The organism is Escherichia sp. WS2035, from assembly GCF_046487065.1.
In the GTDB taxonomy this organism is placed as follows: Bacteria; Pseudomonadota; Gammaproteobacteria; order Enterobacterales; family Enterobacteriaceae; genus Escherichia; species Escherichia coli.
The window spans coordinates 344,176-401,846 of record NZ_JBJQKD010000003.1; the positions used below are offsets into that span (position 1 = coordinate 344,176).

Genomic DNA, 57,671 nt, shown 5'->3' on the forward strand with positions numbered 1-57,671 from the left:
GCATTCGTTGTGCGCTCACCTCTGATATTGAAGTCGCTATCATTACCGGGCGAAAGGCTAAACTGGTAGAAGATCGTTGTGCCACATTGGGGATCACTCACTTGTATCAGGGGCAGTCAAACAAACTGATCGCCTTTAGCGATCTGCTGGAAAAACTGGCGATTGCCCCGGAAAATGTGGCTTATGTCGGCGATGATCTCATCGACTGGCCGGTAATGGAAAAAGTGGGTTTAAGCGTCGCCGTGGCCGATGCGCATCCACTGTTGATCCCGCGCGCCGATTACGTAACGCGCATTGCTGGCGGTCGTGGCGCAGTGCGAGAAGTTTGCGACTTATTACTCCTGGCGCAGGGCAAACTGGATGAAGCCAAAGGGCAATCGATATGAGTAAAGCCAGACGTTGGGTTATCATTGTGCTATCACTGGCGGTTCTGGTGATGATCGGCATTAATATGGCCGAAAAAGACGATACCGCCCAGGTGGTCGTCAACAACAATGATCCCACCTATAAAAGCGAGCATACGGACACGCTCGTCTATAACCCAGAAGGGGCACTAAGCTATCGATTGATTGCTCAACACGTTGAATATTATTCCGATCAGGCCGTTTCGTGGTTTACGCAGCCGGTACTTACCACGTTTGATAAGGATAAAATCCCGACATGGTCCGTAAAAGCAGATAAAGCCAAGCTGACCAATGACCGGATGCTCTATTTATATGGACACGTTGAAGTCAATGCACTCGTGCCGGACTCTCAACTTCGCAGAATCACGACGGATAACGCGCAGATCAATCTGGTGACGCAGGATGTTACCTCTGAAGACCTCGTCACGTTATACGGAACAACATTTAACTCCAGCGGTCTGAAAATGCGCGGCAACTTACGCAGCAAGAACGCCGAGCTGATTGAAAAGGTTAGAACATCCTATGAAATTCAAAACAAACAAACTCAGCCTTAATCTTGTGCTTGCCAGCTCACTTCTGGCCGCCAGCATTCCGGCATTTGCCGTAACCGGAGACACTGATCAGCCGATCCACATTGAATCGGACCAGCAATCTCTTGATATGCAAGGCAACGTGGTTACCTTTACCGGTAATGTTATCGTCACCCAGGGCACCATCAAAATTAATGCCGACAAAGTGGTCGTTACCCGTCCGGGCGGCGAACAAGGTAAAGAAGTGATTGACGGCTACGGTAAACCGGCAACGTTCTACCAGATGCAGGACAACGGTAAACCCGTTGAAGGTCACGCTTCCCAGATGCACTACGAACTGGCAAAAGATTTTGTCGTTCTGACGGGTAATGCTTATCTGCAGCAGGTCGATAGCAACATTAAGGGCGATAAGATCACTTACCTGGTGAAAGAGCAGAAAATGCAGGCTTTCAGCGACAAAGGCAAGCGCGTAACCACCGTTCTGGTGCCGTCGCAGTTGCAGGACAAAAACAATAAAGGCCAGACCCCGGCACAGAAGAAGGGTAATTAATTCGTTATGGCAACATTAACTGCAAAGAACCTTGCAAAAGCCTATAAAGGCCGTCGCGTGGTAGAAGACGTCAGCCTGACCGTCAACTCCGGGGAAATTGTCGGTCTGCTGGGGCCAAACGGTGCCGGTAAGACCACCACTTTCTACATGGTTGTTGGCATTGTGCCGCGCGATGCGGGCAACATCATTATTGATGATGACGATATCAGTCTGCTGCCTCTGCATGCACGCGCGCGCCGCGGTATCGGCTATCTGCCGCAGGAAGCCTCCATTTTCCGTCGCCTCAGCGTTTACGATAACCTGATGGCGGTACTGCAAATTCGTGACGACTTGTCTGCTGAACAACGTGAAGACCGTGCGAACGAGCTGATGGAAGAGTTTCACATTGAGCACCTGCGTGACAGCATGGGGCAGTCACTCTCCGGGGGTGAACGTCGCCGTGTAGAAATTGCCCGCGCACTGGCTGCGAATCCGAAATTTATTCTGCTCGACGAACCGTTTGCCGGGGTTGACCCGATCTCGGTTATCGACATTAAACGCATCATTGAGCACCTGCGCGACAGCGGCCTGGGCGTACTGATCACTGACCACAACGTGCGTGAAACACTGGCGGTTTGTGAACGCGCTTATATCGTCAGTCAGGGGCATTTGATCGCCCACGGCACGCCTACAGAAATCTTACAAGACGAACACGTTAAGCGTGTATACCTTGGGGAAGACTTCAGACTCTGATAGGGTAGAAGTTTGCGACGTTTTAGCAGGAGAGTACGATTCTGAACATGAAGCAAGGTTTGCAACTCAGGCTTAGCCAACAACTGGCGATGACGCCACAGCTCCAACAGGCAATTCGTCTGTTGCAGTTGTCGACGCTGGAACTTCAGCAAGAGCTACAGCAGGCGCTGGAGAGCAATCCGCTGCTTGAGCAAATCGACACTCATGAAGAAATCGACACCCGCGAAACGCAAGACAGTGAAACACTGGACACCGCCGACGCGCTCGAACAAAAAGAGATGCCGGAAGAGCTGCCGCTCGATGCCAGTTGGGACACCATTTACACCGCTGGTACACCATCCGGCACCAGCGGTGACTACATTGATGACGAGCTGCCGGTCTATCAGGGCGAAACGACGCAGACCTTACAGGATTACCTGATGTGGCAGGTCGAGTTGACACCGTTTTCCGACACTGACCGCGCGATTGCTACCTCTATCGTCGATGCCGTTGATGACACCGGTTATCTGACTGTCCCGCTGGAAGATATTCTCGAAAGTATGGGCGATGAAGAGATTGACATCGACGAAGTTGAAGCCGTCCTTAAGCGGATCCAACGGTTTGATCCAGTCGGTGTGGCGGCAAAAGATCTGCGTGACTGCCTGCTGATCCAACTCTCCCAATTCGATAAGACCACGCCATGGCTGGAAGAGGCCAGACTGATCATTAGCGATCATCTCGATCTATTAGCCAATCACGACTTCCGCACTTTAATGCGCGTCACGCGTCTGAAAGAAGATGTGCTGAAAGAAGCCGTCAATCTGATCCAGTCGCTCGATCCGCGCCCCGGGCAGTCGATCCAGACTGGCGAACCTGAGTATGTCATTCCAGATGTGCTGGTGCGTAAGCATAACGGCCACTGGACGGTAGAACTCAACAGTGACAGCATTCCGCGTCTGCAAATCAACCAGCACTACGCCTCGATGTGCAATAACGCGCGCAATGATGGTGATAGCCAGTTTATCCGCAGCAATCTGCAGGATGCCAAATGGTTGATCAAGAGTCTGGAAAGCCGTAACGATACGCTACTGCGCGTGAGTCGCTGTATCGTTGAACAGCAGCAAGCCTTCTTTGAGCAAGGTGAAGAATATATGAAACCGATGGTACTGGCCGATATCGCCCAGGCTGTCGAAATGCATGAATCGACGATATCTCGCGTGACCACGCAAAAATACCTGCATAGTCCACGAGGCATTTTTGAACTGAAATATTTCTTTTCCAGTCACGTCAATACTGAAGGCGGGGGTGAAGCCTCTTCCACAGCGATTCGTGCGCTGGTGAAGAAATTAATCGCGGCGGAAAACCCAGCGAAACCGTTGAGCGACAGCAAGTTAACCTCTTTGCTGTCGGAACAAGGTATCATGGTGGCACGCCGCACTGTTGCGAAGTACCGAGAGTCTTTATCCATTCCGCCGTCAAACCAGCGTAAACAGCTCGTTTGACCCAACCGATAAGGAAGACACTATGCAGCTCAACATTACCGGAAATAACGTCGAGATCACCGAGGCACTGCGCGAATTTGTTACAGCCAAATTTGCCAAACTTGAGCAATATTTTGACCGAATCAACCAGGTCTATGTTGTTCTGAAAGTGGAGAAAGTCACCCACACCTCAGATGCAACACTGCATGTAAACGGTGGTGAAATTCATGCCAGCGCGGAAGGTCAGGACATGTACGCTGCCATTGATGGCTTAATTGATAAGCTGGCACGCCAGTTGACCAAACATAAAGATAAACTGAAACAACACTAATTGTCCGGGCAATTAGCATGTGCATGGCGGCCTGTTGTGCGGCACAACGGGCCATTTGTACGGTTAATGCTCCGAACCTGTTCCACTGTTTGAGTGGGCAGGTTCTTAGGTGAAATTATGACAAATAATGATACAACTCTACAGCTTAGCAGTGTTCTTAACAGGGAATGTACGCGAAGCCGCGTCCACTGCCAGAGCAAAAAACGCGCCCTGGAAATCATCAGCGAGCTGGCGGCGAAACAACTTAGCCTGGCGCCTCAGGTGGTTTTTGAAGCTATCCTGACGCGGGAAAAAATGGGCAGTACCGGTATCGGCAATGGTATTGCCATTCCGCATGGCAAACTGGAAGAAGATACTCTGCGTGCCGTTGGCGTTTTCGTTCAGCTCGAAACACCTATAGCTTTCGATGCCATCGACAACCAACCGGTGGACTTACTTTTTGCCCTGCTGGTGCCGGCAGACCAAACTAAAACGCACCTGCATACTCTGTCGCTGGTGGCGAAACGTCTGGCGGACAAAACCATCTGCCGCCGTTTACGCGCAGCCCAGAGCGATGAAGAGCTGTATCAAATCATTACGGATACCGAAGGTACTCCGGATGAAGCGTAGTTATTCGGTAATGTCTCTTTTAGACGTTGTGAGGAGAAACAGTACATGGTACTGATGATCGTCAGCGGACGTTCAGGTTCAGGTAAATCTGTCGCCCTGCGTGCGCTGGAAGATATGGGTTTTTACTGCGTGGATAACCTTCCCGTAGTGTTGTTACCCGATCTGGCTCGAACTCTGGCCGATCGAGAGATTTCTGCCGCCGTCAGCATTGATGTTCGTAATATGCCGGAGTCACCAGAAATATTCGAACAGGCGATGAGTAACCTGCCTGACGCTTTCTCACCGCAACTACTGTTCCTGGATGCCGACCGTAATACCTTAATTCGTCGTTACAGTGACACGCGCCGACTGCATCCGCTTTCCAGCAAAAACCTGTCGCTGGAAAGTGCTATCGACAAAGAAAGCGATTTGCTGGAGCCTCTGCGTTCGCGAGCGGATCTGATTGTCGATACCTCAGAAATGTCCGTTCACGAGCTGGCAGAAATGCTGCGTACCCGTCTGTTGGGTAAACGTGAACGTGAACTGACCATGGTCTTTGAGTCTTTCGGCTTCAAACACGGTATCCCTATCGATGCAGATTACGTCTTTGACGTGCGCTTCTTGCCGAACCCACACTGGGATCCGAAACTGCGTCCAATGACAGGTCTTGATAAACCTGTCGCCGCGTTCCTCGACCGCCACACAGAAGTACACAATTTTATCTACCAGACGCGAAGCTATCTTGAGCTATGGTTACCTATGCTGGAAACCAACAACCGTAGCTACCTGACGGTCGCCATTGGTTGTACCGGCGGGAAGCACCGTTCGGTGTATATTGCAGAGCAACTGGCAGACTACTTCCGCTCGCGCGGTAAAAACGTCCAGTCACGCCATCGGACGCTGGAAAAACGTAAACCATGACCGTCAAGCAAACTGTTGAAATTACAAACAAGCTGGGCATGCATGCCCGGCCTGCAATGAAGCTGTTTGAATTAATGCAGGGTTTTGACGCTGAAGTGCTGTTACGTAATGACGAAGGCACCGAGGCTGAAGCCAACAGCGTTATTGCGCTGCTGATGTTGGATTCTGCCAAAGGACGGCAGATTGAAGTTGAAGCGACCGGTCCACAGGAAGAGGAAGCACTGGCCGCCGTTATCGCCCTCTTTAACTCTGGTTTTGATGAAGATTAATCTTCATCACTTTGACATTCAAATCCCTTCAAGCTCCCCCGGCAATAAGAAAAGCGCGTACTGAAATCGTTATCAATCAACGTCGATTGTACATTTCGTGCGCTTTTTACTTTCAGAAGAACCTTAAGAAAACCTTAAGAAGCATTGTTTAGATTTCGTTTAAGTTAATCGACCATACTGGAGATCGTCAGAAAATATTTCCAGGAGATGGCATGATTCGCTTATCTGAACAAAGTCCCCTGGGCACCGGAAGACATCGGAAATGTTATGCGCATCCGGAAGATGCCCAACGCTGTATCAAGATTGTCTACCATCGTGGCGATGGTGGCGATAAAGAGATCCGCCGTGAGTTAAAGTACTACGCGCATCTTGGTCGCCGGTTAAAAGACTGGAGTGGAATACCGCGCTATCACGGTACCGTTGAGACGGATTGCGGAACCGGTTATGTCTACGATGTGATTGCCGATTTCGACGGCAAGCCTTCCATTACGCTGACCGAATTTGCAGAACAATGCCGTTACGAAGAAGACATTGCACAACTGCGCCAGTTACTGAAACAGCTGAAGCGTTATTTGCAGGATAACCGTATCGTGACGATGTCGCTGAAGCCGCAGAATATCCTCTGTCACCGCATCAGTGAGTCAGAGGTTATCCCCGTCGTCTGCGACAACATTGGTGAAAGCACATTGATTCCACTGGCGACCTGGTCGAAGTGGTGTTGTCTGCGTAAGCAAGAGCGGTTATGGAAACGATTTATCGCCCAACCGGCGCTGGCTATTGCCCTGCAGAAAGATCTGCAACCTCGTGAGAGCAAAACGCTGGCCCTCACTTCGCGCGAAGCTTAATCAAGCTGGTGTTGTTGCATAAACGGCTCACCGCCTAACTGATACATCTGCCGTAAAATCCACGCCTGACGGCTACGCACATAGCCCGATGGCGCGGAGACTTTGAAACGAAGTGGATTAGGTAATACAGCTGCCAGTAATGCAGCTTCCGACCGGGTAAGTTTGCTCGCGGGTTTGTGGAAATAACGTTGTGCCGCAGCTTCGACGCCAAACACACCGTCGCCAAATTCGGCGATATTCAGGTAAACCGTCAGGATACGCTTTTTGCTCCAGACTGTTTCTATCCCCAGCGTTAATCCGGCTTCCAGCCCTTTTCGAACCCAGCTACGCCCATCCCATAAAAAGAGATTTTTGGCTGTCTGCTGAGAAATCGTTGAAGCACCGCGAATACGGTTTTCATTGCGCTCGTTGTGCGCCAGGGCTTGCTCAATGGAAGCGACATCAAAGCCCCAGTGCTCAGGAAATTTCTGATCTTCTGCGGCAATCACCGCCAGTCCCATCCACGGCGAGATTTGATCCATACTGACCCAGTCAGAATGTGCCACGTAACGAAAATTGCCATGCAGCCAGGCGCTGACTTGCCGCTCGACCATTACCGCTGAGAAAGGAACAGGCGCAACGCTAAACAACGCGATGCCCCCGCCCCAGAAAATGGCGAGGACAACCATTAACCGCAGAAGAAAACGGCGAACGAAACTAAACACCGTTAAGCGGCTTTTACTCATTCAGCCAGAACCAGCACGCGGGAAACCAGCTTATCAATGCCGCTCGCCGCTTCTGCAATGTTCTGCGCCAGCATATATGCCGGGGTGGTGACAATCTTATTGTCTTCATCAACCACGATATCATCGACAGGACACGGCACATGCTCCGCGCCCATCTCTTCCAGCACTTCTGCGGTATCGATATCAGTACCGATGGTCAAACGTAGCGGGAAATCGAAAATTTTCGGCAGTATCGCCGGTGCAATACACATAAAACCAAGCGGTTTTCCGGCCTGATGCATCGCTTGTGCCAGCGCCTTTAATTCACGGTCAACGGTGCATTCGCTACCAAGACTGGCAAAATTGCTTAAATTCTTCGCCGCGCCAAAACCCCCCGGCACAATCAACGCATCCAGTTCAGCGGCATCGGCCTGGGCCAGAGGACGGATTTCACCGCGCGTTATTCGTGCCGCTTCAATCAGCACATTGCGCGTTTCCGTCATCGCTTCACCAGTTAAATGGTTGATAACATCAACCTGCTGCTTATCCGGTGCAAAGCAAACCGCCTGCGCACCGCTGCGTGAAATAGCTAACAACGTCAATACCGCTTCATGAATTTCAGAACCGTCATAGACGCCGCATCCGCTCAGAATTACGCCAATTTTCTTCATTGTGATCTTCCTTTCGCAATTGACTGAAACACATTAATTTTTTTAATAAAAATGCTACGCATCACACATTTAACTGATTCATGTAACAAATCATTTAAGTTTTGCTATCTTAACTGCGTGCGGCCTGAAAAACAGTGCTGTGCCCTTGTAACTCATCATAATAATTTACGGCGCAGCCAAGATTTCCCTGGTGTTGGCGCAGTATTCGCGCACCCCGGTCTAGCCGGGGTCATTTTTTAGTGGCTTTTGCCACCCACGCTTTCAGTACTTCTACGTCGTGACGCCACTCTTCTTTCATCTCTTCAATCCATTCACCGACGTTATCTTCCCAGGCGGGAAGGTCAGGAGACTGAATTTGCTGACCCAGCTGTTGCAGATGGCGTAACCCCACTGACCCCGCCGCACCTTTAATTTTATGCCCTTCCTCAACAATGCCTTTTTTATCCTGCGCCGTCAGATTCGACTCCAGCACGCTGACATAGCCCGGCATCATTCTCTCAAACACCGCTAACCCGTCGGTGATCAGCTTCGGTCCTACAAGTTCGAGATACTGTTCCAGCATGGGAATATCGAGCAATGCTTCTGATTTACTGTTCTCTTCTGTCGTCACCGTACTCTCCTCATCATCCTGGGTATCCCAGAATTTCTTGATCATCGCGGTTAGCGCCGGAACAGAAAGCGGCTTACTCAGCACATCATCCATTCCAGCATTGAGGTACTCTTGCTTGTCTTTCAGCACGTTAGCGGTTAAGGCCACCAGCGGCGGTAAATCCTCGCGCGGATAACGCTTCGTCAGTTCACGAGAGATATCCAGCCCGGTCATATCTGGCAACTGAATATCCAGCAATACCAGGTCGTATTCGCCCGGTTTAAACATCTCCAGCGCCGCCTTGCCGGTCATGGCGACATCAACGCTGTTACCTAATTTTTCCAGCACAGAACGCGCGACAATCACGTTCAGTTCAATGTCTTCCACCAGCAGCACATTCAGCGCCGGTAAAGGCATATCGTCTTCATCAAACGCATCATCAACCTCTTCTGCTACCGACGGTGCGTGGATCGTCAACGTAAAGGTTGAACCTTTGCCCTGTTCGCTGGTAACCGTAATATCGCCGCCCATATTTTTCGCCAGACGACGAGAAACGGCCAGACCAATACCGGTGCCGGTGGCAGGTTTACCGCCATGACTGTCTTTCACCTGGTAATACATGGCGAAGATTTTATCCAGCTCATCCTGCGGAATGCCGATACCAGAGTCTTCCACTTCAAAATGCAGCATATCGCCTTCATCGTAGCGCACGCGCACGGTAACCTGGCCTTGCTGAGTGAATTTGACGGCGTTACTGATGAGGTTCCACAAGATCTGCCGTAAACGCGTCCCGTCGGTAATGACCTGATGCGGTAATGGCAGCGTCGGCTCCAGATTAAAGCGCAATCCTTTTTGTTGCGCCTGCAATGCGGAGAGATTTTCCAGATCGGCAAGGAAGCTGGTGAAATCAACCGGCTGATTATCAAGCTGGACCTTGCGCCGTTCCATCTTATCCATGTCGATAATATCGTTGAAGATATTCCCCAGCGTGACAGCCGAAACATGGATGGTTTTGAGATATTTTTCCTGCTCGGCGGTGAGTTCAGTATCCAGCAGAATGCGGCTCAGGCCGACGATACCGTTCAGCGGTGTACGCAATTCGTGACTGATGGTGGAGATAAACGTCGTTTTGTCGCGGCTGGCGCGTTCAAGCGCATCCTGATACCGCTTACGCTCGGTAATGTCGCGACCAAAGCCCATCAAACCGTGACGTTTACCCACGCGGTCGTAGTACGGCACTTTACGGATTTCAAAGCAGGCTTTGCGTCCGTCGGGATAATCCAGCCACTGCTCATAGGTCAGTGACACATTATGACGGAACACTTTTTCATCGGTTTCAATGACTTTCGCAGCGGCTTCTGGTGAGTAAACATCAGCAGGTTTCAGGTGAACCAGTTGTTTTTCGCTTTTTCCGGTCAGCAGCTCCATCGCGCGGTTACAGCCGGAAAACTCTTTATCTTCGTTACGATAAAAAACCAGGTCGGGTGAAGCGTCAAGGAAGGAACGTAAGAATGAGGATTGCTGCTCGAGCTGAATTTGTGTCTCTTCGCGCTCTTTGATTTCAATTTTCAGTTGGCCGAAGGTTTCCTGCAGTTCTGCTTCCGCTTTTTCACGAACGGCGATTTCCTGATTTAGCTGGGCAATATTATCTTTTAACTGAACGTTGAGGCTCAAATCGCGCTCGCGCATCTCCTCCAGTTTTTGCACCAGTCGTGACAGACGTTGTCGTGACTCCTCCAGTTGCTCGACGACCACCGATAGAAAGTAGACCGCCCACGGCGTAATCAGCAAACCAAAGAAGATAGAACGAATAACATCAATGCTTTCGACCTGACCATGCAGCACCATGGTTACCGCCATTTGTACCACAATGGCAAGAACGACGAGGGCCAGCGCCAGCAACATTGAGAAGCGCACCAGACCTAACTTCATCATCAGGTCAACATAATACTGCGCCAGCAGACGAATTTGCTTCATTAGGGAATTCCTTCACGACAACCTGCCCCAATAATACCCAATTCTGACAGTTACGTTATAAATTGTGTGAGAAATGCGGAATTCCCCTCAATGGCCTACGCCGTTGGAGGTAGCCACGGACGTCCCAGCGCCGATCCCTGTACGCCATGTTCATTCAGATAACGATCCAGCTCGACCATTCCCGTCCATCGATTTTCGCACCACAGCGGAGCAAGCAGCGTCGGGCGACGGGCGCTGGCGGAAATACGGTGGTAGATAACTTCCGGTGGCGTATGGCGAATCATTTCTCCGGCAGTGAGCGTGTAATCCTCCAGTTCAATTCCGTTCAAACGCCCCGCTTCCCAGGCTTTCGCCATAATGCTGCCTTTCACTATATGCAGCGGATGCAGCTTTATGCCGTCCACGCCGGTTTCAACCACTCGCTCCAGCGTTTGCAAACATTCAGCCTGCCCTTCGCCAGGCAGGCCAACAATTAAGTGAGAGCACACCTTCAGCCCACGCTCACGCGCCAGCTGCGTCGTGCGCTGATAGCAGGCAAAATCATGACCGCGATTTATGCGATGCAGTGTTTTGTCGTGGGCGGTTTGTAGCCCCAGCTCCAGCCACACTTCGTAGCCCTGGTCCTTATATTCGCAAAGCAGATCCAGCACCGCATCCGGCACGCAGTCCGGGCGGGTACCAACACACAAACCGACAATATTGGCCTGGCTCACCGCCTGCTGATACATCGAACGCAGCACCTGAACTTCCGCAAAGGTGCTGGTATACGCCTGAAAGTAGGCCAGATAGCGTTTAGCGCGGTTAACTAAATTCGCCTGGTGCGCCAGTTGCTCGGCAATGGAACGATGCTGCTGCGCTTCATCGGCAAACGAGGCAACATTACAGAATGTGCAGCCGCCACGCCCGATGGTACCGTCACGGTTAGGGCAGCTAAAACCGCCGTGCAGCGTCAGCTTATGCACCTTTTGCCCATAACGACGGGTGAGATCACCACCAAACATATTGACTAATTTCTGTAACTGCATAATCTGATAGACCGCGCCTTGAAAAGAGGCCAAAGCCTGCCATTTTTAGCCCAATTCGGCGATGACCTGGATCAATCGTCCCAGCCTGCTTTTATCAACTGCATAACCAATCAAAATTACCGAAATTTCATGCACAATCACATAAATCACTGTTGCTTATCTTGTGTCAGATTTTTTTATCTTCTTATGGATTTTAGGCAAAAACAGTAGCATGAAACGTTATTACCAATTAAGGCAGTATAAAATGCTGGCTTTCTCATCAATTCAAGGCAGGATAAGGGTTAACACGCCTTTATGACAGTCAGGAATTGGCTGTTTCTCTAACGACACCCCTTTTAGCCTTAAATAGAAAATCCACTTTAATTTCATACAATTAATAAAGAATTTTGCGCTAAAGCACATTTCTGTACCAATAAGCTTGCCATTTGACCTGTATCAGCTTTCCCGATAAGTTGGAAATCCGCTGGAAGCTTTCTGGATGAGCAGCCTGCTCATCATATTTATGCAGTAATTGAGATCCCCTCTTCACCGTATTAACCGATGCGAAAAGGACAACAAGGGGGCGAATGCGAGGTGCGCGTATGACACGCAAACCCCGTCGCCACGCTCTTACTGTGCCCGTGCGCAGCGGTTCGGAAGTGGGGTTCCCGCAGAGCCTGGGGGAGGTTCACGATATGTTGTACGATAAATCCCTTGAGAGGGATAACTGTGGTTTCGGCCTGATCGCCCACATAGAAGGCGAACCTAGCCACAAGGTAGTGCGTACTGCAATACACGCACTGGCCCGCATGCAGCACCGTGGCGCGATTCTCGCCGATGGTAAAACCGGTGACGGTTGCGGCTTGCTGTTACAAAAACCGGATCGTTTTTTTCGCATCGTTGCGCAGGAGCGCGGCTGGCGTTTAGCAAAAAACTACGCCGTCGGGATGCTCTTCCTGAATAAAGATCCTGAACTCGCCGCTGCCGCACGCCGCATCGTTGAAGAAGAGCTGCAACGCGAAACGTTGTCGATTGTGGGCTGGCGTGATGTCCCCACTAACGAAGGCGTGCTGGGTGAAATCGCCCTCTCCTCTCTGCCACGCATTGAGCAAATTTTTGTGAACGCCCCGGCAGGCTGGCGTCCGCGCGATATGGAGCGCCGTCTGTTTATCGCCCGCCGCCGCATTGAAAAGCGTCTCGAAGCCGACAAAGACTTCTACGTCTGTAGCCTGTCGAATCTGGTCAATATTTATAAAGGTCTGTGTATGCCGGCGGATCTGCCGCGCTTCTACCTGGACCTCGCGGACCTGCGTCTGGAATCGGCCATCTGCCTGTTTCACCAGCGCTTTTCCACTAACACCGTACCGCGCTGGCCGCTGGCGCAGCCGTTCCGCTACCTCGCGCATAACGGTGAAATCAACACCATCACTGGTAACCGCCAATGGGCGCGTGCGCGTACCTATAAATTCCAGACGCCGCTGATCCCTGACCTGCACGACGCCGCGCCGTTCGTCAACGAAACCGGCTCTGACTCCAGTTCGATGGATAACATGCTGGAACTCCTGCTGGCAGGTGGGATGGATATCATCCGTGCCATGCGTCTGTTAGTGCCACCTGCCTGGCAGAACAACCCGGATATGGACCCGGAACTGCGTGCCTTCTTTGACTTTAACTCCATGCATATGGAGCCGTGGGATGGCCCGGCAGGCATCGTGATGTCTGACGGTCGTTTTGCCGCCTGTAACCTCGACCGTAACGGTCTGCGTCCGGCGCGCTACGTCATCACCAAAGATAAGCTCATTACCTGCGCCTCTGAAGTCGGTATCTGGGATTATCAGCCTGACGAAGTGGTCGAAAAAGGCCGCGTGGGGCCAGGCGAACTGATGGTTATCGACACCCGCAGTGGGCGTATTCTGCACTCGGCAGAAACCGATGACGATCTGAAAAGCCGCCACCCTTATAAAGAGTGGATGGAGAAAAACGTCCGCCGTCTGGTACCGTTTGAAGATCTGCCCGATGAAGAAGTGGGTAGCCGCGAACTGGACGACGACACGCTTGCCAGCTACCAGAAACAATTTAACTACAGCGCGGAAGAGCTGGATTCGGTGATCCGCGTACTGGGTGAAAACGGTCAGGAAGCGGTCGGTTCGATGGGCGACGATACCCCATTCGCCGTGCTCTCCAGCCAGCCGCGCATTATTTACGACTACTTCCGCCAGCAGTTTGCTCAGGTAACCAACCCGCCAATCGACCCGCTGCGCGAAGCGCATGTTATGTCGCTCGCCACCAGTATCGGTCGTGAAATGAACGTCTTCTGTGAAGCAGAAGGCCAGGCGCACCGTTTAAGCTTTAAATCGCCGATTCTGCTCTATTCCGATTTCAAACAGCTCACGACGATGAAAGAGGATCACTACCGCGCAGATACGCTGGATATCACCTTTGACGTCACTAAAACCACGCTCGAAGCGACGGTGAAAGAACTGTGTGACAAAGCCGAAAAAATGGTACGTAGCGGCACCGTGCTGCTGGTGCTCTCCGACCGGAATATCGCTAAAGATCGCCTGCCGGTTCCGGCTCCGATGGCGGTTGGCGCGATCCAGACCCGTCTGGTCGAGCAAAGCCTGCGTTGCGATGCCAACATCATCGTAGAAACCGCCAGCGCCCGTGATCCGCACCACTTCGCCGTGTTGCTGGGTTTCGGCGCGACGGCTATTTATCCATACCTTGCCTATGAAACGCTGGGCCGCCTGGTAGACACCCACGCGATTGCCAAAGATTATCGTACCGTGATGCTCAACTATCGTAACGGCATCAACAAAGGCTTGTACAAAATCATGTCCAAAATGGGCATCTCCACCATCGCCTCTTACCGCTGCTCGAAACTGTTTGAAGCGGTCGGTCTGCACGATGATGTCGTGGGCCTGTGCTTCCAGGGGGCAGTTAGCCGCATTGGGGGGGCGAGCTTTGAAGACTTCCAGCAGGATCTGCTGAATCTGTCGAAACGAGCCTGGCTGGCGCGTAAGCCTATCAGCCAGGGCGGCCTGCTGAAATATGTACACGGTGGCGAATACCACGCCTACAACCCGGACGTGGTGCGCACGCTGCAACAGGCGGTACAGAGCGGCGAGTATAGCGACTATCAGGAATACGCGAAGCTGGTTAATGAGCGTCCGGCAACCACGCTACGCGATCTGCTGGCAATTACGCCGGGTGAAAACGCGGTCAACATTGCTGATGTTGAACCGGCAAGCGAACTGTTTAAACGCTTCGATACCGCCGCGATGTCTATCGGTGCGTTAAGCCCGGAAGCCCACGAGGCGCTGGCGGAAGCGATGAACAGCATCGGCGGTAACTCAAACTCCGGCGAAGGCGGTGAAGACCCGGCGCGCTATGGCACTAACAAAGTGTCGCGCATCAAGCAGGTAGCGTCCGGTCGCTTTGGGGTTACTCCGGCGTATCTGGTCAATGCCGACGTCATTCAGATAAAAGTCGCCCAGGGCGCGAAGCCGGGTGAAGGTGGTCAGTTACCGGGTGATAAAGTCACTCCTTACATTGCCAAACTGCGCTATTCGGTGCCGGGCGTGACGCTGATCTCCCCGCCGCCGCACCACGATATCTACTCTATTGAGGATTTAGCGCAGCTGATTTTCGACCTCAAGCAGGTCAATCCAAAAGCGATGATCTCCGTGAAGCTGGTTTCCGAACCGGGCGTAGGCACCATCGCGACTGGCGTGGCAAAAGCTTATGCCGATTTAATCACCATCGCAGGCTATGACGGCGGCACCGGCGCAAGTCCGCTTTCATCGGTGAAATACGCAGGCTGTCCGTGGGAGCTGGGGCTTGTTGAAACCCAACAGGCGCTGGTTGCCAACGGCTTGCGTCACAAGATCCGTTTGCAGGTCGATGGCGGCCTGAAAACGGGTGTCGATATCATCAAAGCGGCGATTCTTGGCGCGGAAAGTTTTGGCTTCGGCACTGGCCCGATGGTAGCGCTTGGCTGTAAATATCTGCGAATTTGCCACCTGAACAACTGCGCCACGGGTGTAGCAACTCAGGATGACAAACTGCGTAAGAATCACTATCACGGCCTGCCGTTCAAAGTGACTAATTACTTTGAGTTTATCGCCCGTGAAACCCGCGAGCTGATGGCACAGCTGGGGGTAACGCGTCTGGTGGATCTGATTGGTCGCACCGACCTGCTGAAAGAGCTGGACGGTTTCACCGCCAAACAGCAGAAACTGGCACTGTCGAAGCTGCTGGAGACTGCCGAGCCGCATCCTGGTAAAGCGCTCTACTGCACCGAAAACAACCCGCCGTTTGATAACGGCCTGCTGAACGCGCAGTTGCTGCAACAGGCAAAACCGTTTGTCGATGAACGCCAGAGCAAAACCTTCTGGTTCGATATCCGCAACACCGACCGTTCTGTCGGCGCGTCGCTTTCAGGCTATATCGCCCAGACGCACGGCGATCAGGGGCTGGCAGCCGATCCTATCAAAGCGTACTTCAACGGCACTGCAGGCCAGAGCTTCGGCGTGTGGAACGCGGGCGGCGTGGAACTGTACCTGACCGGTGATGCCAACGACTATGTTGGTAAAGGCATGGCGGGCGGCTTAATCGCCATTCGTCCTCCGGTTGGTTCCGCCTTCCGCAGCCATGAAGCGAGCATTATCGGCAACACCTGCCTGTATGGCGCGACCGGTGGTCGTCTGTATGCCGCAGGCCGCGCGGGTGAACGTTTCGGCGTGCGTAACTCCGGTGCTATCACCGTGGTAGAAGGCATTGGCGACAACGGCTGTGAATATATGACGGGTGGTATCGTCTGTATTCTGGGTAAAACCGGCGTTAACTTCGGCGCGGGCATGACTGGCGGCTTCGCTTACGTTCTCGATGAAAGCGGCGATTTCCGCAAACGCGTTAACCCGGAGCTGGTCGAGGTCTTAAGCGTTGACGATCTGGCGATCCATGAAGAGCATCTGCGTGGTCTTATCACCGAGCATGTTCAGCATACCGGTTCCCAGCGTGGTGAAGAGATTCTGGCGAACTGGTCAACCTTCGCCACTAAATTTGCGCTGGTTAAACCGAAGTCCAGTGATGTAAAAGCACTGCTGGGTCACCGTAGTCGTAGCGCAGCAGAGTTGCGCGTGCAGGCGCAGTAAGGGGTAGCAACAATGAGTCAGAATGTTTATCAATTTATCGACCTGCAGCGCGTTGATCCGCCAAAGAAACCGCTGAAGATCCGCAAAATTGAGTTTGTTGAAATTTACGAGCCGTTTTCCGAAGGCCAGGCCAAAGCGCAGGCTGACCGCTGCCTGTCGTGCGGCAACCCATACTGCGAGTGGAAATGCCCGGTACACAACTACATCCCAAACTGGCTGAAGCTCGCCAATGAGGGGCGTATTTTTGAAGCGGCGGAACTGTCGCACCAGACAAACACCCTGCCGGAAGTTTGCGGACGTGTCTGCCCGCAAGACCGTCTGTGCGAAGGTTCCTGCACCCTGAACGATGAGTTCGGTGCGGTGACCATCGGCAACATTGAGCGTTATATCAATGATAAAGCGTTCGAGATGGGCTGGCGTCCGGATATGTCCGGCGTGAAACAGACCGGTAAAAAAGTGGCGATTATCGGCGCAGGTCCGGCGGGTCTGGCGTGCGCGGATGTCCTGACGCGCAACGGCGTAAAAGCGATCGTCTTCGACCGTCACCCAGAAATTGGCGGCTTGCTGACCTTCGGTATTCCGGCTTTCAAGCTGGAAAAAGAGGTAATGACGCGCCGCCGTGAAATCTTCACCGGCATGGGTATTGAATTCAAACTCAATACCGAAGTGGGCCGCGACGTGCAGCTGGACGATCTGCTGAGTGATTACGATGCCGTGTTCCTTGGCGTCGGGACTTATCAGTCAATGCGCGGCGGGCTGGAAAACGAAGACGCCGATGGCGTGTACGCAGCGCTGCCGTTCCTTATCGCCAACACCAAACAGTTAATGGGCTTTGGTGAAACCCGCGACGAACCGTTCGTCAGCATGGAAGGCAAACGCGTGGTGGTCCTTGGCGGTGGCGACACTGCGATGGACTGCGTGCGCACGTCTGTACGCCAGGGGGCAAAGCACGTTACCTGTGCCTATCGTCGTGATGAAGAGAACATGCCGGGTTCCCGCCGCGAAGTGAAAAACGCGCGGGAAGAAGGTGTTGAGTTCAAATTCAACGTCCAGCCGCTGGGTATAGAAGTGAATGGCAACGGCAAAGTCAGCGGCGTAAAAATGGTGCGCACAGAAATGGGCGAACCGGATGCCAAAGGCCGTCGCCGCGCGGAGATTGTGGCAGGTTCCGAACATATCGTTCCGGCAGATGCGGTGATCATGGCGTTTGGTTTCCGTCCACACAACATGGAATGGCTGGCAAAACACAGCGTCGAGCTGGATTCGCAGGGGCGCATCATCGCCCCGGAAGGCAGCGACAACGCTTTCCAGACCAGCAACCCGAAAATCTTTGCTGGCGGCGATATCGTCCGTGGTTCCGATCTGGTCGTTACCGCCATCGCCGAAGGTCGCAAAGCGGCAGACGGCATTATGAACTGGCTGGAAGTTTAAGCGAGGTAACAATGAATTCGCCAGACAGTGTCTGGCGAATTTATAAAACGAGCTATCCAACTAAATTTTAAGCCATTAAATCAGCCTTAACCTTCACTACCACCTTTTTAATCTCACCAGGTTCGCCAACAACGCATCCCGGTTTATGCGGTTCTCCTGGCATAAACACGGCGAACATTCCCGGTTTCAGGATGATGGCTTGCTCGTTTTCAATGGCGCTGCAAAGCTGATAATCATCTTCATGGTGGAACTCTTCACACTGACGCGCAGTGCCTGCCATGCCAAACAGAATCCGTTCCTCACCGTTTAATAACAGCTGGATATCAATGTATTGTTCGTGCAATTCGGCTTTTTTCTCAACGGGCGATTGAGTATTAAATGTCATGACATTCATAAAGATATTGTCGCCCTGTAATTCGTAACGGCCAGGCGCTTTTTCTTGCGGTCTGGCAGCTAATGCCAACGTTAACGCGTCCTGTAACGCAGGATGTAATCCGGCAGACGGTAATGACTGTACTTCACCCATCATCATAATATTTCTCCCTGGGCCAACAGCGCAGCCCCAAGTAAACCTGCATCGTGGCGGTAGTGCGCCGCCAGTAAATCAACATGAAATGCCGCTGGCTCCTGCGCCAGATACGTTTCCACCAGCGCCAGATACCCTTCTGCCAGACCAACGCTGCCACCGACCACCACGCACTGGCAATCAGTTGTGGCTTTAATATCAGCGATCAGCCTTGCAAGCGTACGTGCGGAGCGGTGAATCAGTTGCTGCGCCTGCTCATCGCCCTGCCCGGCGCGCGTGAAAATAGTTTTCGCATTCGCACCAGCCAACTCCCCCTGCGCTGCAGCTGCAATGCCGCGACCAGAAGCAATCGCTTCCACGCAACCTGTGCGTCCACAGCCGCAGACTGGACCATGCGGATCGGCAAGCGTATGCCCGATATGCCCCGCCAGACCGCCAGGGCCGGTACGCAGTTTACCGCCGCTCACTACACCGCCGCCAACGCCGGTGGAAACAGTGATAAACACCATATCGGTTATATCGCCATCCAGCGCCTGATACTCCGCCCATGCTGCGGCCTGCGCATCATTAATGGCAATGGTCGGCAAATTGGTAAGTTGCTCCAGCGTTTTGACTAACGGAAAGTGTAACAATCCACCGAGATTATGCGGATTCAGCGCCAGCAAGCTGCCGTCGCGAATAATTCCGGTTGAAGCGATAGCAACCCGCTGCGCATGTGCTTGCAACGGAGAGACTAATGCGGATAAGGCATCACGCAGCGCCTGCGGAGTCTGGCTGGCAGGCGTAGGAAGTTCTCGGCGATCGCGGATCTGCCCGTCAGCGCCAATCAGCGCGGCGGCAAGTTTAGTACCGCCGATATCAATCGCCAGTGTGGTCATAGCACCGCCTTTTTCATCGCTGTGTTGTACCACTGACAAATGTGTTCAAGACGCGTAATGGCAGAACCGACCGTCACCGCCCACGCGCCGTGGCGCATCGCATCCGCCGCCTGAGCAGGCGTGTTGTAACGCCCTTCGGCAATCACCCGGCATCCGGCGTCACTCAACGTTTTCACCAGCGCCAGATCCGGCTCTTCTGGCGTTTCAGGCGTGGTATAGCCAGAAAGCGTAGTGCCAATAATTTCGGCTCCCAGCTTTTGGCATGCCAGGCCGTCTTCCGGCGTTGAGCAGTCGGTCATCGCCAGTAAACCGTGATGGTGAATACGTGCCAGCAGCGTTTCAACAGGCACCGGACGCGGTCGGTCAGTGCCGTCAATGGCGATAATGTCCGCGCCCGCCTGCGCCAGCGCATCAACATCTTCAATATAGGCCGTGATGCGTACCGGAGAATCCTCCAGATCGCGCTTCACAATCCCAATAATCGGCACGCTCACCACCGCACGCGTGGCTTGCAGATTTGCCACACCTTCAATACGAATGGCAACCGCGCCCGCCTGCTCTGCCGCTAATGCCATGGCAGCGACGATTTCGGGTTTATCGAGCGGGCTGTCCGGAACCGGCTGGCAGGAGACAATCAGGCCACCGTTAGCAGCGATTTTTTGATCCAGTTGTGCAAGTAACGACATACATCTTCCCTTAGCGAAAGGCCCGGTACAGAGACCGGGCAACAGGATTAACTTTTGGTTTTGACTAAATCGTTTTTGGCGCTGCCAAATGGCACGGCACCGCTAAATGGTTTGCCGTCGATAGCGTCATGAGTACGCAATGCTTCCGGGCGCAACCAACGCTGAACACGAGAAGGCATATCCAGACCAATCAGCAGGATCACCACAAACGTTAAACTAAACGAGAGCGAGCCAAGTGCCGTTCCCAGATCCAGACGTTGAGCGATCAACGCGCCGAGGATTGGAGCTAGTGCACCGCCCAGTGCGCCAACGTTGTAGGTAAAGCCCAGCCCCGCCGCACGCTGGTCGGTATCGAAATAACCGCCGATCAGTTTCGGTAAAATCCCTGAGATGCCCTGACCAAGCATTTGCTGGAAGAACAGTAACAAACCGAGCACCCAGACGTTTGCGCCGCCAATCGCAAATACCGGAATAATCAGCAGCTGCGAGGCCAGCAGACTACAAACGTACGCTTTGCGGGTTCCCAGCCAGTCACCGAGGAAGCCACCGACGCAGCACCCCACCGCCGCGCCAAAGCCACTAAAGAACAGCACATTGGCGACAGTATGCGGGTCATAAGCCAGATCGGTTTTCAGATACGTTGGCAGCAGCGCCTGAATCGGCCATGAGTAGAGGAAAGCGAACAACACGACCACCATCAGCATTACGCCCGTTGGCCAGCGTTTGCCCGTACTCTGCACCATAAAGCTGATAAAGATTGCGGCGCATAACAGCCCGAGTACAGCGACGATTGCGGCATTTTGCAGGTTACCGGCGAAGCAGAACCACAGCGCAGTAGCCGCCGCCAGCGTCATTACGATATTGGCAATGCGATGTTCACCACGGTAAAGAATGTCTACCATCGTGCGTACTGGTGCTTTACCCCCGTGTTTCTCTTTCCAGTCTTCCGCTTCCGGGATGTTTTTACGCAGCCAGAGAGCAAAGATGATTGGCAAAATGCCGATAAAGAACAGCGCACGCCAGCCCCAGACCGGAACCACCAGACTATAGACCTGAGCGGCAACGACGGCCCCCACTGAGAAGCCTGAAATCAGAAAACCACTGGCTTTGTTACGCAGATGCTTTGGCCAGCTTTCAATGACATAGGTGGCGCTGGAACCGTATTCACCCGCCATCCCCATGCCGATGACCAGACGAGCGATAAACATGGTGATGTAGCCTGGCGCAAAGCCGCAGGCCAGCGTCCCGGCCGAGAAGAGAACGATGCTGGTGACCATTGCCAGACGACGCCCGTAGCGGTCACCCATAGCGCCGAGCATCAGGCCGCCGAACCAGCGAGAGATAAAGGCTGCGGAGATCAGACTTGCCGCCTGCACCGTCGTCAGCCCGAATTCACCCTGTACTTCGGTGAGTACCAGGGCGATTAAAACGAAATCAAAACCGTCAAGCAGATATCCCAACCAGGCAGCGGAAAATGCCCGCCATTGTGCGCGGTTAAGATGGCGATACCACGGGATATTCTGGGTTGTAGTACTCATTGTGAGTCTCCCGCGGTGGGCGATGCCCACACGCTTTGGTATGAAAATTGTAGGGTACAGATGCGTTTATTTCCCCTCACCCGGTAGGGGCGAGCGAGGGGAAACAACTCACCCGCGCTCTTGCATCAACTGCTGAGCCAGCGCCTTCAGTTCTGGCAGATATTTTTCATCTACCGGACCAAACGGTTTGCGGCACAGCGGCACAGAAACGACATCCATATAATGCAGGACAGTTTTCAGCCCACGGAATACGCCAGTTTTGATCAGTAAATCAATGACTTTGTTGCACTCAGTTTGCAGTTTCTGCGCGGTCTGGATATCGCCTTCTTTCAGCGCCTTCACGATCCCCTGATAACGCCAGCCCATGATGTTGTAAGTGCTGCCGATACCGCCGTCTGCGCCCGCCAGAAGACCAGAGGCGAAGATTTCGTCGTAACCGTTATAGAGCACCAGATCAGGATGTTCACGACGGATCTGCTCCATCTGATAGAGATCGCCAGAGGTCTGTTTCAGCGCACCTACGCCAGGCAGCGTAACCAAGGTGTTGATCTGATCCAGGGTCAGTTTTACCCCGCTCAGGGCTGGAATGTTGTACACCACCATCGGCAACCCATCCGCTGAATCAATAATTGCCCGATAGTGATCGCAGTGTTCTTCAAAGCTGAAAGGATAGTAGAACGGCGTGACGGCGGAGACGGCATCGAAGCCATAACGTTTAGCCGATGCCGCAAGTTGTTGGCTTTCGGCGGTGCTGACGCAACCGACATGGGCGATGAGTTTAATCTTACCTTTCGCCTCTTCAGCGACGATTTCCAGTACCTGTTCGCGCTCGGAAAGGCTTTGTACAAAGGCTTCGCCGGTCGAACCACCCACGTACAAACCGTCGATGCCCTGCTGAATATTGAACTGAACCAGGCGGCGCAGACTCGCTTTATCCAGTGCTTGTTGTTGGTCAAAAGGAGTCAGGAGTGCAGCCATTACGCCACGTAAATTCGTTGCCATAAATACCTCTGAAGTGATGCTTGTCTGATAAACGATATACCTTTATACCTGTTATACCAGATCAATTAAGCAACACCCCATACAGAAAGCTTATAATGCGATCTGCTTCACTAAAGTGGCATTATTTCTTTTTGTTGGTGGTCTGACCGAAGGCGTGCCAGGTAGCAGAGACGCTGTTGAGATGCGATTGCAACGCGCGATCGGCTTCGTCAGGATCATGACGGCGGATCGCGTCAACGATCGCAATATGCTGTTGATAGCTAACGTTGTTATGCTCATGCAGAGCCTGATCGGTCACGGTTGGACGTGCGGCGATTAGCCAGTCGAGCAGGGCAACGTGGATCGCCATGAAGATTGGGTTACCCGGGATCTCCGCCAGAACGCGGTGGAAATCAACGTCTGAGCGAATGAATGCCGCGTTGTTATCCAGCGACTGACTGTTGATTTCCAGTGCTTTTGCCAGCAAATCGATTTGCTCATCGGTGGCGTGTTCAGCCGCATAGCGCACCAGGCTGGATTCAAAGAACAGACGTAATTGTTCGAAATGGGCAATCCCACCAGGATGAGAAAGGAAATCTTTCGCCATGCCGGAAAGCTCGCCGATGATGGTGTCCGCAGAAGGACGTGAGACGCGGGCACGTTCGCCGTTGTTTATTTGCACCAGACCTTTGCGTTTTAACGCTGCCAGCGCTTCGCGCACCGAAGGACGCCCGACGTTAAAGAACGCCATCAGTTCGCGTTCAGACGGTAATTGTTCACCTTCGCCAAATTCACGACGGCGGATCATCTGTTCCAGCTCTTCTTCCACCATTTCGGAGAGTTTTTTACGCGCCAGCGGGCGGCTGCGCAAGTTGCGCCCGATAGTGGTAGTAGAATCTTCAGCTTGCGGATCAAATGCGTTCATAGGACTCATTCAGGAAAATGCGTTAGCGGATAATAACGACGCTATCGTAGCACAGTATCAAAGTCAGGCGAAAAGATGACAGATAGCAAAACAGGCCACATGGGCCTGTTTTCATTTTACTTCACAACGCGTAATGCCGGTCGACCACCGCGTGGTGGCTGCGGAGGTTCATCGTCAGGATGAGTTTCATCATCGTGATCTGGCTTGTCGCCATCGATAACCGACATAACGGTTTCGTTGTCTGCCGATGCCTCTTCATCATTCATGATGCTGGCATCTTCATCGTAGGCAGCTTCAGGCTCAAACATCGTGCCTGCGCCATTTTCACGGGCGTAGATAGCCAGCACGGCAGCCAGCGGCACAGAAACCTGACGCGGAATGCCACCAAAGCGCGCGTTAAAGCGCACCTCATCATTCGCCAGTTCCAGATTGCCGACAGCACGCGGCGCAATGTTGAGTACGATTTGCCCGTCACGCGCATATTCCATAGGAACCTGCACGCCAGGGAGCGTCACATCCACCACCAGGTGCGGCGTGAGCTGGTTATCCAGCAACCACTCATAGAATGCACGCAGCAGATAGGGACGACGTGGTGTTAGCTGTGACAAATCCATACAGATTAACTCCGGCCCAGACGCATTTCACGTTCTGCTTCAGTTAAAGAAGCAAGGAAAGAGTCACGTTCAAAGACGCGGGTCATATAGCCTTTCAGCTCTTTCGCACCCGGGCCGCTGAACTCGATGCCCAGTTGCGGCAGACGCCACAGCAGAGGAGCAAGGTAGCAATCGACCAGGCTGAACTCATCGCTCAGGAAGTACGGCTTCTGACCGAAGACCGGCGCAATCGCCAGCAGTTCTTCGCGCAGTTGCTTACGTGCGGCATCGGCTTCAGAAGCTGAACCGTTGATGATGGTGTTCATCAGCGTGTACCAGTCTTTTTCGATGCGATGCATGTACAGACGGCTTTCACCGCGAGCTACCGGGTAAACAGGCATCAGTGGCGGATGCGGGAAACGCTCATCCAGATATTCCATAATGATGCGAGATTCCCACAGGGTCAGCTCACGATCCACCAGGGTCGGAACGCTCTGATTCGGGTTGAGGTCAATCAGATCCTGAGGCGGATTGTCCTTTTCCACGTGTTCGATCTCGAAACTTACACCTTTCTCAGCCAGCACAATGCGGACCTGATGGCTATAGATGTCAGTAGGACCGGAAAACAGCGTCATTACCGAACGTTTGTTGGCAGCGACAGCCATGAAAACCTCCAGGTATAGTCAGAATTTTTACTGCTACCAGCCACCAGGTGGCCAGTCAGAAGTTGTGTTACCCAGTAAGGAACGACTCTCTTTGTTCGAAAATCAAACAAAAAATGAGCAATACCCGACATTTGGGCAGAAAATTGGATGATAGTTTACCAGATTTTGCGACCTTTGTGGTGAGTCGATGCCGGAAATGGGGAAAAAGAGATGCGCTTTAGTCTGAAATAGTTGACTTAGTCCCTTATTGGCGATGTGGTTTTTGTTTTACCTGTCTGTCAGGTGGCAGCAAAAAGCAACTTTCCATTTTTTACGCTGATGCAGATTTTAGCCATAAAAAAACCCGCCGAAGCGGGTTTTTTCGCAAATTGTTTTCTGCCGGAGCAGAAGCCAATTAACGTTTGGAGAACTGCGGACGACGACGTGCTTTACGCAGACCGACTTTCTTACGTTCAACCTGACGAGCGTCACGAGTAACGAAGCCAGCTTTACGCAGTTCAGAACGCAGGGACTCGTCGTATTCCATCAGAGCGCGGGTGATACCGTGACGGATCGCACCAGCCTGACCAGAGATACCACCACCTTTAACGGTGATGTACAGGTCCAGTTTCTCAACCATGTCGACCAGTTCCAGCGGCTGACGAACTACCATGCGAGCAGTTTCACGACCGAAGTACTGTTCCAGAGAACGTTGGTTGATTACGATTTTACCGTTGCCCGGTTTGATGAAAACGCGAGCTGCGGAACTTTTGCGGCGACCAGTGCCGTAGTATTGATTTTCAGCCATTGCCTATAATCCCGATTAGATGTCAAGAACTTGCGGTTGCTGTGCCGCGTGGTTGTGCTCGTTACCCGCGTAAACTTTCAGTTTACGGAACATAGCACGACCCAGCGGGCCTTTTGGCAACATGCCTTTAACCGCGATTTCAATCACACGCTCAGGACGGCGAGCAATCATCTCTTCAAAGGTCGCTTGTTTGATACCACCGATGTGGCCGGTGTGGTGATAGTACACTTTGTCAGTACGCTTGTTGCCGGTTACAGCAACTTTGTCAGCGTTCAGAACGATGATGTAATCACCGGTATCTACGTGCGGAGTGTATTCCGCTTTGTGCTTACCGCGCAGGCGACGAGCCAGTTCAGTAGCCAGACGGCCCAGAGTTTTACCGGTCGCGTCAACAACATACCAGTCGCGTTTTACGGTTTCTGGTTTAGCTGTAAAAGTTTTCATTAAAAGCTTACCCAATAAATAGTTACACGTTGGTGAACACCCAAACGTCTTCAATTGTTGAGGTTCACACGACAAAGTCCGGCAAACCTACCCCTTCGAATAGCCTATGCCAGCACACAAAAAGTTTCGGGAAAAAAAACTTTCTTGTAACGTGGGGTCGCAGGATTATAGAGAAGTCGGGGTCAAAGATCGACCCCTTTTTGTGATTTGTGGCAGGTTTTACCCCGCCAAATGCTCGCGCTTCAAATACTCTTCGCTTTGCATCTCTTGCAGACGTGACAGGCAACGCTGGAACTCAAACTTCAGCCGCTCGCCCTGATAAATTTCATACAGCGGCACTTCTGCACTCACCACTAATTTGACATGGCGCTCGTAAAACTCATCCACCAGCGCAATAAAGCGCCGCGCTTCGCTCTCCATCAACCGCGTCATAACTGGTACATCAAACAACATGACCGTGTGAAAGAGGCGTGAGAGCGCAATATAGTCATGCTGACTGCGGGCGTCGACGCACAGCGTAGTAAAAGAAACCGCCAGCGTCTGGTTCTCGACGCCCATTGTCGCCAATGGCCGATGGTTGATTTCTAACGTCGGTGAATTTTCTCGTTTCGCCCCCGCCAGCGCCAACCATAGTTTATCCATTTGCGCCCGGGTTTCATCGTTGAGGGGCGAAAGCCACAGATGCGCCTGAGTGAGTGTACGCAGGCGATAATCAACACCAGCGTCCACGTTCATTACATCACAATGCTGTTTAATGGCATCGATTGCAGGCAAAAAACGCGCACGTTGCAGGCCATTTCGATAAAGTTCGTCCGGCGGAATATTTGACGTCGCTACCAGGGTAATACCGCGGGCGAACAGGGCTTTCATCAGACCGCCAAGTAGCATGGCATCGGTAATATCAGAAACAAAAAATTCGTCAAAACAGAGCACGTCAGTTTCTGCTTTAAAGCGATCGGCAATAATTTCCAGCGGATCGGTCTGCCCCTGCAAAGCAGTTAGCTCTTCATGCACCCGCAGCATAAAACGGTGAAAGTGCAGGCGCTGTTTCCGCTCTCCCGGCAGACTTTGATAGAAAAGGTCCATCAGCCAGGTTTTCCCGCGTCCTACACCGCCCCACATATATAAGCCACGCACTGGCATATGCTTTGTGTCTTCGCGTTTACCCCACAGCTTACCGACCCGCGCCATTAGCCCACTCGTCCTGGGGGCTGGTGGCGTGCTATTGACGAGTTCCTTATAAATAATTTCCAGGCGGCTGACGGCCTCTTTTTGAACGTCGTCGGGTTGATGGCTGCCTTCATTGAGCGCCTTCAGGTATTGCGATGTTGGGGTAACGCTTTGCATGATCTTATTGTTATTCCTTGAATAATCGGTGCGCCGTTGTTCACGGTTGACGAAAAAAAGGCCGTTCTACACTACGCGATATGCTGTCGGGATTCCACTTCTGTGGAATTAACGGTTATAGTGGCATAATCAGCCGCAGGCATGGAGCCTGAAGCCAACACCCTACGGAAACAAAAGACAACGGGAGATGTTCATGACCTGGGAATATGCGCTAATTGGGTTAGTCGTCGGCATCATTATTGGTGCTGTGGCCATGCGTTTTGGTAATCGTAAACTACGCCAGCAACAAGCGTTGCAGTACGAACTGGAAAAGAATAAAGCTGAACTGGACGAGTATCGCGAAGAGCTGGTTAGCCACTTTGCCCGCAGCGCGGAATTACTGGATACCATGGCGCACGACTATCGCCAGCTGTATCAGCACATGGCGAAAAGCTCCAGTAGCCTGCTGCCGGAACTGTCTGCGGAAGCAAACCCGTTCCGTAATCGTCTGGCAGAGTCTGAAGCCAGCAACGATCAGGCACCGGTGCAGATGCCTCGCGACTATTCTGAAGGCGCATCCGGCCTGCTGCGTACTGGCGCGAAGCGCGACTAATTTATTTTTGGGGCGCAGCCATTGCGCCCTCCTCTTCTCTCCCTCCCCGACTATCATTTAATCTGGTGTCTCATTGTTAGCCGTCTGAAAATTCAATAACATCAAACTGTTTTGAATCTCTTTTCTTATCATTCAGGTACGAGAGCAGGAATAATGAAAAAACAAACCCAGCTGTTGAGTGCATTAGCGTTAAGTGTCGGGTTAACTCTCTCGGCGTCATTTCAGGCCGTCGCGTCGATTCCAGGCCAGGTTGCCGATCAGGCCCCCCTCCCCAGTCTGGCTCCAATGCTGGAAAAAGTGCTTCCGGCAGTGGTGAGCGTACGGGTGGAAGGAACGGCCAGTCAGGGACAGAAAATCCCGGAAGAATTCAAAAAGTTTTTTGGTGATGATTTACCGGATCAACCTGCACAACCCTTCGAAGGTTTAGGCTCCGGTGTCATCATCAACGCCAATAAAGGCTATGTGCTGACCAACAACCATGTGATTAATCAGGCACAGAAAATCAGTATTCAGCTCAATGATGGGCGCGAGTTTGATGCAAAACTGATTGGTAGCGATGACCAGAGCGATATCGCCCTGTTGCAAATTCAAAACCCGAGCAAATTAACGCAAATCGCTATTGCCGACTCCGATAAATTGCGCGTCGGTGATTTTGCCGTGGCGGTCGGTAACCCATTTGGCCTTGGGCAAACCGCTACCTCCGGGATTATATCTGCGTTAGGCCGCAGCGGTCTGAATCTCGAAGGTCTGGAAAACTTTATTCAAACTGATGCCTCCATTAACCGCGGCAATTCCGGTGGTGCGCTGTTAAACCTTAACGGTGAGTTAATTGGCATCAACACTGCAATCCTTGCGCCTGGCGGCGGTAGCGTCGGGATTGGATTTGCCATTCCCAGTAATATGGCGCGAACACTGGCGCAGCAGCTTATCGACTTTGGAGAAATCAAACGCGGCCTGTTAGGTATCAAAGGCACCGAGATGAGTGCCGATATCGCCAAAGCCTTCAACCTTGACGTGCAGCGTGGCGCGTTTGTCAGCGAAGTGTTGCCAGGTTCTGGCTCGGCGAAAGCGGGCGTCAAAGCGGGCGATATTATTACCAGCCTCAACGGCAAACCGCTGAATAGCTTTGCTGAGTTGCGCTCTCGTATCGCGACCACCGAGCCGGGCACGAAAGTGAAGCTTGGCCTGCTGCGTAACGGCAAACCACTGGAAGTAGAAGTGACGCTCGATACCAGCACCTCTTCGTCGGCCAGCGCTGAAATGATCACGCCAGCGCTGGAAGGTGCAACGTTGAGCGATGGTCAGCTAAAAGATGGTGGCAAAGGTATTAAGATCGATGAGGTTGTCAAAGGAAGCCCAGCTGCTCAGGCTGGCTTGCAAAAAGACGATGTGATCATTGGCGTCAACCGCGATCGGGTGAACTCGATTGCTGAAATGCGTAAAGTGCTGGCGGCAAAACCGGCCATAATCGCCTTGCAAATCATACGCGGCAATGAAAGCCTCTACCTACTAATGCGTTAATGTCGTAAACCGGGCATCAGGCTGACGTGTGATGTCCGGTTAACTCGTGGTATGCTGCTGCCGTTCCCTTTTTTAACGATGCCTCCATCATGTTTGTGAAGCTCTTACGTTCCGTTGCGATTGGATTAATTGTCGGCGCTATTCTGCTGGTTGCCATGCCTTCGCTGCGCAGCCTTAACCCGCTTTCCACTCCGCAATTTGACAGTACCGATGAAACGCCTGCCAGCTATAATCTGGCGGTTCGCCGCGCCGCGCCAGCGGTGGTTAACGTTTATAACCGCGGTTTGAACACCAACTCTCACAACCAGCTTGAGATCCGCACCCTGGGATCTGGTGTAATCATGGATCAACGCGGGTATATCATCACCAATAAACACGTGATCAACGACGCCGATCAGATCATCGTCGCCTTACAGGATGGACGTGTTTTTGAAGCGTTACTGGTTGGCTCTGACTCTCTAACCGATCTGGCGGTGCTGAAAATTAACGCCACAGGCGGTTTACCAACGATTCCGATCAATCCACGCCGCGTACCGCACATTGGCGATGTGGTTCTGGCGATCGGTAACCCGTACAACCTCGGGCAGACCATTACCCAGGGGATTATCAGTGCCACGGGTCGAATCGGTCTGAACCCGACCGGGCGGCAAAACTTCCTGCAAACCGATGCTTCCATTAACCACGGTAACTCTGGCGGCGCGCTGGTGAACTCGCTGGGCGAACTGATGGGCATTAACACGCTGTCGTTTGATAAGAGTAACGATGGCGAAACGCCGGAAGGTATCGGCTTTGCGATTCCTTTCCAGTTAGCGACCAAAATTATGGATAAACTGATCCGTGATGGCCGTGTGATCCGTGGCTACATTGGCATTGGTGGACGTGAGATCGCCCCATTACATGCGCAGAGTGGCGGCATGGATCAACTGCAAGGGATCGTGGTTAACGAAGTGTCGCCTGATGGCCCAGCGGCAAATGCAGGCATCCAGGTCAACGATCTGATTATCTCTGTGAATAACAAACCCGCTATTTCCGCCCTGGAGACAATGGATCAGGTCGCGGAAATTCGCCCTGGTTCGGTGATCCCGGTTGTCGTGATGCGTGACGATAAACAGTTAACATTGCAGGTCACCATTCAGGAATATCCGGCGACCAACTAAGGTCAGCGTAAAAAAACAAAAACCGGAGTCTGTGCTCCGGTTTTTTATTATCCGCTAATCAATTACTTATTAACGAACTCTTCGCCCAGGGCGATATCTTTCTTCAGCGTATCCAGCATACCTTCCAGCGCGTTCTGTTCAAATGCGCTCAGAGTACCGATAGATTTACGCTCTTCCACGCCGTTTTTACCCAGCAGCAGCGGTTGAGAGAAGAAACGAGCGTACTGACCGTCGCCTTCAACGTAGGCACATTCGACAACGCCTTGTTCGCCCTGCAGTGCGCGAACCAGAGACAGACCAAAACGTGCAGCTGCCTGGCCCATAGACAGGGTTGCAGACCCGCCACCGGCTTTCGCTTCAACCACCTCAGTACCCGCGTTCTGGATACGTTTGGTCAGATCAGCCACTTCCTGCTCGGTAAAACTAACGCCAGGAACCTGTGACAGCAGCGGCAGAATGGTAACACCAGAGTGACCACCAATAACCGGCACTTCAACTTCGCCTGGCTGTTTGCCTTTCAGTTCCGCAACAAAGGTGTTGGAACGAATGATATCCAGCGTGGTAACGCCGAACAGTTTGTTTTTGTCATAAACACCGGCTTTTTTCAGCACTTCAGCAGCAATCGCAACTGTAGTGTTAACCGGGTTAGTGATAATACCAATGCACGCTTTCGGGCAGGTTTTCGCAACTTGCTGTACCAGGTTTTTCACGATACCGGCGTTAACGTTAAACAGGTCGGAACGATCCATACCCGGTTTACGCGCTACGCCTGCAGAGATAAGAACGACATCTGCACCTTCCAGCGCCGGAGTCGCATCTTCACCTGAAAAACCTTTGATTTTCACAGCAGTAGGGATATGGCTCAGATCGACAGCCACACCGGGAGTCACTGGAGCGATATCATACAGAGAGAGTTCTGAACCTGAAGGCAGTTGGGTTTTTAACAGTAGTGCAAGCGCCTGGCCAATACCGCCAGCAGCGCCGAGGACTGCGACTTTCATCCTAAACTCCTTATTATATTGATAAACTAAGATATGTTGCTCCGCTGCCGCGACCTTAATCCACAAAATTGCCGTTTACAATGACCACATCTCAAGAATGTGTAGTCACGCAAGTTTAGCGTTTATGCATTTAATTGCCGTAATCAGGAACCTAACTTACGTAATTAACAGTCACTTATGCATTAGCGCAACATTCCAACAGGTGGTGACAATATACCCTACCGCTCAGCCAAAACAATATCAATTTGATAACAATTAATTTACTTTTAAGCAGAATTTGCAGGCCGTGACGCAGGCATGTTTCTCAATAACGAAATTTGATAAAATCCCGCTCTTTCATAACATTATTTCAGCCTTCTTCAGGGCTGACTGTTTGCATAAAAATTCATCTGTATGCACAATAATGTTGTATCAACCACCATATCGGGTGACTTATGCGAAGCTCGGCTAAGCAAGAAGAACTAGTTAAAGCATTTAAAGCATTACTTAAAGAAGAGAAATTTAGCTCCCAGGGCGAAATCGTCGCCGCGTTGCAGGAGCAAGGCTTTGACAATATTAATCAGTCTAAAGTCTCGCGGATGTTGACCAAGTTTGGTGCGGTACGTACACGCAATGCCAAAATGGAAATGGTTTACTGCCTGCCAGCTGAACTGGGTGTACCAACCACCTCCAGTCCATTGAAGAATCTGGTACTGGATATCGACTACAACGATGCAGTTGTCGTGATTCATACCAGCCCTGGTGCGGCGCAGTTAATTGCTCGCCTGCTGGACTCACTGGGCAAAGCAGAAGGTATTCTGGGCACCATCGCTGGCGATGACACCATCTTTACTACCCCTGCTAACGGTTTCACCGTCAAAGAGCTGTACGAAGCGATTTTAGAGCTGTTCGACCAGGAGCTTTAATCTCTGCCCCGTCGCTTCTGGCGGCGGGGAAAATGTTGCTTTTGCCTATCAACCCACTGCTTTCCCCTGCGATTCATTTAACGAATAGTGCGTTTTACTGCGACATATCATTCACACAATGAATACATATAGTAAAAAAGCACATTATGCAAAATTCATTATCTAATTGAAAATACTATAATTAACAATAAATGATCGTGTTTTTAATTCTTTTTTGTTATTAAAATTCACATTTTTAACACTTAGTATCAACTGAAACAGTTAGCGTGGTATTAATTAGTTCAATAATTAGTGTATACTTGATTTTGTGATATGGGTCACGAAACAAAGGCCCAGCTAAAAGATTATGTCGAGGTAAAAATCATGAAAATCAAAACCACTGTTGCTGCATTAAGCGTACTTTCTGTTCTCTCTTTCGGTGCATTCGCTGCCGACTCCATTGATGCTGCACAAGCACAAAATCGTGAAGCAATCGGGACCGTATCCGTAAGTGGTGTGGCGTCTTCGCCAATGGATATGCGTGAAATGCTGAACAAAAAAGCGGAAGAGAAAGGCGCAACGGCCTACCAGATTACTGAAGCTCGTAGTGGTGACACCTGGCACGCTACGGCTGAACTGTACAAATAAACCCTCATCGTCTTGTCCGACGATATTGCCCCCGGTTCGGGGGCTTTTTTTGCGCTAATGACGAACATTAAAACGCAAATGCCCTTCCAGCTCTTCCTCTGCCTCATCAAACAGCAATATTAACGCGCCAAAACGGCGACGCGTTTTCTCTCCCAGATGAACAAATTCAATCTCAAGTGGTAGCGGCAGGACATCGTTCATTAACACATCCCATAGTGAGTCGAGATCGCGTACCTTATCTTTCGCCAGACCAAAGGTTTGGCTAAAGTCACGATAAAAATCCTCCTGACTCTCAATCTCATCAAAATCAAAGGTATAAATATTCATCTGTTGCCACCGTCACGTTTCGCGGCGAGTTCTGCCGTTCATCGCTAAGTATAGCCATGAAAAAACCGACGCTTCAGGCGTCGGTTTTGACTTAACTATCGGTCAACGCATGTTGATACTTATGGAGCATACCCGTAAGCCGATGTACTGGTTCCGTCACCTGCGGTGGCGCTTGCCAGATGCGTAGCTTTTCCTGGTAGATTTCCAGTTCTTCCAGCAACTGGCCAAAGTACCGACGACGTTTATCATCGCTACGGGCAGATATCACATGGTCTGCTGTGCGGCGCATTTGTCGGTGAAACGCCGATAAATCCTCGTTAACCGGGATCGGCGCATCACGCAGGCGCTGGTGCGCGATAATCATCGTCAGCGCCAGGCGAAATTTCGGCAAATCCCCTGGGAACTTATTCATCAGCAAAAACAGCTGCTGATAAAGTGCCGGGAGGTGATTCTCTTTACGACGTGCCACATTGGTAGTCATCGCGGAAACAGCGGCAGAAACAAACTGATTAAGCAGTACACGTCCAGTCCTGTCGCGCGATTTATCCCGCACCAGCAAAATAACGGTGAACGCGAGCACACAGCCGACGATTTGCCCTAATGCGCTGTCGAGAAACTGACTGAAATGGAAAGTCATCGGGTTATCCAGCACGATAATGTTTATGGTGCTGGCCAACGCCCCCATCGAGCCCAATCTCCGTTTCTGTACTTCTATGCCGAGGAAAAATCCCAGCACTGCCAGGCTAATACACAGCAGCAACATGCTCTGTTGGGTATTAGGGATAATCACCAAAAAGTAGAGCAGCCCTAACGGCAGCGCTGCCAGCGTCCCGTAGATAAAGTCGATCGCCACCATGCATGGATTCGGCAAACGCATTGCCAGTGACGTCACGACCGCAATCATCACCATTGCACCACTGCCGGAAGTCCAGCCCGTCCACAGCCAGAAAAGCGTGCCCAGAATGCAAGAAAGTGTGGTTCGCCAGAAGTTAACCATTGCATGATGACGTTCGGCTGACTCTACTTTTACTTCCGGTTCGCCTTGCAGGATCTCTTCTTCGGTGGCGTTGATTTTTGTGTTACTGATAACGCCGCGCTTGAGAAGCTGATAACGCGTTGCCGCCGCGACCCAACTATAAATGGTAACAGGCGTTTCCCGTTCCCCGGTCCAGGCGATCACTCTCCGCAGGCGTTTGAGCTGCTTGTGGACGTCCTGCGCAGTTTCTACCGGCGTGTCAAAAAATTCGCGGAAAGTATCAGTGATCAATTCCGGGCGCGTATTCTGAATAAGATAAGTTTCGCAGGATTGGGTAATCAGCGTCAGCGATAGCGTATTGATCGCTTTTAAACGTCGATTAGCCCGCGCCCAGCGGGAAGATTCCATATTCAGGTTGCTGCGCATACCTTGTAACGCCGTAGTACGTCGCACCAGATCGCCCCAGGCTTTATCGACAACTTCACCATCGCCATGCTTGATACAGAGTTGCATTAATTGATATTGCGCGACCAGCAAACTTTCCAGCTCTCGATCCACTTCTTGTTTGATCGATCGCGGAGAAAAGAGCAAATCCGCCATAATTGCACACACAATACCGATAACGATCTCGCTACAACGTTCGACGGCAAACTGCGGCGTAAGCAATGGTTCCGGCTGAATGGTGATCACAATGATCAGCGCGGTATAACCGGCCAGCCCCCACGCATACGAGTTTTCTATTCGTACCAGCGAGGATATCCAGGTACAAAAACCGGCCCAGATACAGCACACCAGAATCATCAATAATGGTGCTCGGATCATCGCAATGATGATTACCAGTCCGGCAATACAGCCAATAAATGTGCCGATGATGCGCAAAAAGCCACGATAGCGAATAGCGCCAGAATACGGTTCACCTCCCGCAGCAAAGGCCGGACCGGCGGCAACAATCGCCGCTGTCAGTACCGCCCAGCGTGGCGTTTCCAGCTGGAAGTGAAAGCCAACAAACAGCGCCAGTACAATGGCGGTCGCCAGTTTTACCGCAAAGCGAATATGTTGATTAGCAATGGAGAAAATACCCATCGTGATTAACCAAACTCACGCAGGCGATGAGCCATTTTACGGAAGAACGAATCCTGACTTTCGTCGCGATCTTGTTTGCCAGTGACTACCACCGTAGCAGTGGTGCCCGCAGGCCAGATGTTCTCTTGCTGGTTGTCGAGACGAATACGTACCGGAACACGTTGCGCCAAACGTACCCATTCAAGGTTAGAGTCGATGGTCGCCATCCCTTTGTCGTCACGCGTGCTGCTGGCATTGGTGACCCCTGCGGCAACACTATCAACAGTCCCTTTCAGCACTTTGTTACTGCCAAGCGGCGTGATCTCCGCACGATACCCAGGGCGCACCCCTTCCAGCTTAGTTTCTTCCATATAGGCCAGTACATAGAAGGAGTTCTGTTTCACCAGCGCAACCGCCGTTGATCCACGGGTAATAAACTCACCGGTATAGACGTTGAGGTTGGTCACCCAGCCATCTGCTGGCGCGCGGATCACCGTGCGTTCAAGATCCAGTTTTGCCAGATCGCGGGTCGCCTGCGCTTTCGCTAACTGATGCAGAACCGTTTGTAGTACGTTGTTGGCCTGGTCGATCTCTTCGCGGGACATCGCCTGCACACCGAGACGGTTACGACGTCCGGCCTCCTGGCGTTTCTCCTGTGCCAGTACCTGATAATAAGCAACATCGGCTTGCGCTTCCTCAAGCGCCTTTTGATAGCGCGGCTGGTCGATGGTGAACAGTACCTGTCCTTTTTTCACCAGCTGGTTATCATGAACATTCACCTGGGTAATGAGTCCAGAAACGTCCGGCGCGATCGCAACGACGTCAGCGCTAAAGCGCGCGTCACGCGTCCACGGGGATTCGGTGTAATAGACCCAGGCATTAAAAATTGCGATGAAGGCCAGAATGACTAATACGACCGTGATGGCCGTACGGGAGAATTTTCTTATTAGTGTTTTCACTTCAACCTCAAACGAACAGTCGCGATATCAAATAAAACAAGCAGCAATAGAGCGCGGTGTTGAACAACGCCGGATGCCAGACAAAGTCGTAGATACCTGTTGGCACAAGTACCCGGCGCACCAGCCAGAAAATCGCCAGTGATAAAAGCAATTCGAAAAATATCGGTGGGAAGGACAGCCCAAACACCACGATAACGGGAAACAGACTCATGTTGACCTTGGTTGTATAGAGAGAGCAGGCGTTATTATTTTCAGCATCTGTCGCCGCAGAGAAGGGCATGGAAAGCCGGGCGAGAGCAACATTGCTGTAGATTGATATTTAATATATTAACGTAACTGTTATGCTGTTATCTATATTATGTGATCTAAATCACTTTTAAGTCAGAGTGAATAATGGAACGACTAAAACGCATGTCGGTGTTTGCCAAAGTAGTTGAATTTGGCTCTTTTACCGCCGCCGCCAGACAGCTACAGATGAGCGTTTCGTCCATCAGTCAGACGGTGTCAAAACTGGAAGATGAGTTGCAGGTAAAGCTGTTAAACCGTAGCACACGCAGCATTGGCCTGACCGAAGCCGGTAGAATTTACTACCAGGGCTGCCGTCGGATGCTCCATGAAGTGCAGGATGTTCATGAGCAACTGTATGCCTTCAATAACACCCCCATCGGGACGCTGCGCATTGGCTGTTCTTCAACTATGGCACAAAATGTTCTCGCCGGGCTGACAGCAAAAATGCTGAAAGAATACCCAGGTTTGAGCGTCAATCTGGTTACCGGAATTCCTGCCCCCGACCTGATTGCCGACGGTCTGGATGTGGTGATCCGCGTCGGCGCGTTGCAAGATTCCAGCCTGTTTTCCCGCCGTCTGGGCGCGATGCCAATGGTGGTGTGCGCCGCAAAAAGCTATCTCACACAATACGGCATACCGGAAAAACCCGCCGATTTAAGTAGTCACTCATGGCTTGAATACAGCGTGCGGCCCGACAATGAATTTGAACTGATCGCACCGGAAGGGATCTCGACTCGCCTGATCCCACAAGGAAGATTTGTGACTAATGATCCGATGACGCTGGTGCGCTGGCTGACGGCGGGTGCCGGGATCGCCTACGTGCCGCTGATGTGGGTGATCAACGAGATCAATCGTGGGGAGCTGGAGATCCTGCTGCCACGTTACCAGTCAGATCCACGCCCGGTTTATGCGTTATATACCGAAAAAGATAAGCTGCCGCTGAAGGTACAGGTCGTGATCAACTCGCTGACGGATTATTTTGTTGAGGTCGGTAAATTGTTTCAGGAGATGCACGGGCGCGGGAAAGAGAAGTAATTAATATTGTACTGTTACGTTGTACAAACCTGTGCCGACGGGTTCCCCTAACCCCAGAGGGGCGAGGGGACCGTTCGTGCACGGAGAAGGATTAATTATCCTTCTGAAAATACTGAAATTATTACGCAGTACCGCCAACAGTCAGGTTATTAACTTTCAGCGTTGGCTGGCCCACGCCAACCGGCAAACTTTGCCCTTCTTTACCGCAGACACCCACGCCGTTATCCAGTTTCAGGTCGTTGCCAACCATCGAAATCTGCTGCATGGTTTCGATACCGGAACCAATCAACGTTGCGCCTTTCACCGGCTTAGTTACTTTACCGTTTTCAATCAGATACGCTTCTGAGGTGGAGAAAACGAATTTGCCGGAGGTGATATCCACCTGACCGCCACCAAAGTTCGGTGCATAGATACCGTACTCAACGGATTCAATAATTTCCTGCGGGGTCGATTTACCCGGCAGCATATAGGTGTTGGTCATACGCGGCATGGGCAGATGGGCGTAGGATTCACGGCGACCGTTGCCAGTCGGCGTCATCCCCATCAAACGCGCGTTGAGTTTATCCTGCATGTAGCCTTTCAGAATGCCGTTCTCAATCAGCACGTTGTACTGGCCTGGCGTACCTTCGTCATCAATCGCCACCGAACCACGGCGATCGACCATCGTGCCATCATCAACCACGGTACACAGTTCTGAAGCCACCAACTCCCCGACCTGTCCACTAAATACTGAAGTGCCACGGCGGTTGAAGTCGCCTTCCAGACCGTGACCCACCGCTTCATGCAACAGCACGCCCGGCCAACCTGCGCCAAGTACTACCGGCATGGTGCCCGCTGGTGCAGCAACGGCAGAAAGATTGACCAGCGCCATACGCACTGCTTCTTTTGCCCACGCATCCGCACGGACTTCGCCGTCGAGATCGGCAAGGAAGAACTCATAACCAAAACGACCGCCGCCACCACTGGCACCGCGTTCGCGTTTGCCATCTTCTTCGACCAAAACGCTCACGGAAAGACGCACCAGCGGACGGACATCCGCCGCTAGTGTGCCGTCGGTGGCCGCAACCAGAATTAATTCATAGACACCACTGAGGCTGGCAGTCACTTCCTGTACGCGCTTGTCCGCTTCGCGGGCAACCTTATCGACGCGACGCAGGATATCCAACTTCTCTTCACGGCTCATGCTTTGCAGCGGATCTACCGAGGTATATAACGGGCTATGCTCTACCGCGCCCAGCGTCTGTACTTTGCCATCACCACTATCACGGACGATGGTGCGCGCCGCTTGTGCACTCTGTTCCAGCGCCAGCAGGCTGATTTGGTCAGCATAAGCAAATCCGGTTTTTTCACCACTGATTGCACGCACACCAACGCCCTGATCGATGTTGTAAGAACCATCTTTAATAATACGGTCTTCTAAAACCCAGGATTCGTGATAGCTCGACTGAAAATAGAGATCGCCATAATCAAGGCGACGTTCGGCCAGTTGACCGAGGATCGCGAACAAGTCCTGATGTTTCAGGCCGTTCGCCGCTAGCAATTGTTCACTTACCAGGTTCAGACTCATCGTTTTTGCTACTCGTTAGTTACTGCAGTAGAGGATTTTTTACGGCTGCCGGATGCGGCGTGAACGCCCTGTCCGGCCTACGGTTATGTTCTGGCTCGTTGGCCTTTGGCAACGATTATCATATGAGATTGGGGCAATTACGCGCCCTCGTCAAATCATTGCGCTTTTTCTTTACGCGGTTGTCGCAACACTTCGTTGATTTGCGGATCGTCCAGCGGACCCGAAATGTGATAGCGCAAAATGGAGACTTTGCTCCACAGCGGTCCCAGCACTTTACTGGCGGCAAACACTGCCGCGCCAACAATGGGGTTAACCGCAAAGGCCGCAGCCACACCCACCGTCGCAGAAATCTCTGGTGCGACAACCGCTTCCATATTCAGGTCGCGACGTACCAGATTTACCGACCCTTTCATGGCGATGTCCGCTTCCAGGCCATCCACCAGCGTGTCGTCGGTGTGCATAACGCCGTCTTTAATCCACGCGGTGCTGCGAATGGAGTCAAAATAGAACCCTTCGCCAAAAGTGTCTCTGAAATCAAAACGCAGCTTACGCATCAGGGCATCTACGCTCAATAAGCGCAGCAATTGCCCGGCATGTCCGGTATTGATTTCGGTAATTTCGCCTTTACCCAGTTGAGTATGAATGATGCCATTCAACGTCGCCTCATCTGGCTGCCAGGGTGCTTTGCGCCAGTGTAAATCGTAATCCACATTAAATGACGACTGGCGTATGGGCGTCGTGACACCAAAAAATTCTGCGGCGGCATCAATTTTCTGCCCGCGCAGTTTTCCTTTCAGCGAGGTTCGTTCATTCCCCGGATTGTTAACCCATTCACCATCGGCAGTGAGCCGCGCAAAACCAGTATCAATCAGTCCATTAGTCAGCGTTAACGTATCGCCAGAAATGGTGATATCACTGTCAATGCGACCGAATTTTTGCCCCCAGAACCAGCACTCTGCGCATCGTATTTGTGCGTCTGGCCAGCCACGGAAGCTAATGCGTTCCGTTGTCGGGAAAGGTGATGACTGTGTTGAATCACCACGAGTTTTCGCCACGCTTGGGTTGTAATAAAGATATTTGATATTCGCCAGCCACGGCGCGTTATTACGCATCGCCAGCGTGGCGTTGATTTCACGCCCTTGCGCCTCAACCAGGGTGCCATTTGCCGTCGGTTGCGAAACAATACTCAGGTTATTCCATTGCTGATTTCCCAGCGACAACATAGGCGTACGTAACGTTATGTGTTGTGGGAAACTCGCTGCACCACCGACACTCTCCGCCGCGCCTTTCTGGAACAGGGCCAGCCACTCGGCACCATTCATCGGCGGCATATTGAGTTCAACGCCACTTTGTTCCGGCAACGGCGGGAGCGTTTTACTGTCTGCCGCCCAAATAGCACGATCGAGCGTCAGCTTTTGACCGAGCAACCAGCGGCTATTGAAATAGTTATCCGCACCAGCCTGTCCGGTTAATTCAAAGCTGTTGAGATTGCCATCAACCTTAACGTTTACCGATAGTGGTTCACCCGCAGGTTTGGCTAACGGTGAAGGTAAGTGACTGCTCACATTCTTCAAATCGCCGTTCAGCTCTACGTTATACGTCGCGCCAGCATGATAAGGCAGCTCAATGCCCACTTTACCATCCCACGCCACGCTGCCACTTAATGCTTCGTTCACCGCTGCAGGCAGAACGCCGGTTTTCGCTGGTTGCCAGTTACCGTTGAGATTCACCGCGACCTGGTAGGCTTTTGCCCCTTCTTTGGTGGAAAAATCCACGTTCAACGGCTGATTAAACCAGCTTGCTGTCAGTGGTTCACTTTGCAGATCGCCATTGATAAAGCTGAATTTACCGCTCAAATTTTTCAGGGTGCTGTCGAGTGGTTTGATAAACAGACTGTTATTACGCAGCGTCACTTCACCTTTCGCGGTTACCAACTCGCCGTTCAGCGGGATATCAAGATGTAAGCGAGCATTCACATCGCCGTCGAGCTGGAGTTCTTGCAGGGTCGCACCCAGGGAATCTTTCAGCGGTGTCTCATCAAAGTAAGGGCCAACGGCTTTACCCGGACCTTTAATGTCAGCGTCAATCAGCAGTTTTTCTTTTGAGTAGTCAGGGATCACTGCGGTGAGATTACTCGCGCGCACGCCGCCCAGATTAACGCCATCGGTTTTCATCCATAAACCGTCGTTAATAAAGTCCAGTTCAATATCAAGGTTAGTTAATGCAGGCCAGTCCGGCTGGAAGGCAAACTTCGCGTTGCGCAGCGGCACCAGCACTTCAAACTGACCTTCGTTGTGTTTATAGGGGAAGAGTTGCGGATTGCCACCATAAACCAGCGTCGCGTTATCCGCTTCACCGCCCTGAATCGCGCCACTTAAGTAATCAACCAGGTCTTTACCCATCAAGTTTTCCGGGAAATAGCGCCAGGCTTGTGAACCATCATCGGTACTGATGCCAGCCAGAATACCCAGCCAGGGTTCATCGTTAGCAGGTTGCAGGTAACGAAAACCGCCGCGCGCATGGACGGCTTTGGCTTTAACGTCAATATTACGCCCATCCAGCTGGAAACCTTTGTCATTGTTCAGCCAGCTTATCGTTGCCTGGCCGTCGGCGATTTCCAGTGGCGCACGGAATACCGTTTCGTAAGGCATCTTTGCCTGCTTCATCGACGCAGTAAGCAAACCATTTTCTACGCTGCCGGAAAGCGTCCCGGAGAAGTGTTCCGCACCCGGTAATAATTTCCATTGCTTCCAGGCCAGATCGCTCCACGATGCCTGAAAACGGGTCTTGTCTGCCGCCTGAAGCGGGATATCCAGCGCCAGAGTGTTAATCTTGCCGCTCGGTTGTGTGGAGCGCCAAACATCACCCAGTGCAGGTGAAAGTTTCGCGACCAGCGGGCGTACGCCCTCCAGCCCTGCCAGCTCCAGATTACTGGCACGAATCCGGAGTTCGTCACTGCGTTTATTGTCTTTGCCGCCAACGTCCTGTTCCGGTATCCAGGCCAGCGTCAATGCTCCGCTCGGCCAGGGTTTGCCGTCCATCGTGATCCGTGTATCGGGAATAGAGAACTGCCATCCCGGATTTTCACGCGTAATATGCGCAGTCAGATTATCCACCGACAGCGTATGCGTTTCCTTCTCGCCCAACCAGCTGGCACCGCCCTGTTTCAGCCAGACGTCACCGCCGGTTACATCGCCTTTGTCGATCGTCATCCAGCCTTCAAGGGAGAACTGTGCCGTTTCCAGCGCAATATTGTCCTGCATCCATTTACCGAGCCACGGCTTCAGGTCGATGTCATCCGCCTGGAGCCAGACGCGACCATTGCTTAACAACCCCTCATCATCGCGCAAATCCATACGCACCTGCATCACGCCGTGCTGTCCGGTAAGGCTGGAGAGGCTTACCAGGCCTTCCGCACGGTGTCGACGTGGATCGTTCAGCCAGGTGAGCTGTGGGATCGCCAGCTCGGCGCGCTGACCGGATGGCGTCAGGAAACTGACTTCACTGTCGCGGAGATCGAAATGGTCAAATTGACGAAGAAACAGATCGCTGATGTGACTGGCTTCCAGGCTATCATTACCACCGCCGCTGGTGATAGAAGTGTTGGTGCGAAAGCGCAGCTGCCAGAAAGTGAGGTCGCGAAACTGCCAGCGCATATGTAACAGGCTCTGCCAGACATCCAGCGCCAGGGTAACGCGTTTAACCGAAAATTCGCCGCCATCTTTTAGTTCTGCACGGATGTCGTGCGCTTCAAGCGTCGGACCAAAATTCTGCCAGCTGGCTGAGAGCTGACTGGCTTCTACCGGCATGCCAGTCGCGGATTCTATTTTGTTGAGGATTTCCGGACGCCAGGCGTCAAGATGCGGTAAAGCAATACGCAGGCCGCTAACCAGCAGGGCAGCGATCACAACGAGCGCGGCTCCAGTAAGCAGTAAAATCCCCGGCAATCGCCTCACCCGTCACTCCTTGTCTGCTAAAAATGTGACTCAAAAACCCTTTGCCGGATGGCGGCCCAGCATCTGTTTACATCATTACGACGTCAAACTGCTCCTGGTTATAGAGCGGTTCAATTTGTACTTTAACCTGTTTGCCAACGAAAATTTCCACTTCCGCCAGCGAGTGTGACTCTTCGCCTTTCAAGGCTTCGGCTACTGCCGGAGAAGCATAGACCAGGAAACGGTCGGAGTCGTAAGCATGGTGGACACGAACAATCTCGCGCATGATTTCATAGCATACCGTTTCCACGGTTTTCACCGTTCCGCGACCGTGGCAGGTTGGGCATTCGTTACACAGTACGTGCTCAATGCTTTCGCGGGTGCGTTTACGCGTCATCTCCACCAGCCCCAGCGCCGAAAAACCATTAACGCTGGTTTTCACCCGATCTTTGCTCAACGCCTGCTCCAGCGAGTGCAGCACGCGGCGACGGTGATCTTCATTATTCATATCGATGAAATCAATAATGATAATCCCGCCCAGATTGCGCAACCGTAACTGGCGAGCGATAGCCTGCGTCGCTTCAATATTGGTATTGAAAATGGTGTCGTCCAGATTGCGATGACCGACAAACGCCCCGGTATTGATGTCCACGGTGGTCATCGCTTCGGTCTGGTCGATAATCAGATAACCACCGGATTTCAGTTCTACTTTGCGTTCCAGCGCTCGCTGGATTTCGTTTTCGACATCAAAGAGATCGAAAATCGGCTGGCGTCCGGTGTAATGCTCCAGCTTGCTGGTCATCTCGGGAATGTACTCTGAGGTAAACTCCAGCAATGCTTCGTAAGTCAGGCGTGAGTCAACGCGAATGCGGTCGAGTTCGGCGTCGGCGAAATCACGCAGAACACGCTGCGCCAGCGCCAGTTCGCCGTACAGCTGATAACGGGTCTGCGGGCGTTTTTTACGCTCCATAACTTTGGTCCAGACGCGTTTCAGATAAGCAGCATCGGAGGCCAGTTCGGCCTCGCCAACCCCTTCCGCTGCAGTACGGATGATAAACCCGCCCTGCTCGTCGCAATACTCTGCGACCACTTTTTTCAGGCGTTCACGTTCTGATTCGCTTTCAATTCGTTGGGATACCCCAACGTGAGAAGCCCCTGGCATAAACACCAGATAGCGAGAAGGCAGCGTGATATCGGTGGTCAGGCGCGCACCCTTAGTGCCAAGCGGATCTTTCACCACCTGCACCATCAGATCTTGCCCCTGACGGACCAGTTCCGAGATGTCGCGCACCGTGAATTGCTTTTGTTCTTCACCCGCCACACATTCGGTGTGCGGCATGATGTCAGATGCATGAAGAAACGCGGCTTTATCCAGCCCAATATCTACAAAAGCCGCCTGCATACCCGGAAGTACACGACTTACACGACCCTTGTAGATATTGCCTACTATTCCGCGTCGCGCCTCACGTTCAATATGAATTTCCTGCAGAATACCGCCATCAATATACGCCACTCGAGTTTCCGAAGGCGTTACGTTTACCAACAATTCAGCCGTCATGTTTATCCCTTTTCTCACGCAGTGCGTTAAAATTACTTAATAATTCATACGTTTCAACCAGCGGTAAGCCGACTACGGCGTGAAAGCTGCCATTTATCTTCCTGACAAAACAGCCACCCAGCCCCTGAATACCGTATGCACCTGCTTTATCTAACGGTTCGCCGCTGGCGACATAGCCCGCGATGTCTTCGTCTGTTAACGTTCTGAAAGTCACATCGGTGACCACCAGGCAATCGAGAATGTGCTGGCTGTCGGCCAACGCCACTGCCGTCATCACCTGATGGGTCTGACCCGATAATTTGCGCAACATCTGCGCCGCATGCTCTGCGTCGCGCGGTTTCTCGAGCACTTCTCCATTCAGGATAACGATAGTATCCGCACCCAGCACCGGGAGATCCTGCGCCGTTTGCGCGACACCCGCCTGTGCTTTCTCGCGCGCCAGACGCACAACATACTGCTGCGCGCTCTCCTGCGGCTGACGCTGCTCCTCAATGCCCGTAACAATACGTTCAAAGGTCACGCCAAGTTGCGCAAGTAACTCCTGACGACGCGGAGAACCGGAAGCTAAATACAGAGAAGTCATAGAAACCTTTATTGCACTGCAAACTGCTGACGGACTTTACGCATCAGCAAGAAAATCCACGGCCAGAGAACGCCATTGACTACACTACTCCAGAACACTTCCGGTCTGAAAGAGACGTTAATCACTAAAAACTCTGCCCAGAAAACAATAATATCCACCACCAGCGAAAGCAACATGACGACCAGCGCCTGCTGCCATAATGCGAGGTTGCGGAAAAGCTGGTATTTCAGCGCCACCAGGTAAGCAATGATGCTCATCGCCAATACGCGTACGCCAAGCGTCGAGCCGCTGATCAGATCCAGTATGGCACCCATCACAAAACCTGTGCCCACATTTACGCGATGGGGCAAGGCCAGGATCCAATACAACAAGATGAGTAACACCCAGTTTGGCCGGAAAACAATCAGGTTGTCCGGCCATGGCATGATTTGCAGCAACAGCGCAATGAGGAAAGAGAGCCAGATTACCCAGCGTCCCTGGCTACGATAGCTCGCCACTATTGTCCTCCCGGCGCACGCGCAGGCGGTTGAGCACCACTTTGCGGCGGCGTAGCCCTTTGTGGAGAGCGATTAGCAGCGGGCTGTGTGGGCGCAGCAGGCGCAGTAACTGCATTTCCTGTCGCCGGTTGCTGCGGAGTCGGCTGAGTGATCCCCGTTGCCGGTTCAGGTAACTTTGGCCCCATCGCGTCTGGCGAAGGCAATACCTGCGGCATCATCTGCATCAGACGTTCATTAGCAACACGATGCCCCTCTTCCGGCGTCATCGGGTTAGCGCCGTTACGATCCGCGCCCCACAGCAGCAGCAGATAACGCAAACGTTGCAGTCCTGCAGTCGGACGCGCCTGAATCACAGTATAAGCGCGCTGGGTATCGAGTTTTACGGAAGAGACAACCGCGACCGGATAGCCTTCCGGGAAACGACCGCCCAGACCGGAAGTCACCAGCACATCACCAACACGAATATCCGTATTCGCTGGCAGATGCTCAAGCTGCAAATCATCCGTACAACCGTTACCGGCTGCAATTACGCGGATATCGTTGCGCAGCACCTGGATTGGCAGCGCGTGGGTCGCATCACAAATCAGCAGCACGCGGCTGGTCAGTTTAGCGACGGCCACCACCTGACCAACAACACCTTTGTCGCTGATAACCGGCTGGCCTTCATAAACGCCATTAACGCTACCTTTATCGATAACAACTTGATCGCTATAAGGATCGTTAACCGTGGAGATAACCTGAGTCACCATTTTCTGCTCATCCTGACGCAGCGGGGAACCCAGCAGCTCGCGCAGACGCGCGTTCTCCTGTTTGTATTGTCCAAGCATCAGCAGTTCACTGTTTTTCAGCAACAGTTCCTGACGTAACGCCCGGTTTTCAAGTTCTAGTTGGTCACGCGAGGCCAGCGTCTGCGATACGCCATCCAGCAATTCACGAGGAGCATTGGAAACAAAGTAGAAAGGACTGACGGCGGTATCCATATAAGTACGGATTTGACTGAACGTCCCCAGGCGGCTGTCGGCAATAATAATGCCGAGCGCCACCAGCACCGCCAGAATAAGGCGAATCTGTAGCGACGGGCCACGGCTAAAAATTGGCTTCATAAGTTATGCGTATTCTCGTATCAGACCAGGCAGGGTAAACAGACACTTCCCCTGCCTGCATCCGATTACTCTTCGCTGAACAGGTCGCCGCCGTGCATGTCGATCATTTCCAGCGCTTTGCCGCCACCGCGCGCCACACAGGTCAGCGGGTCTTCAGCAACAACGACTGGAATGCCGGTTTCTTCCATTAACAAACGGTCAAGGTTACGCAGCAGTGCGCCACCACCGGTGAGCACCATGCCGCGCTCGGAGATGTCGGAAGCCAGTTCCGGCGGGCACTGTTCCAGTGCAACCATTACCGCGCTCACAATACCGGTCAGCGGTTCCTGCAGTGCTTCGAGGATTTCGTTGGAGTTCAGGGTAAAACCGCGTGGAACACCTTCTGCAAGGTTACGGCCACGAACTTCGATTTCACGGACTTCATCGCCCGGGTAAGCCGAACCGATTTCGTGCTTGATACGTTCTGCGGTGGCTTCACCGATCAGAGAACCGTAATTACGACGTACATAGTTGATGATAGCTTCGTCGAAACGGTCACCACCAATGCGCACGGAAGAGGAGTAAACCACGCCGTTCAAGGAGATAACAGCAACTTCAGTAGTACCACCGCCGATATCAACCACCATAGAACCGGTCGCTTCAGAAACCGGCAGGCCAGCACCAATTGCGGCAGCCATCGGTTCTTCAATCAGGAAGACTTCACGGGCACCAGCGCCCTGCGCGGATTCACGAATTGCGCGGCGTTCAACCTGGGTCGCGCCAACCGGCACACAAACCAGAACGCGCGGGCTTGGACGCATAAAGCTGTTGCTGTGCACTTGTTTGATGAAGTGCTGGAGCATTTTTTCAGTCACGAAGAAGTCGGCGATAACGCCGTCTTTCATTGGGCGAATGGCAGCAATATTGCCCGGCGTACGGCCCAGCATCTGCTTCGCGTCATGACCTACTGCAGCTACGCTTTTCGGTGAACCGGCACGATCCTGACGAATGGCCACCACGGAAGGCTCATTCAATACGATGCCTTGTCCTTTTACATAAATGAGGGTATTCGCAGTACCCAGGTCAATGGACAAGTCATTGGAAAACATGCCACGAAATTTTTTCAACATACTAAGGGATAATCCTGAAAGCTGGGGCGGAAAAGAAAATCCGCTTACTTTACCAACCACACGCAGCAGCGACAAGGCGCAAAAATCATCTGCTACGGTGAAAATTAGTGCAGTTCGTTTCCTTTGTTACAAATCTCTGCCTGAGTCCAGAAAGGCTTAATGCATCAGCAGCATTCCTCGCCTGTTTGCAACCGCGTAAGGTCATTCATCTGCATATGTGCTGCAACAATCTGGCGAGCAGACAAGCACACTCCCATGAGACGCAGCGCGCGTTATTCTACGTGAAAACGGATTAAACGGCAGGTTAAACCGAGTATCTTTGTGAATATTTTTTCACGTTAGTATCAAGTGGCTGTGAGGACGCGAAAAAATCCCCTTGCCCACCTGTAACACCGCGCTGAATCAGGGTCTGCCACTCGCTTCGCGAACGCACGCCGGTGGCGTAAACCTGGGTGCTGGTCCCGGAGCAGGCTTCCACCAGGCTTTGAACCAGCAGCTGGTTCTCCGTTCGCTTCTCAATGTTTCTGACCAGCCCCGGATGGAGCTTGAGTAACTCAACATTAAGTTCTTTGATCCAACTGGTGCTTACCAGCGTCAAACCAGCCTGGTTGACGGCTACCCGTACCCCTAAAGCATTCACTAAACGAATAACAGGTTGTAAGCGACTGATATGTTGACCAACATCGGCCTCTGCAAGTTCAATAATTATGCGTCTTCGTTGCGATTTTTCACATTGCATTAACGTATCGCGCAGCCAACGCTGAAAACGCGGGCGAATCAGCGACTCAACGGTAACCTGAATCGCCAGATTTTCCTCTGGCCAGTAACGCAATAGTGGAATAAGACGGCTGATTAGCAAGCGGTCATACTCTTCCGATAAACCAAACTGCAAGACCATCGGCATATACTCTGCCGAGCTAACCTCTTCATTACCATCGAAGATGCGGCACATGAGTTCACGATGATGAACCCGGCCTTCGCGAGTAACCGCCGGTTTTTGATAAAGGCGCGGGCCGCCGCGACTGAGCATTTGCTCGATAAGCGTACGCCAGCGAACATTACCGCGTCCTTTTTCAGGCAACGAGTCATCGTAAATAGCCCAGCTATTGCCGCCCTGCAATCCCGCATTACGCGTGGCAGACTCTGCATGTTCCATTACCTGCTCGGTATCCTGACCACTACGCCAGGCACAGATACCAATGTGGATCATATCGTCGCGATCGAGCATTTTATTGTTCGGCAAGGTATCGACGGCTTTGATTAACTGACTGGCGATGCTCTCTGCCTCTTTTAGCGTCCGGTGCGGTAACAGCGCAGCAAAATCACTGCGATGGTAACGCGCCAGCAGTGCGCCAGGGTAGCGCATCATAAATGTCGATAGCAGATTCGTCAGAGAGAAGAATTGTTCTTCAACCAGGCTGTGCCCCCAGGTATCACTCAACATATTGAAATCCGGCAGACGAATCATCATCACGATCCCGTGGGTACCTACTTTCTCTTGATCTTCCAGTAACGTTGCTAACTGATTATCGAAAAAGAGTCGGTTATTGAGGCCGGTTTTCATGTCCTGGGCGGCATAAGAGCGGATCAGCGTATCAAGACGGCTGTGTTGTTCGCGTGCGTTCTGAATTTCACAAAGCAGCGTATCCAGCGCACTGCTGGTTCTGGGCGGCCATTCATAGATGGTTCCCAACACATTAGAGCCACGCTCACCGTTTAAGATACGAGTAGCCCGGGTTTCCAGCAATTCTTGCCCGGCAAGTTGCCGTTGTAACCAGCGTACCGCCAGGAAGAGCATAAGAATGATAAAGCCAATCGCCCCCGTGAGCGGCGCGGTGGTCATTAAAGAATGGAAATAGTTGCCCATCGGATCCTGATAAACCAGACGCAGCGACATCCCCGGATGCTTTATCAACGGAACGCTCAGTTCACGAAACAGATCGTTGGTGCCAACCGGACGATAACTACCATTTCTGGCCAGGGTATAAACCTGCTTATCACCATGGAGCAGGTCTACACGAACGATATCTGCCGACATCATTAATTCGGTAATTTGTGGCCTTAATGTGCTGAAGTCATTCGACAGTAGGTGGGTATCAATCGCCGTCGCCACCGCCTGAACACGATGACTAAACTTATACTGAATGGCGTTGTAGAAACTTAGCGAACAGCCCAGCAAAGTCACAAAAATTGTTAACCCGGTGAGCAGCGTGACAAAGGCCGAAAATTTCGTCGTTAATCTCATCCTTGTGTTAACTCCGATAGTGAGGAAGCGGGCATACTAGCAAATCAGATTTATCTCGCAATTTATTGCGCTTCATCGGCTTTGCTTTTCCATTAGCGAGTATAGTCTTCAGAAATTATTTTCCAATCCATCATGCACATGAGGACCACTTATGCAGGCGTTACTTTTAGAACAGCAAGACGGCAAAACTCTCGCATCAGTACAGACTCTGGACGAAAGTCGCCTGCCGGAAGGCGATGTCACGGTTGATGTTCACTGGTCGAGCCTGAACTACAAAGATGCGCTGGCGATTACCGGTAAGGGAAAAATCATCCGTAATTTTCCGATGATTCCTGGGATCGATTTTGCCGGAACTGTACGCACCAGCGAAGATCCGCGTTTTCATGCCGGTCAGGAGGTGTTACTCACTGGCTGGGGCGTTGGTGAAAACCACTGGGGTGGGCTGGCGGAACAGGCGCGAGTGAAAGGTGACTGGCTGGTTGCCATGCCGCAAGGGCTGGACGCGCGTAAAGCAATGATTATCGGTACTGCCGGTTTTACCGCCATGCTGTGTGTGATGGCGCTGGAAGATGCCGGTGTTCGCCCGCAGGATGGGGAGATTGTCGTGACGGGTGCCAGTGGTGGCGTCGGCAGTACCGCCGTGGCGCTGCTGCATAAGTTGGGTTATCAGGTCGTTGCTGTTTCCGGTCGCGAAAGTACCCATGAATATCTGAAAAGTTTAGGTGCCAGCCGTATTCTTCCTCGCGATGAGTTTGCCGAATCCCGTCCTCTGGAAAAACAAGTCTGGGCTGGGGCAATTGACACCGTTGGCGACAAAGTGCTGGCAAAAGTGCTGGCGCAAATGAATTACGGCGGCTGCGTGGCGGCCTGTGGTCTGGCGGGTGGTTTTACTCTGCCAACCACGGTCATGCCATTTATTCTGCGTAATGTCCGTTTGCAAGGGGTGGATTCAGTAATGACGCCACCAGCACGCCGTGCACAAGCCTGGCAGCGACTGGTCACCGATTTACCGGAATCATTCTATACCCAGGCGGCAAAAGAGATATCTCTGGCAGAGGCACCGAAGTTTGCCGAGGCCATCATTAATAACCAGATCCAGGGTCGCACGCTGGTGAAGGTTAACTAACCATTTAGCAGGGAATAATAAGAGAGGGAACTCATTTTGAAATCATTATTCAATCAGTTAACGGGAAAAGCGGTTAGCCGGACAGCTTTCGTCGAACATCTTGGTTATGAAGTTGTACAACATCATCCAAACTGGAAAGTCATGATTTCGACTGACCATAAATTGATGCGCATTGATGCTCCACCAAACAGCCATTATTGATACGCCTCCGTCGCCTGTTAGGTTTATGGTGCTTTGCCTTGGCGACGCTACGCTTAATCTGTTACTGATTTCTGGTACCATGGGGGGAATAATCTGATTTTATTTGATTACAAATTAACCACTTAAACCTATTGAATGCGGAGCATTGTCAGTCGGTTAATTTTGCGTGCTTTAGCATTCACATCTTTCCGGACGATGCAGTGAAAATTGGGTAATCCCCAGCAACCGCTGCGTAATGTCGTCTATCTTGTCGCGATCCTGGCATCCCTACATTATTTGTGGTCTGTGAAGATTATCTCATTGCAGCCCCCATCTTCGCAGGGCTGGCTTTACAGCGTTTCACCTTACGTTATAAGAAGTTCCGTCGATGATGGCGCTAATTTCGTGAATTGTGCGGCTTGTTGCAAATTACACGGTGTTGAAGGTTATTTACATGTTAGCTGTTGATTATCTTCCCTGATAAGACCAGTATTTAGCTGCCAATTGCTACGAAATCGTTATAATGTGCGACCTCGTCCTCCCTGACGCAGTTTTTGCACTGCGGAAAAGGTGACATTGGCGCAACGAAGGTATATTTTGTTTTTTGCCGGAGGATAGCAGCAGATCGCTGCACAATGTCCGTCAAGTCTAACATTGACACTCTGGGGCAAAATAGACCGGCGTCCCGGCCTGCTGGAATTTATCGCTATGCATACAGCTGTCGGGGCATACGCTTTACAGACGGCGGTGAAACGCCTGTCACAATCACACTAAACAAAGAGTACGGAACCCACTCATGGATATTCGTAAGATTAAAAAACTGATCGAGCTGGTTGAAGAATCAGGCATCTCCGAACTGGAAATTTCTGAAGGTGAAGAGTCAGTACGCATTAGCCGTGCAGCTCCTGCCGCAAGTTTCCCTGTGATGCAACAAGCTTACGCTGCACCTATGATGCAGCAGCCAGCTCAATCTAACGCAGCCGCTCCGGCGACCGTTCCTTCCATGGAAGCGCCAGCAGCAGCGGAAATCAGTGGTCACATCGTACGTTCCCCGATGGTTGGTACTTTCTACCGCACCCCAAGCCCGGACGCAAAAGCGTTCATCGAAGTGGGTCAGAAAGTAAACGTGGGCGATACCCTGTGCATCGTTGAAGCCATGAAAATGATGAACCAGATCGAAGCGGACAAATCCGGTACCGTGAAAGCAATTCTGGTCGAAAGTGGACAACCGGTAGAATTTGACGAGCCGCTGGTCGTCATCGAGTAACGAGGCGAACATGCTGGATAAAATTGTTATTGCCAACCGCGGCGAGATTGCATTGCGTATTCTTCGTGCCTGTAAAGAACTGGGCATCAAGACTGTCGCTGTGCACTCCAGTGCGGATCGCGATCTAAAACACGTATTACTGGCAGATGAAACGGTCTGTATCGGCCCTGCTCCGTCAGTAAAAAGTTATCTGAACATCCCGGCAATCATCAGCGCCGCTGAAATCACCGGCGCAGTAGCAATCCATCCGGGTTACGGCTTCCTCTCCGAGAACGCCAATTTTGCCGAGCAGGTTGAACGCTCCGGCTTTATCTTCATCGGCCCGAAAGCAGAAACCATTCGCCTGATGGGCGACAAAGTATCCGCAATCGCGGCGATGAAAAAAGCAGGCGTTCCTTGCGTACCGGGTTCTGACGGCCCGCTGGGCGACGATATGGATAAAAACCGCGCCATTGCTAAACGCATTGGTTATCCGGTGATTATCAAAGCCTCCGGCGGCGGCGGTGGTCGCGGTATGCGCGTAGTGCGCAGCGACGCTGAACTGGCACAATCCATCTCCATGACCCGTGCGGAAGCGAAAGCAGCTTTCAGCAACGATATGGTTTACATGGAGAAATACCTGGAAAATCCTCGCCACGTCGAGATTCAGGTACTGGCTGACGGTCAGGGCAACGCTATCTATCTGGCGGAACGTGACTGCTCCATGCAGCGCCGCCACCAGAAAGTGGTCGAAGAAGCACCGGCTCCGGGCATTACCCCGGAACTGCGTCGCTACATCGGCGAACGTTGCGCTAAAGCGTGTGTTGATATCGGCTATCGCGGTGCAGGTACTTTCGAGTTCCTGTTCGAAAACGGCGAGTTCTATTTCATCGAAATGAACACCCGTATTCAGGTAGAACACCCGGTTACTGAAATGATCACCGGCGTTGACCTGATCAAAGAACAGCTGCGTATCGCTGCCGGTCAACCGCTGTCGATCAAGCAAGAAGAAGTTCACGTTCGCGGCCATGCGGTGGAATGCCGTATCAACGCCGAAGATCCGAACACCTTCCTGCCAAGTCCGGGCAAAATCACCCGTTTCCACGCACCTGGTGGTTTTGGCGTACGTTGGGAATCTCATATCTACGCGGGCTACACCGTACCGCCGTACTATGACTCAATGATCGGTAAGCTGATTTGCTACGGTGAAAACCGTGACGTGGCGATTGCTCGCATGAAGAATGCGCTGCAGGAGCTGATCATCGACGGTATCAAAACCAACGTTGATCTGCAGATCCGCATCATGAATGACGAGAACTTCCAGCATGGTGGCACTAACATCCACTATCTGGAGAAAAAACTCGGTCTTCAGGAAAAATAATTTGTGACGCGCGGTGTTTTCATCGCGCTTAGCAAAGAACGTAATCAACGCCGGGCCTGTTAATGCTACCCGGCGTTTTTATTGCCGTTAACTAACGGTAGCCTGCAATTTCCGCTTTCAACGCGCTAATTTCAGCATCGCCATCAACAATTCCCAGCTCAAAGCAGTATTTCTTTGTTTCCCCTGGCTCAATAAAGGGCAGACGCCCCTGCGCTCGTTCTTTATCACGACCGTCAGGAAAACTATTACTGACCTCCAGTCCCATAACATATTCACCCGCGCCTAAATTTTTCCACTGGATAAAGTTGGGTAGCTGCATGGTGTCGAATTTCTCGTAAATTCCCCACCCCAGTTCGGCGTTCACCAGCGCAACTTTACTCATCCCCTGACTGTCGCTATTCAACGTGAGATAGTAAACCTGCTCGTCAAAACCGGGCTGTGGGGTACAAATCTCCAGATGACTGGTTAACCCTTCCGCCGCATGCGGAGTTCGTGGCGTTATGCTTTTAGCCGACAGCAAGATTTCTGCCTGTGGCGATAATAAAGGCCAGCCGTAATTAAAGTGATAAAGAATTTGCAGCGGCTGGCGGGTGAAACCATGATTAGTCACCTTGTCTTCAATGCGCATTACATTTTCGCCATAACGGCAGCGAATGGTCCTTTCCAGCGTCAGATTTTCACCGAACAATCGTGTTTCCCGTACTTTGCCATTGATGACAAATTCAATGCTGTCGTCGGTCCGTTCTGTGCGATACCCCACCTCTTCTGCTGGAGTCGCAGCCAAACGCCCGTGTAACCCCAGCGTTTCTCCTTCATCCTCACAGGGTGTGCCAATGTAGCTAAGTCCGCAGGTAGTCAGTAACCCCGCGTAAAAGCTACGTAAAAACCCGTTGCCCTGAGACTCAAAAAAAGCGGGGGCGACAACACCGTTGGGGGTGATAAAAGAGAGCGCAGTGTCCTTGTAGCTGGCCCATGCAATATCCAGCGCGCGATCTTTTACCACCGTAAATGCCAGTCCCGCACCAGTACGGACATCAAACGCTTCTGTACCCTTTGCTCTGCCACTACGTAACTCATAGTGTTTAATTCCGGCAACCTGCGAGAGATCGCCAATCCACGACCAAATTTCGTTTTTCATTGTGCTGCTTCCCGAATGGACATGTCATGGCGCTGGATGAACGTTTCGATTTCCATAAGGCGAGACGTTCCCTCCATTGGGCCACGTCGGGTTACCGCCAGTGCACCGCAGGCGTTGGCATATTGTAATGCCCGATGGGCGTCAAACCCTAGCTGGCGGCAGGCAATCCACGCGCCACCAAAGCAGTCTCCTGCACCGGTCGGGTCAACTTCTTCCACCGGATAGCTCTCAACATGAAACTGCTCATTCGCGGAGTAGTAACTGGCTCCTTGATTGCCGCGCTTCACAATCACCTCTTTAACACCTTCTTCAAGAAAACCAGCGATTGCACGCTCCGGCGTCGAGTGTGGCGACAAGAGCAACACTTCCCCCTCACTGGGCATATAGATATCCGTTAACTCAAGAACAAAGTGGAGGGCATCGCGCATTTCTGGAATATCAAGCATTTCTTTACGAATATTCGGGTCGAAAGAAATAACGCCACCATTTGCTTTAACGATGGTTACTGCTTTTTTTACTGCGTCTACCATATGGAATGAAAACAGGGATGAACCCATAATATGAAAATGGGTACAATCCTTCAGAATATTTTCATCAACATGCTGTGCCGATAATTTACCGCAAGCGGCATTCTTGATATTAAAAATAAAATCGCGATCGCCAGAGTTATGATAAGTAACAAAGGCACTACCGGTGGCTTCCAGAGGTAAGACTGAAATCCCCCTGATGTCCACACCGTCAGCAGCCAGACGATGTATATTAATATCACCAAAGCCATCATTCCCCACGCAGCTAATGATGCCGCACGGAACGCCAAGACGTGTCACCTGGTCGATAAAAATAGCGGGCGCACCACTGGGATAAGGGCCGTTCCAGATACCTGGTTGATCAAATGGCTGGCCGATTTTACTCGCCATAATTTCAACCAGAATTTCTCCAATTGTGAAGACCTTACTCATATGATTAATTCCTTGAAATGATTAGCTGCGTTTTCTTTTATTTCTTACGTCAAAATAAACGGCTACAAGAATGACTAATCCTTTAACCACCATCTGGTAAAAATAAGGAACATTCATTAAGTTCATGCCATTATTAATAACGCCGATGGTTAATGCGCCGATCACCGTCCCCACCACGGTTCCATAGCCGCCGTTCAGGCTGGTGCCTCCCAGTACAGCTGCGGCAATAGCATCCAGTTCGTAGCTCAACGCGGAATTCGGTTGCCCGGAATAGAGGCGTGAGGCAAGGATCATCCCGCTGATACCTGCCAGCACGGCTGTAATCATAAAGACTTTAATTTTCAAGCGGGTGACATTTATCCCTGAATAAATTGCCGCTTCTTTATTACCACCAGTGATATAAATTTTTCGTCCAAAGGTTGTTTTAGTAAGAATGAAGTGGTTTATCAGCAATAAGATGATTAATATCCATATAGGAATAGGTATATAGAGAAATTCTCCATTCCCCAGCGCCAGAAAGGCATCATCTTTAATCATGATGGGCATACCATCGGTCACTATATAAGCGATACCACGGAAGATCCCCATAGTAGCAACGGTGACAATAAACGAAGGGATCCCCGCTATAGCCGTCAAGCCACCATTTATCATCCCCAGAGCCAGTGCTGCAATAATGGATAATGGGACCAATAAAACAAATGGAATTCCCCATGAAGCCCCAAGCGCAGCAAATGTGCCAATCAATGCAATGGTTGAACCGACCGATAAATCAATATCGCCAAGCAAAAGCACATAAGTCATTCCATAGGCGGTAATTGCAATTATCGAAACCTGAAGAATAATATTAGTAATGTTATTGGCGGTAAAAAAACTGTCATTAATAAAACTGAACAGAATGATTAACACCACCATTCCACTGAGGATACCACCATATTGCCTGAAGACTTTTTTAAAATTATTTGCAATGGGAATTCCCGAAGGTTTCGGACTGGCAAGAGTTTTCTCTGTCATTTAACGTACTCCTGTTGCAGCGGTCATTACCTGTGTCTGCGTTAAATTTTC

The 57,671-nt window shown here is 51.8% G+C and carries 54 protein-coding genes and 1 pseudogene (2 of these 55 only partly in view); 23 read left to right on the forward strand and 32 right to left on the reverse strand.

Annotated features, from left to right (window positions below; genetic code table 11):
• The 10 genes from kdsC to yrbL form a co-directional block, all read left to right on the forward strand.
• Positions 1 to 386: the 3' portion of a 3-deoxy-manno-octulosonate-8-phosphatase KdsC gene (kdsC, locus tag ACJHX4_RS08590; protein WP_000030016.1), read on the forward strand. 181 nt of this gene lie to the left of the window's left edge; 386 of the gene's 567 nt are visible here — the last part of the coding sequence; the start codon falls outside the window, past its left edge; its stop codon occupies positions 384 to 386.
• Positions 383 to 958 (forward strand): LPS export ABC transporter periplasmic protein LptC, encoded by a 576-nt coding sequence (lptC, locus tag ACJHX4_RS08595; RefSeq protein ID WP_000030537.1) that lies wholly within the window; start codon positions 383 to 385, stop codon positions 956 to 958. The genes kdsC and lptC overlap by 4 nt, the downstream gene beginning before the upstream one ends.
• Entirely contained in the window at positions 927 to 1,484 is a 558-nt protein-coding gene (gene lptA / locus ACJHX4_RS08600; protein WP_000669785.1) for a lipopolysaccharide ABC transporter substrate-binding protein LptA, read from the forward strand. Before lptC ends, lptA begins: the two co-directional genes overlap by 32 nt.
• A gap of 6 nt (positions 1,485 to 1,490) precedes the next feature.
• Positions 1,491 to 2,216, forward strand: a complete 726-nt coding sequence (gene lptB / locus ACJHX4_RS08605) for an LPS export ABC transporter ATP-binding protein (RefSeq protein ID WP_000224099.1) — start codon at positions 1,491 to 1,493, stop codon at positions 2,214 to 2,216.
• Between the two features lie 47 nt (positions 2,217 to 2,263).
• Positions 2,264 to 3,697 (forward strand): RNA polymerase factor sigma-54, encoded by a 1,434-nt coding sequence (gene rpoN / locus ACJHX4_RS08610; protein ID WP_000809051.1) that lies wholly within the window; start codon positions 2,264 to 2,266, stop codon positions 3,695 to 3,697.
• A 22-nt stretch (positions 3,698 to 3,719) separates the two neighbouring features.
• A complete protein-coding gene (gene hpf / locus ACJHX4_RS08615) occupies positions 3,720 to 4,007 on the forward strand; it encodes a ribosome hibernation promoting factor (protein ID WP_001176599.1) in 288 nt (95 codons plus the stop codon).
• Positions 4,008 to 4,124: 117 nt separating this feature from the next.
• The gene (gene ptsN, locus ACJHX4_RS08620; protein ID WP_000183674.1) at positions 4,125 to 4,616 is read left to right on the forward strand and encodes a PTS IIA-like nitrogen regulatory protein PtsN; all 492 of its coding nucleotides are present in this window, start codon (positions 4,125 to 4,127) and stop codon (positions 4,614 to 4,616) included.
• A 45-nt stretch (positions 4,617 to 4,661) separates the two neighbouring features.
• Positions 4,662 to 5,516, forward strand: a complete 855-nt coding sequence (rapZ, locus tag ACJHX4_RS08625) for an RNase adapter RapZ (RefSeq protein ID WP_000243741.1) — start codon at positions 4,662 to 4,664, stop codon at positions 5,514 to 5,516.
• The gene (gene npr, locus ACJHX4_RS08630; RefSeq protein WP_000216791.1) at positions 5,513 to 5,785 is read left to right on the forward strand and encodes a PTS phosphocarrier protein NPr; all 273 of its coding nucleotides are present in this window, start codon (positions 5,513 to 5,515) and stop codon (positions 5,783 to 5,785) included. The genes rapZ and npr overlap by 4 nt, the downstream gene beginning before the upstream one ends.
• A 212-nt stretch (positions 5,786 to 5,997) precedes the next feature.
• Complete coding sequence (yrbL, locus tag ACJHX4_RS08635) at positions 5,998 to 6,630, forward strand: PhoP regulatory network protein YrbL (protein WP_000620405.1); 633 nt, start codon at positions 5,998 to 6,000, stop codon at positions 6,628 to 6,630.
• Here the strand turns inward: yrbL and mtgA are convergent.
• The 4 genes from mtgA to ACJHX4_RS08655 form a co-directional block, all read right to left on the reverse strand.
• The gene (gene mtgA / locus ACJHX4_RS08640) at positions 6,627 to 7,355 is read right to left on the reverse strand and encodes a monofunctional biosynthetic peptidoglycan transglycosylase (protein ID WP_000047069.1); all 729 of its coding nucleotides are present in this window, start codon (positions 7,353 to 7,355) and stop codon (positions 6,627 to 6,629) included. The two genes, yrbL and mtgA, sit on opposite strands and share 4 nt — an antisense overlap.
• Positions 7,352 to 8,005, reverse strand: a complete 654-nt coding sequence (elbB, locus tag ACJHX4_RS08645) for an isoprenoid biosynthesis glyoxalase ElbB (protein WP_000719791.1) — start codon at positions 8,003 to 8,005, stop codon at positions 7,352 to 7,354. Before elbB ends, mtgA begins: the two co-directional genes overlap by 4 nt.
• Positions 8,006 to 8,234: 229 nt before the next feature.
• Entirely contained in the window at positions 8,235 to 10,571 is a 2,337-nt protein-coding gene (gene arcB, locus ACJHX4_RS08650) for an aerobic respiration two-component sensor histidine kinase ArcB (protein ID WP_000809780.1), read from the reverse strand.
• 95 nt (positions 10,572 to 10,666) lie between these two features.
• On the reverse strand, positions 10,667 to 11,596 hold the full coding sequence (locus tag ACJHX4_RS08655; protein ID WP_001296449.1) for a TIGR01212 family radical SAM protein: 930 nt from the start codon (positions 11,594 to 11,596) through the stop codon (positions 10,667 to 10,669).
• 674 nt (positions 11,597 to 12,270) lie between these two features.
• On the opposite strand from ACJHX4_RS08655, the gene gltB reads away from it, so the two are divergent.
• Both gltB and gltD read left to right on the forward strand, forming a co-directional pair.
• On the forward strand, positions 12,271 to 16,731 hold the full coding sequence (gltB, locus tag ACJHX4_RS08660) for a glutamate synthase large subunit (RefSeq protein WP_001351033.1): 4,461 nt from the start codon (positions 12,271 to 12,273) through the stop codon (positions 16,729 to 16,731).
• 12 nt (positions 16,732 to 16,743) lie between these two features.
• On the forward strand, positions 16,744 to 18,162 hold the full coding sequence (gene gltD, locus ACJHX4_RS08665; protein WP_000081656.1) for a glutamate synthase subunit GltD: 1,419 nt from the start codon (positions 16,744 to 16,746) through the stop codon (positions 18,160 to 18,162).
• 67 nt (positions 18,163 to 18,229) lie between these two features.
• On the opposite strand, the gene nanQ is transcribed toward gltD, so the two are convergent.
• From nanQ to zapE, 11 genes are all read right to left on the reverse strand, one after another.
• Positions 18,230 to 18,694, reverse strand: coding sequence for an N-acetylneuraminate anomerase (gene nanQ, locus ACJHX4_RS08670; protein WP_000979876.1), 465 nt, complete (start codon positions 18,692 to 18,694; stop codon positions 18,230 to 18,232).
• Positions 18,691 to 19,566, reverse strand: coding sequence for an N-acetylmannosamine kinase (gene nanK, locus ACJHX4_RS08675; RefSeq protein ID WP_000209057.1), 876 nt, complete (start codon positions 19,564 to 19,566; stop codon positions 18,691 to 18,693). Before nanK ends, nanQ begins: the two co-directional genes overlap by 4 nt.
• On the reverse strand, positions 19,563 to 20,252 hold the full coding sequence (locus tag ACJHX4_RS08680) for an N-acetylmannosamine-6-phosphate 2-epimerase (protein ID WP_000054239.1): 690 nt from the start codon (positions 20,250 to 20,252) through the stop codon (positions 19,563 to 19,565). Before ACJHX4_RS08680 ends, nanK begins: the two co-directional genes overlap by 4 nt.
• Positions 20,253 to 20,299: 47 nt before the next feature.
• Positions 20,300 to 21,790 (reverse strand): sialic acid transporter NanT, encoded by a 1,491-nt coding sequence (gene nanT / locus ACJHX4_RS08685; protein WP_000108477.1) that lies wholly within the window; start codon positions 21,788 to 21,790, stop codon positions 20,300 to 20,302.
• A 108-nt stretch (positions 21,791 to 21,898) separates the two neighbouring features.
• The gene (nanA, locus tag ACJHX4_RS08690; protein ID WP_000224714.1) at positions 21,899 to 22,792 is read right to left on the reverse strand and encodes an N-acetylneuraminate lyase; all 894 of its coding nucleotides are present in this window, start codon (positions 22,790 to 22,792) and stop codon (positions 21,899 to 21,901) included.
• A 121-nt stretch (positions 22,793 to 22,913) separates the two neighbouring features.
• A complete protein-coding gene (gene nanR / locus ACJHX4_RS08695; RefSeq protein ID WP_000074796.1) occupies positions 22,914 to 23,705 on the reverse strand; it encodes a transcriptional regulator NanR in 792 nt (263 codons plus the stop codon).
• Between the two features lie 107 nt (positions 23,706 to 23,812).
• Entirely contained in the window at positions 23,813 to 24,310 is a 498-nt protein-coding gene (gene sspB, locus ACJHX4_RS08700; protein ID WP_000366127.1) for a ClpXP protease specificity-enhancing factor, read from the reverse strand.
• 5 nt (positions 24,311 to 24,315) lie between these two features.
• Complete coding sequence (gene sspA / locus ACJHX4_RS08705) at positions 24,316 to 24,954, reverse strand: stringent starvation protein SspA (protein ID WP_000257293.1); 639 nt, start codon at positions 24,952 to 24,954, stop codon at positions 24,316 to 24,318.
• A 394-nt stretch (positions 24,955 to 25,348) separates the two neighbouring features.
• Entirely contained in the window at positions 25,349 to 25,741 is a 393-nt protein-coding gene (rpsI, locus tag ACJHX4_RS08710; protein WP_000829818.1) for a 30S ribosomal protein S9, read from the reverse strand.
• A 15-nt stretch (positions 25,742 to 25,756) separates the two neighbouring features.
• On the reverse strand, positions 25,757 to 26,185 hold the full coding sequence (gene rplM / locus ACJHX4_RS08715; protein WP_000847559.1) for a 50S ribosomal protein L13: 429 nt from the start codon (positions 26,183 to 26,185) through the stop codon (positions 25,757 to 25,759).
• A gap of 219 nt (positions 26,186 to 26,404) precedes the next feature.
• Positions 26,405 to 27,532 (reverse strand): cell division protein ZapE, encoded by a 1,128-nt coding sequence (gene zapE / locus ACJHX4_RS08720; RefSeq protein WP_001192301.1) that lies wholly within the window; start codon positions 27,530 to 27,532, stop codon positions 26,405 to 26,407.
• A gap of 193 nt (positions 27,533 to 27,725) precedes the next feature.
• Between zapE and zapG the strand changes: the two genes are divergently transcribed.
• The 3 genes from zapG to degS all read left to right on the forward strand — a co-directional run bounded on the left by zapG (position 27,726) and on the right by degS (position 30,802).
• The gene (gene zapG, locus ACJHX4_RS08725; protein WP_001295270.1) at positions 27,726 to 28,124 is read left to right on the forward strand and encodes a Z-ring associated protein ZapG; all 399 of its coding nucleotides are present in this window, start codon (positions 27,726 to 27,728) and stop codon (positions 28,122 to 28,124) included.
• Between the two features lie 153 nt (positions 28,125 to 28,277).
• On the forward strand, positions 28,278 to 29,645 hold the full coding sequence (gene degQ / locus ACJHX4_RS08730; RefSeq protein WP_001296452.1) for a serine endoprotease DegQ: 1,368 nt from the start codon (positions 28,278 to 28,280) through the stop codon (positions 29,643 to 29,645).
• 89 nt (positions 29,646 to 29,734) lie between these two features.
• The gene (gene degS / locus ACJHX4_RS08735; protein WP_000497726.1) at positions 29,735 to 30,802 is read left to right on the forward strand and encodes an outer membrane-stress sensor serine endopeptidase DegS; all 1,068 of its coding nucleotides are present in this window, start codon (positions 29,735 to 29,737) and stop codon (positions 30,800 to 30,802) included.
• 62 nt (positions 30,803 to 30,864) lie between these two features.
• Here degS and mdh read toward each other — a convergent pair whose 3' ends face one another.
• On the reverse strand, positions 30,865 to 31,803 hold the full coding sequence (gene mdh, locus ACJHX4_RS08740; protein ID WP_001295272.1) for a malate dehydrogenase: 939 nt from the start codon (positions 31,801 to 31,803) through the stop codon (positions 30,865 to 30,867).
• A gap of 434 nt (positions 31,804 to 32,237) precedes the next feature.
• Between mdh and argR the strand changes: the two genes are divergently transcribed.
• Together argR and yhcN are read left to right on the forward strand one after the other, a co-directional pair.
• The gene (gene argR, locus ACJHX4_RS08745) at positions 32,238 to 32,708 is read left to right on the forward strand and encodes a transcriptional regulator ArgR (protein ID WP_001257847.1); all 471 of its coding nucleotides are present in this window, start codon (positions 32,238 to 32,240) and stop codon (positions 32,706 to 32,708) included.
• A 363-nt stretch (positions 32,709 to 33,071) separates the two neighbouring features.
• A complete protein-coding gene (gene yhcN, locus ACJHX4_RS08750; RefSeq protein ID WP_000695690.1) occupies positions 33,072 to 33,335 on the forward strand; it encodes a peroxide/acid stress response protein YhcN in 264 nt (87 codons plus the stop codon).
• Positions 33,336 to 33,389: 54 nt separating this feature from the next.
• On the opposite strand, the gene ACJHX4_RS08755 is transcribed toward yhcN, so the two are convergent.
• The 4 genes from ACJHX4_RS08755 to aaeX all read right to left on the reverse strand — a co-directional run bounded on the left by ACJHX4_RS08755 (position 33,390) and on the right by aaeX (position 36,870).
• Positions 33,390 to 33,662 carry a barstar family protein gene (locus ACJHX4_RS08755; protein WP_001029013.1) on the reverse strand — a complete coding sequence of 91 codons (273 nt, stop codon included), beginning with the start codon at positions 33,660 to 33,662 and terminating at the stop codon, positions 33,390 to 33,392.
• A 91-nt stretch (positions 33,663 to 33,753) separates the two neighbouring features.
• Positions 33,754 to 35,721, reverse strand: coding sequence for a p-hydroxybenzoic acid efflux pump subunit AaeB (gene aaeB, locus ACJHX4_RS08760; protein WP_000510944.1), 1,968 nt, complete (start codon positions 35,719 to 35,721; stop codon positions 33,754 to 33,756).
• Between the two features lie 5 nt (positions 35,722 to 35,726).
• Complete coding sequence (gene aaeA / locus ACJHX4_RS08765) at positions 35,727 to 36,659, reverse strand: p-hydroxybenzoic acid efflux pump subunit AaeA (protein ID WP_000854033.1); 933 nt, start codon at positions 36,657 to 36,659, stop codon at positions 35,727 to 35,729.
• A 7-nt stretch (positions 36,660 to 36,666) separates the two neighbouring features.
• Positions 36,667 to 36,870 (reverse strand): p-hydroxybenzoic acid efflux pump operon protein AaeX, encoded by a 204-nt coding sequence (aaeX, locus tag ACJHX4_RS08770; RefSeq protein WP_000051841.1) that lies wholly within the window; start codon positions 36,868 to 36,870, stop codon positions 36,667 to 36,669.
• Positions 36,871 to 37,052: 182 nt separating this feature from the next.
• Between aaeX and aaeR the strand changes: the two genes are divergently transcribed.
• A complete protein-coding gene (gene aaeR, locus ACJHX4_RS08775) occupies positions 37,053 to 37,982 on the forward strand; it encodes an HTH-type transcriptional activator AaeR (RefSeq protein ID WP_000440317.1) in 930 nt (309 codons plus the stop codon).
• A gap of 121 nt (positions 37,983 to 38,103) precedes the next feature.
• Here the strand turns inward: aaeR and tldD are convergent, their stop codons facing one another.
• The 8 genes from tldD to csrD all read right to left on the reverse strand — a co-directional run bounded on the left by tldD (position 38,104) and on the right by csrD (position 50,579).
• Positions 38,104 to 39,549 carry a metalloprotease TldD gene (gene tldD / locus ACJHX4_RS08780; RefSeq protein WP_000055910.1) on the reverse strand — a complete coding sequence of 482 codons (1,446 nt, stop codon included), beginning with the start codon at positions 39,547 to 39,549 and terminating at the stop codon, positions 38,104 to 38,106.
• Positions 39,550 to 39,704: 155 nt separating this feature from the next.
• A complete protein-coding gene (yhdP, locus tag ACJHX4_RS08785; RefSeq protein ID WP_001253634.1) occupies positions 39,705 to 43,505 on the reverse strand; it encodes an AsmA2 domain-containing protein YhdP in 3,801 nt (1,266 codons plus the stop codon).
• 67 nt (positions 43,506 to 43,572) lie between these two features.
• The gene (gene rng / locus ACJHX4_RS08790) at positions 43,573 to 45,042 is read right to left on the reverse strand and encodes a ribonuclease G (protein ID WP_000123197.1); all 1,470 of its coding nucleotides are present in this window, start codon (positions 45,040 to 45,042) and stop codon (positions 43,573 to 43,575) included.
• Complete coding sequence (yhdE, locus tag ACJHX4_RS08795; RefSeq protein ID WP_000203095.1) at positions 45,032 to 45,625, reverse strand: nucleoside triphosphate pyrophosphatase YhdE; 594 nt, start codon at positions 45,623 to 45,625, stop codon at positions 45,032 to 45,034. Before yhdE ends, rng begins: the two co-directional genes overlap by 11 nt.
• An 8-nt stretch (positions 45,626 to 45,633) precedes the next feature.
• Positions 45,634 to 46,122 (reverse strand): rod shape-determining protein MreD, encoded by a 489-nt coding sequence (mreD, locus tag ACJHX4_RS08800; protein WP_000179409.1) that lies wholly within the window; start codon positions 46,120 to 46,122, stop codon positions 45,634 to 45,636.
• A complete protein-coding gene (gene mreC, locus ACJHX4_RS08805) occupies positions 46,122 to 47,225 on the reverse strand; it encodes a rod shape-determining protein MreC (RefSeq protein WP_410239911.1) in 1,104 nt (367 codons plus the stop codon). Before mreC ends, mreD begins: the two co-directional genes overlap by 1 nt.
• Positions 47,226 to 47,290: 65 nt before the next feature.
• Entirely contained in the window at positions 47,291 to 48,334 is a 1,044-nt protein-coding gene (mreB, locus tag ACJHX4_RS08810; RefSeq protein WP_000913396.1) for a rod shape-determining protein MreB, read from the reverse strand.
• A gap of 304 nt (positions 48,335 to 48,638) precedes the next feature.
• The gene (csrD, locus tag ACJHX4_RS08815) at positions 48,639 to 50,579 is read right to left on the reverse strand and encodes an RNase E specificity factor CsrD (RefSeq protein ID WP_001241393.1); all 1,941 of its coding nucleotides are present in this window, start codon (positions 50,577 to 50,579) and stop codon (positions 48,639 to 48,641) included.
• Positions 50,580 to 50,730: 151 nt separating this feature from the next.
• Here csrD and ACJHX4_RS08820 point away from each other — a divergent pair, with 151 nt between their 5' ends.
• The 5 genes and pseudogenes from ACJHX4_RS08820 to accC all read left to right on the forward strand — a co-directional run bounded on the left by ACJHX4_RS08820 (position 50,731) and on the right by accC (position 54,512).
• Positions 50,731 to 51,705 (forward strand): MDR family oxidoreductase, encoded by a 975-nt coding sequence (locus tag ACJHX4_RS08820; protein ID WP_001148474.1) that lies wholly within the window; start codon positions 50,731 to 50,733, stop codon positions 51,703 to 51,705.
• Positions 51,706 to 51,741: 36 nt separating this feature from the next.
• The gene (locus tag ACJHX4_RS08825) at positions 51,742 to 51,906 is read left to right on the forward strand and encodes a hypothetical protein (protein ID WP_000838287.1); all 165 of its coding nucleotides are present in this window, start codon (positions 51,742 to 51,744) and stop codon (positions 51,904 to 51,906) included.
• Positions 51,891 to 52,277 (forward strand): annotated as a pseudogene (locus tag ACJHX4_RS08830) (sulfoxide reductase heme-binding subunit YedZ); the annotation flags it as partial. The gene ACJHX4_RS08825 and the pseudogene ACJHX4_RS08830, both read left to right, overlap by 16 nt.
• Positions 52,278 to 52,681: 404 nt before the next feature.
• Positions 52,682 to 53,152, forward strand: coding sequence for an acetyl-CoA carboxylase biotin carboxyl carrier protein (accB, locus tag ACJHX4_RS08835; RefSeq protein WP_000354622.1), 471 nt, complete (start codon positions 52,682 to 52,684; stop codon positions 53,150 to 53,152).
• A 10-nt stretch (positions 53,153 to 53,162) separates the two neighbouring features.
• Positions 53,163 to 54,512 (forward strand): acetyl-CoA carboxylase biotin carboxylase subunit, encoded by a 1,350-nt coding sequence (gene accC, locus ACJHX4_RS08840; protein WP_000884645.1) that lies wholly within the window; start codon positions 53,163 to 53,165, stop codon positions 54,510 to 54,512.
• Positions 54,513 to 54,603: 91 nt separating this feature from the next.
• On the opposite strand, the gene ACJHX4_RS08845 is transcribed toward accC, so the two are convergent.
• The 4 genes in view from ACJHX4_RS08845 to ACJHX4_RS08860 are tightly spaced (at most 21 nt apart) and all read right to left on the reverse strand, a layout consistent with a single transcriptional unit that may run on beyond the window.
• Complete coding sequence (locus tag ACJHX4_RS08845; protein WP_000787058.1) at positions 54,604 to 55,650, reverse strand: aldose 1-epimerase family protein; 1,047 nt, start codon at positions 55,648 to 55,650, stop codon at positions 54,604 to 54,606.
• Positions 55,647 to 56,609 carry a sugar kinase gene (locus ACJHX4_RS08850; RefSeq protein ID WP_000048611.1) on the reverse strand — a complete coding sequence of 321 codons (963 nt, stop codon included), beginning with the start codon at positions 56,607 to 56,609 and terminating at the stop codon, positions 55,647 to 55,649. The genes ACJHX4_RS08845 and ACJHX4_RS08850 overlap by 4 nt, the downstream gene beginning before the upstream one ends.
• A 21-nt stretch (positions 56,610 to 56,630) precedes the next feature.
• Positions 56,631 to 57,620: an ABC transporter permease gene (locus ACJHX4_RS08855; protein ID WP_000137057.1), complete on the reverse strand. Its 990-nt coding sequence runs from the start codon at positions 57,618 to 57,620 to the stop codon at positions 56,631 to 56,633.
• Positions 57,621 to 57,671: the 3' portion of a sugar ABC transporter ATP-binding protein gene (locus ACJHX4_RS08860; protein WP_000132912.1), read on the reverse strand. Its footprint extends 1,449 nt past the window's final position; the window shows 51 of its 1,500 coding nt (coding positions 1,450-1,500); the start codon falls outside the window, past its right edge; it ends in the stop codon at positions 57,621 to 57,623.

What these genes read in the sequence shown, in the direction of transcription:
- lptC (WP_000030537.1), top strand. Translation starts at nt 383, where the DNA reads ATGAGTAAAGCCAGACGTTGGGTTATCATTGTGCTATCACTGGCGGTT.
- lptA (WP_000669785.1), top strand. Translation starts at nt 927, where the DNA reads ATGAAATTCAAAACAAACAAACTCAGCCTTAATCTTGTGCTTGCCAGC.
- lptB (WP_000224099.1), top strand. Translation starts at nt 1,491, where the DNA reads ATGGCAACATTAACTGCAAAGAACCTTGCAAAAGCCTATAAAGGCCGT.
- rpoN (WP_000809051.1), top strand. Translation starts at nt 2,264, where the DNA reads ATGAAGCAAGGTTTGCAACTCAGGCTTAGCCAACAACTGGCGATGACG.
- hpf (WP_001176599.1), top strand. Translation starts at nt 3,720, where the DNA reads ATGCAGCTCAACATTACCGGAAATAACGTCGAGATCACCGAGGCACTG.
- ptsN (WP_000183674.1), top strand. Translation starts at nt 4,125, where the DNA reads ATGACAAATAATGATACAACTCTACAGCTTAGCAGTGTTCTTAACAGG.
- rapZ (WP_000243741.1), top strand. Translation starts at nt 4,662, where the DNA reads ATGGTACTGATGATCGTCAGCGGACGTTCAGGTTCAGGTAAATCTGTC.
- npr (WP_000216791.1), top strand. Translation starts at nt 5,513, where the DNA reads ATGACCGTCAAGCAAACTGTTGAAATTACAAACAAGCTGGGCATGCAT.
- yrbL (WP_000620405.1), top strand. Translation starts at nt 5,998, where the DNA reads ATGATTCGCTTATCTGAACAAAGTCCCCTGGGCACCGGAAGACATCGG.
- mtgA (WP_000047069.1), bottom strand. Translation starts at nt 7,355, where the DNA reads ATGAGTAAAAGCCGCTTAACGGTGTTTAGTTTCGTTCGCCGTTTTCTT.
- elbB (WP_000719791.1), bottom strand. Translation starts at nt 8,005, where the DNA reads ATGAAGAAAATTGGCGTAATTCTGAGCGGATGCGGCGTCTATGACGGT.
- arcB (WP_000809780.1), bottom strand. Translation starts at nt 10,571, where the DNA reads ATGAAGCAAATTCGTCTGCTGGCGCAGTATTATGTTGACCTGATGATG.
- ACJHX4_RS08655 (WP_001296449.1), bottom strand. Translation starts at nt 11,596, where the DNA reads ATGCAGTTACAGAAATTAGTCAATATGTTTGGTGGTGATCTCACCCGT.
- gltB (WP_001351033.1), top strand. Translation starts at nt 12,271, where the DNA reads ATGTTGTACGATAAATCCCTTGAGAGGGATAACTGTGGTTTCGGCCTG.
- gltD (WP_000081656.1), top strand. Translation starts at nt 16,744, where the DNA reads ATGAGTCAGAATGTTTATCAATTTATCGACCTGCAGCGCGTTGATCCG.
- nanQ (WP_000979876.1), bottom strand. Translation starts at nt 18,694, where the DNA reads ATGATGATGGGTGAAGTACAGTCATTACCGTCTGCCGGATTACATCCT.
- nanK (WP_000209057.1), bottom strand. Translation starts at nt 19,566, where the DNA reads ATGACCACACTGGCGATTGATATCGGCGGTACTAAACTTGCCGCCGCG.
- ACJHX4_RS08680 (WP_000054239.1), bottom strand. Translation starts at nt 20,252, where the DNA reads ATGTCGTTACTTGCACAACTGGATCAAAAAATCGCTGCTAACGGTGGC.
- nanT (WP_000108477.1), bottom strand. Translation starts at nt 21,790, where the DNA reads ATGAGTACTACAACCCAGAATATCCCGTGGTATCGCCATCTTAACCGC.
- nanA (WP_000224714.1), bottom strand. Translation starts at nt 22,792, where the DNA reads ATGGCAACGAATTTACGTGGCGTAATGGCTGCACTCCTGACTCCTTTT.
- nanR (WP_000074796.1), bottom strand. Translation starts at nt 23,705, where the DNA reads ATGAGTCCTATGAACGCATTTGATCCGCAAGCTGAAGATTCTACTACC.
- sspB (WP_000366127.1), bottom strand. Translation starts at nt 24,310, where the DNA reads ATGGATTTGTCACAGCTAACACCACGTCGTCCCTATCTGCTGCGTGCA.
- sspA (WP_000257293.1), bottom strand. Translation starts at nt 24,954, where the DNA reads ATGGCTGTCGCTGCCAACAAACGTTCGGTAATGACGCTGTTTTCCGGT.
- rpsI (WP_000829818.1), bottom strand. Translation starts at nt 25,741, where the DNA reads ATGGCTGAAAATCAATACTACGGCACTGGTCGCCGCAAAAGTTCCGCA.
- rplM (WP_000847559.1), bottom strand. Translation starts at nt 26,185, where the DNA reads ATGAAAACTTTTACAGCTAAACCAGAAACCGTAAAACGCGACTGGTAT.
- zapE (WP_001192301.1), bottom strand. Translation starts at nt 27,532, where the DNA reads ATGCAAAGCGTTACCCCAACATCGCAATACCTGAAGGCGCTCAATGAA.
- zapG (WP_001295270.1), top strand. Translation starts at nt 27,726, where the DNA reads ATGACCTGGGAATATGCGCTAATTGGGTTAGTCGTCGGCATCATTATT.
- degQ (WP_001296452.1), top strand. Translation starts at nt 28,278, where the DNA reads ATGAAAAAACAAACCCAGCTGTTGAGTGCATTAGCGTTAAGTGTCGGG.
- degS (WP_000497726.1), top strand. Translation starts at nt 29,735, where the DNA reads ATGTTTGTGAAGCTCTTACGTTCCGTTGCGATTGGATTAATTGTCGGC.
- mdh (WP_001295272.1), bottom strand. Translation starts at nt 31,803, where the DNA reads ATGAAAGTCGCAGTCCTCGGCGCTGCTGGCGGTATTGGCCAGGCGCTT.
- argR (WP_001257847.1), top strand. Translation starts at nt 32,238, where the DNA reads ATGCGAAGCTCGGCTAAGCAAGAAGAACTAGTTAAAGCATTTAAAGCA.
- yhcN (WP_000695690.1), top strand. Translation starts at nt 33,072, where the DNA reads ATGAAAATCAAAACCACTGTTGCTGCATTAAGCGTACTTTCTGTTCTC.
- ACJHX4_RS08755 (WP_001029013.1), bottom strand. Translation starts at nt 33,662, where the DNA reads ATGAATATTTATACCTTTGATTTTGATGAGATTGAGAGTCAGGAGGAT.
- aaeB (WP_000510944.1), bottom strand. Translation starts at nt 35,721, where the DNA reads ATGGGTATTTTCTCCATTGCTAATCAACATATTCGCTTTGCGGTAAAA.
- aaeX (WP_000051841.1), bottom strand. Translation starts at nt 36,870, where the DNA reads ATGAGTCTGTTTCCCGTTATCGTGGTGTTTGGGCTGTCCTTCCCACCG.
- aaeR (WP_000440317.1), top strand. Translation starts at nt 37,053, where the DNA reads ATGGAACGACTAAAACGCATGTCGGTGTTTGCCAAAGTAGTTGAATTT.
- tldD (WP_000055910.1), bottom strand. Translation starts at nt 39,549, where the DNA reads ATGAGTCTGAACCTGGTAAGTGAACAATTGCTAGCGGCGAACGGCCTG.
- rng (WP_000123197.1), bottom strand. Translation starts at nt 45,042, where the DNA reads ATGACGGCTGAATTGTTGGTAAACGTAACGCCTTCGGAAACTCGAGTG.
- yhdE (WP_000203095.1), bottom strand. Translation starts at nt 45,625, where the DNA reads ATGACTTCTCTGTATTTAGCTTCCGGTTCTCCGCGTCGTCAGGAGTTA.
- mreC (WP_410239911.1), bottom strand. Translation starts at nt 47,225, where the DNA reads ATGAAGCCAATTTTTAGCCGTGGCCCGTCGCTACAGATTCGCCTTATT.
- mreB (WP_000913396.1), bottom strand. Translation starts at nt 48,334, where the DNA reads ATGTTGAAAAAATTTCGTGGCATGTTTTCCAATGACTTGTCCATTGAC.
- csrD (WP_001241393.1), bottom strand. Translation starts at nt 50,579, where the DNA reads ATGAGATTAACGACGAAATTTTCGGCCTTTGTCACGCTGCTCACCGGG.
- ACJHX4_RS08820 (WP_001148474.1), top strand. Translation starts at nt 50,731, where the DNA reads ATGCAGGCGTTACTTTTAGAACAGCAAGACGGCAAAACTCTCGCATCA.
- accB (WP_000354622.1), top strand. Translation starts at nt 52,682, where the DNA reads ATGGATATTCGTAAGATTAAAAAACTGATCGAGCTGGTTGAAGAATCA.
- accC (WP_000884645.1), top strand. Translation starts at nt 53,163, where the DNA reads ATGCTGGATAAAATTGTTATTGCCAACCGCGGCGAGATTGCATTGCGT.
- ACJHX4_RS08845 (WP_000787058.1), bottom strand. Translation starts at nt 55,650, where the DNA reads ATGAAAAACGAAATTTGGTCGTGGATTGGCGATCTCTCGCAGGTTGCC.
- ACJHX4_RS08850 (WP_000048611.1), bottom strand. Translation starts at nt 56,609, where the DNA reads ATGAGTAAGGTCTTCACAATTGGAGAAATTCTGGTTGAAATTATGGCG.
- ACJHX4_RS08855 (WP_000137057.1), bottom strand. Translation starts at nt 57,620, where the DNA reads ATGACAGAGAAAACTCTTGCCAGTCCGAAACCTTCGGGAATTCCCATT.